Origin of the sequence: Hyphobacterium sp. SN044, assembly GCF_021864465.1 — a bacterium.
GTDB lineage: Bacteria > Pseudomonadota > Alphaproteobacteria > Caulobacterales > Maricaulaceae > Hyphobacterium.
The window spans coordinates 112,584-169,488 of the sequence record NZ_JAKKUV010000002.1 but is presented as its reverse complement, the minus strand read 5'-3'; the positions used below and the strand labels follow the sequence as shown (position 1 = coordinate 169,488).

The window sequence follows — 56,905 nt, the reverse complement described above, 5'->3', positions numbered from 1 at the left end:
CGGACTTGGCGCGCTCGATCTCGGTGAAACAGCGCTGGGTGAAGCGCTCGCCATGGCGTTCCAGCGTCCGCTCGATTCGGCGGATATCGATCAGGTCGGATCCGATCCCAACGATCACGCCGCCGCCTCGCTGCGGGCCTCGTCCATCAGTGACCGCATCCGCTTCACGGCGGCATGGAGGCCGGAGAAAATCGCCTCGCCAACAAGGAAATGTCCGATATTGAGCTCGACGACTTCCGGGATCGCCGCGACCGGTCTCACGCAGTCGAAGGTCAGCCCGTGTCCGGCATGGATTTCGAGACCCCGCCTCGCGCCTTCCTCGGCACTGCGGCGCAGCCGGGTCAGGTGATGCTCGACCGCCTCGCGGTCACCCGCAATCCAGGCCTCGGCATAGGCCCCGGTATGCAGTTCGACGACCGCGGCCCCAAGCGCTTCCGCCACGGCGATCTGCACCGGGTCGGCCTCGATGAAGAGCGAAACCCGGCACCCGGCAGCGCTCAGCTGGTCTACGAAAGGCGCGATGTGACGGTGCTGCGCGGCCACGTCGAGACCACCTTCCGTCGTCCGCTCCTCGCGCTTCTCCGGAACGATGCACACCGCATGCGGCGTGTGGCGCAAGGCGATCGCCAGCATCTCGTCAGTCGCCGCCATTTCAAGATTGAGCGGTAGCGAAATCTCTTGCGACAGACGGTCGATGTCAGCGTCGGAGATGTGCCGGCGGTCCTCACGCAGATGCGCGGTGATCCCGTCAGCCCCCGCTTCGGCAGCGGCGTGCGCGGCGCGCACCGGGTCGGGATGCGCCCCGCCCCTGGCGTTCCGGATTGTCGCGACGTGGTCGATATTGACGCCCAGGCGAAGCATGGTCAGGCCTTCAGTCCGCGGCTGCCCGGCTTGGTCGCGGGTATGGCGGCCAGTTCCGGCGGCAGATCGTCCGGCGCATAGGCCGGGAATTTCACCTGTGCGAGCGAGATCAGCGGCACGCCGACATCGGCCTCGCCGCCCGACCGGTCCACGAGGCAGGCTTCAGCCAGCACGGTCGCGCCCGTCGCCTTGATCGCATCGATGCATTCGCGCGAGGACAGGCCGGTCGTGACAATATCCTCGACCACCAGCACCTTGTCTTCGGGGCCCAGCTCGAAGCCGCGGCGCAGGCGGAACTCGCCTTCCTCGCGCTCGACATAAATCGCCGGCAGACCCATCTGCCGGCCCATCTCGTAGCCGGGCACGATGCCGCCGACGGCGGGCGACACGACGATGGTCGGTTGATCGGACAGCTCGCCGCGAACCTTGTCGGCCAGCGCCGCACACAGCCTTTCGGTGCGCATAGCGTCGGCGAAGACCAGCGCCTTCATCAGGAAGACCGGGCTTCTGAGGCCGGACGACAGGATGAAATGCCCTTCCTTCAGCGCGCCCGCCGCCCGGAATTCGTCAAGCACCTCGTCCTTGTTCATTCGTCGTCCTCGATTTCGGTGTCGCCGCGGATTCGCTGCGCATCGACGACGCTTTCGCACATCTTGAGCGCGGAGACGATGTTGGACAGGTGTTTCGCGTCGAACACCTCGATGTCGAATTGCATCTCGAAGAAGTCCGTCGCGCGCTTCAGCGTCTTCAGATTGGCGATATTGCCCCGGTTCTCGCCCACGGCCTTGGCCACTTCGGCCAGCGCGCCAGGCTCGTTGTGCATGGTCGCGTGTACCCGGCCGAGCGACACGGCGTTTTCCTCGGCCTCGGGCGTCCAGCCAAGATCGATCCACTGGTCCTCGTCGCCCTCGTCGAAATCCGACAGGCGCTCGCAGTCGATCGTGTGAATTTCCACGCCTTTATCCGGCACCAGCACGCCGACGATCCGGTCACCCGGCATCGGCGAGCAACAGGCCGCGAAATGCAGCGACACGCCCTGGGTCAGGCCGCGTGCGCGAACATAGAGCCGGGCCTTGTCGTCCTGGATCAGCTCGCGGGTCGACGTCGTCTCCTCGCGCTCGTCCTTGCGTCCCGGGAAGGCGGCTTCGAGCAGGTCATTGCCCGTCACCCGGCCGCGTCCGAGTGCGATGTAGAGATCACCCGCATTCGCGAGCTCAAGCCGCTGCAGGGCCTCGCCCAGCAGGTCCTCGCGGAAGGTCTTCCCGTCGCGGCGGAAGGCGTGTTCGGCGATGATCTTGCCGATACGTTCGAACTCGTCGCGCTCCGACGACCGGATAAGGCGGCGGATCGCTGCCCGCGCCCGGCCAGTGACGACGAGGTCTTCCCAGCCCGGTGGCGGCTGGCGCACCGTGCCGCGCAGGATGGTGACCACATCGCCGTTACGCAGGCGCGTGCGGAGCGGCCGGTCGCTGCCGTTGACCTTCGCCCCGACGCAGGTATGGCCCAGTTCGGTGTGGACCGCATAGGCGAAGTCGAGCGGCGTCGCACCCATCGGCAGGGCGATCAGTTCGCCTTTCGGCGTGAAGCAATAGACCTGGTCGGCGAACATTTCGAGCTTGGCGTGCTCGAGGAATTCTTCCGGATCGCCGCCCTGTTCGAGGATTTCCACGAAGGGCCGCAGCCGCTCCAGCGGGTCACCGCCGGCCGCCCGCGCCGCCGCCGGGTCGTAGCCATAGCTGTGCCCCTTGTAGCGCCAGTGCGCGGCGACGCCGCTTTCCGCGACGTCCTCCATGTCCTCGGTGCGGATCTGCAATTCCACACGAACATTCCCGCCGCCGACCACGGTCGTGTGCAGCGAGCGGTAATTGTTCGGCTTCGGGGTCGAGATGAAGTCGCGGAAGCGTTCCGGCAGGCTGCGCCAGGTCTGGTGGATCGCCCCGAGCGCCCGGTAGCAATCGTCCGGCGTCGCGACGATCACGCGGAAGGCATAGATGTCGGCGATCTCGTCGAAGGTGACGCCCTTGCGCTCCAGCTTGCGCCAGATTGAATACGGCCGCTTCACGCGTCCGAAGACGCGCGCCTCGATGCCGGACTGCGCAAGGCGTTCCAGGATCGCCGCGGACATCGCGCCAACCTGCTTGCTCTGCCGGTCGCGCAGTTCGGCCAGCCGCTTGGTGATCGATTCAAACGCCGCCGGATTGATGTGCTGGAAGGCCAGGTCTTCCAGTTCGACGCAGACCCGGTTGATCCCGATCCGGCGCGCCAGAGGCGCATAGATGTCGAGCGTTTCGGCGGAAATCCGTTCGCGCTTCTCCGGCTTCGGAATGTGATAGAGCGTGCGCATGTTGTGCAGCCGGTCGGCCAGCTTCACGATCAGCACCCGCACATCCGACGAGATCGCTACGACCAGCTTTTGCAGGTTTTCCGCCTGCTTGGTCTTCTTCGAACTCAGCTCCATCTGGCCGAGCTTGGTCACACCGTCGACCAGCGCCGCGATTTCGGGGCTGAATTTCGTCCGGATATCTTCCAGCGTCGCCGGCGTATCCTCGACCGTGTCGTGCAGCAGGCCTGTGCAGATCGTCGCCGTATCCATGCGCAGATCGGCGAGGTTCATCGCCACGCCAACGACATGGTTGTGATACGGCTCGCCGGAATAGCGCTTCTGCGGCGCGTGCATCTCTTTCGAGAAGTCATAGGCGCGCCGGATCATGTCCACGTCGGCTCGTGGATCATAGCGTTGAACGCGGGCGATCAGATCGTCCGCGCTCGGTGCAGCAGCGATTTCAGGGGGCGCGAGACTCGTCGTGACCGCGCTCAAGCCCGACTAGAAGCGCGTGTCCGGAGCGCCGTCGCGGTCGCTCTGCAGCGCTTTCAGCATTTCCGCTTCATCCGGCTCGGCCACGGCGGGCTTCGCTTCGATCTGCGGAACGTTGTTGTCGGCATCCTGCTCGTCGTCGTCCTCGCTCGGCAGGACGCGCTGCAGGCCGGAAACCAGGCTCTCGCCCAGCACGTCGAGATCGACCGTGTCGTCCGCAATCTCGCGCAGCGCCACGACCGGGTTCTTGTCGTTGTCGCGGTCAATGGTCAGCGCGGAACCCGCGGAGATATTGCGGGCGCGGTGCGCGGCGAGAAGAACCAGCTTGAAGCGGTTCGGGACTTTTTCGATGCAGTCTTCGACGGTGACGCGAGCCATGCGCGCGGTCTCCTTGCTTGTCAGCCCGGTGGCTTGGAACCGCGCTGTTTAGACCCCATTGGCCAGTCCGGCAAGGGGTCTGCCGCATTGCACAACGGAAGAATTCAGCCGATCCGGACGCAGGCGGTCACATCGCTGTCCGGCAAGCCCAGGATCAGTGCGTCGATCCCCTGCCCAGATAAAGGATCAAGCCAGTCCGGAGCGACCTCCTGCAGGGGCAACAGCACGAAGGCACGGCTGGTCGCACGCGGGTGCGGAAGTGTCAGATCGGGCGCATCAATCTGCTGTCCGCCAAAGTCGATGATATCGAGGTCGAGCGTGCGGGACTGGTTGCGATCCGCGCCGCGGATCCGTCCGAACGCTCGTTCGGTCGCGTGGAGCCGGCTCAGCAGCGCATCCGGATCCAGGGTCGTCTCGATTGCCGCCGCGGCGTTCACGTAAGGCGGCGCGGACGGATCGGGCCAGGCGGGTGTACGCCATAGCGACGACCGGGCAAGGACCCGGATTTCTTCGCCATCGAGTGCGTCGAACACCTTGGGTAAAAGCCGTTCGGGCGCTATGTCTTGCCACGGCAGGTTTCCGCCAAGCGCGATCAGGGCGCGGACCGGCCGTGTTTGTTGACCCATTTGAGGATCGATTCCCATGACCTTTTATCCCAACGACCGCATCGGACTTTTTATCGACGGCGCCAATCTCTACTCGACCTCGAAAGCGCTCGATTTCGACATCGACTACCGCAAGCTTCTGGAAGAGTTCAAGAAACGCGGCCGTCTGATCCGCGCGAACTATTACACCGCCCTGCTCGAGACCGAGGACTACACCCCGCTGCGCCCGCTCGTCGACTGGCTCGCCTACAACGGCTTCAACGTCGTCACCAAGCCGGCCAAGGAATATACCGACGAAACCGGCCGCCGCCGCGTGAAGGGCGACATGGATGTCGAGATGGCGGTCGACCTGATCGAGGCCTCCGCCTGGCTCGACCACATCGTCCTGTTCTCCGGCGATGGTGATTTCCGCTCCGCCGTCGAAGCCTGCCAGCGCCGCGGCACCCGCGTGTCGGTCGTCTCGTCGATGAAGTCGCAGCCGTCGATGATCTCGGACGATCTGCGCCGTCAGGCCGATGCCTTCATCGACGTTGCCGATCTGGAAAAACTGATCGGCCGGGAAGCCCGCGAACCGCGCAACGCCGACTGATGCCGGCCCCGCCAGAACCGCCGCTCGATTGTCCGCTCTGCCCGCGCCTCGTCGCATTCCGCGAAGCGAACGCGGCAACCTATCCGTCCTTCTTCAATGCGCCCGTCCCGTCCTTCGGTGATCCGGACGCCGAATTCCTGATCGTCGGTCTCGCGCCGGGCCTCAAGGGCGCGAACCAGACCGGCCGTCCCTTTACCGGCGACTATGCCGGCGACCTGCTCTACGCGACGCTGGAAAAGCACGGCTTCTCGCGCGGCAGCTACGCCGCCCATGCCGGTGATGGCGTGACGCTGGACGGCGCAATGATCACCAACGCCGTGCGCTGCGTCCCGCCGCAGAACAAGCCGGAGACCGCAGAAGCGAACCAGTGCCGCCCCTATCTCGAGGCACGCTTCGAGGCCCTGCCGCGGCTCAAAGCCATCCTGGCGCTGGGAAAGATCGCGCACGACAACACGCTGAAGACGCTGGGATACAAGCTGAACGCGGCGACGTTCGCCCACGGCGCGGAAACCGATCTCGACGGTCCGCACGGGAAGGTCCGGCTTTTCGACAGCTATCACTGCTCCCGGTACAACACGAACACGGGCAGGCTGACCGAAGCCATGTTCGACGATGTGTTCGAAGCAATCCGGCGGTTTCTCGGCCGCTAGCCGAAATTCTTCATCAGCCGATGCTTGCTGCGATCCCAGTCGCGACGCTTGATCGTCTCGCGCTTGTCGATCGTCTTCTTGCCCTTGGCGAGGCCGATCTGAAGCTTGGCGAGCCCGCGGCCGTTGAAATAGAGCCGCAGCGGAACGATCGTCCGCCCTTCCTTCTGCACGGCACCGGCAAGCTTGTTGATCTCCTTGCGATTGAGCAGGAGTTTCCGTTTGCGGCGCGGCTCGTGATTGAACTGGTTGCCATGGCTGTAGGGCGGGATGTCGGCGTTGATCAGATAGATCTCGTCGCCTTCCGGCCCGACATAGGCTTCGGCGATGTTCGCCCGGCCGTCGCGCAGGGATTTCACCTCGCTGCCGACAAGCTGTATGCCAGCTTCGAATGTCTCCTCGACTTCGTAGTCGAAGCGCGCGCGGCGATTGACCGCGACGGCGTCATTGCTTTTCTGGCTCACAGCAGCCCCGCATGTTCCATGGCGGCGCGGACTTCGGCCTTTACCGCGTCGTCCGGCCCAACCAGCGGCAGGCGCAGCTCGTCGCGGCACAGGCCCAGAAGAGAGAGAGCGTATTTCGCCGGTCCCGGGCTCGGGGCGAGGAAGAGCGCGCGGTGCAGCGGCCACAGCTTGTCCTGGATCGCCAGCGCGTCCTCGAACCGGCCCGCGAGTGTCGCCTCCTGTAACTGCGCGCAAAGCGCCGGCGCGACATTCGCCGTCACGGAAATACAGCCGACCCCGCCGGCCGCATTGTAGGCGAGCGCGGTGCCGTCCTCGCCGGACAGCTGGACGAAATCGGGTCCGATCAGATGACGTAGCGCGCTGACCCGGGTCAGATCGCCGGTCGCATCCTTCACCCCGATCACGCGCGACAGCCCGGCAATCCGCGCCATTGTTTCATTGGAGATGTCGACCACGGACCGACCCGGGATGTTGTAGACGATGATCGGCAGGTCGACGGCGTCATTGATCGCCTTGAAATGCTCGTAGAGCCCGGCCTGGGACGGCTTGTTGTAATAGGGCGAGACTACCAGGCCGGCCGCCGCGCCCAGCTCCTTCGCCTTGCGCTGATTGCCGATCGCGACATCGGTCGAATTCGAACCCGTTCCGGCGATCACCGGCACACGGCCGTCGACGATGCTGAGGCAGTGTTCGACCACGCGGAAGTGTTCGTCCTTGGACAGGGTTGGTGATTCCCCGGTGGTTCCCATTGGGACCAGACCATGCGTGCCGGCCTCGATCTGGCGCTCGACCAACGCCTCGAAAGCGCCCTCATCGACGGCACCATTCTTGAACGGCGTCACCAGTGCAGTCAGGGAACCGCGGAACATGTGTCAGACCTCTGTCTCGGATCGAAGGGCGCGGACCATATCCATCTGCACCACGTCCGCCAAGGGACCCGGAACGCTGTGGACAGACGCCGCGTCGCTGCATCATGATGCGCAACATTCCGCGCGCAAAGAACGTTTCGCCCCCATGATGATCCGTGTGATTGCCTTCATCGGACTGTTGACGGTTGCGCTCGCACCGGCGGTCCAAGCCCAGAACAGTGGCCCGGCCCCGCGGCTGAAGCCCGATGTCCCGAACCACTCGGCCTATCTCGACGATCACGACTTCACCCTGTTCCGCGCGGGTCTTCGTGCGGCCTCCGAGGGTGAATGGGACCGCGTGCGCGATATTCGCAGCCGCCTGTCCGACACGGTCGCGCGCAACATTCTTCTGTGGCGCATCGCGACGTCTGACGAGAGCGCGACCTTCATGGAGCTCGACCTCGCGCTCGACGAGCTTGAGGGTTGGCCGCAATACGATTTCATCCGCCGCGAAGCCGAGTTCAAGATCGCGACCTCCGGCCTGTCGCCGGTCTTCATCTCGGGCTGGTTCCAGAACAACCCGCCCCAGTCGGGCGAAGGCAAGATCGCCCTGGGCGAGGCCTATATCGCATCGGGCGCGGAATCTCAGGGCACGGAGCTGATCCGCGATGCCTGGCGCCGCAACACATTCCGGCTATACCGCCAGACCGAAATCCTCGCCGAACATCGCCGCCGCTTGAGCGCCGAAGACCATCAGGCTCGGGCCGACATGCTGCTCTGGGAAGACCAGCGCACCGCCGCAGCGGCGCTGCTTCCCGTGCTCAGTGAAGGCTGGCGCGCGCTCGTCAACGCCCGTATCCGCCTCGCCGGGAGATCCGGCGGTGTGGATTCGGCTGTCGAAGCCGTCCCCGCCTCGCTCGCCAATCACACCGGCCTGCTCTACGAGCGGGCGCGCTGGCGCCGTCGCGCCGGTATGGATTCAGGCGCGCTCGAATTGCTGCTTCAGATTCCAGCCGAATATCCCAATCACGATGCGCTGGAGTCGATCTGGCTTGAACGCCGGCTCGCCATTCTTGACCTGATCCGCGATCGGGATTTCCAGACCGCCTACGAACTCGCATCGGCGAATGGCATGTCGGAAGGCGCGGACTTCGCCGACGCCGAATTCCTCGCCGGCTGGTTCGCCTTGCGCTTCCTCGACCGTCCGGCCGACGCGCTGGAGCATTTCACCCGGCTGGCCGAAGGCGTGTCCTATCCGGTCTCGGTCTCGCGCGGCCGCTACTGGCAGGGCCGCGCCGCCGCCGCGATGGGCAATGCCGAGCTGGCGGAGACCTACTACCGCCTCGCTGCAGAGCACCAGACGGCCTATTACGGCCAGCTGGCGATCGTGGAGCTTGAAGGTGACGACGCCATGTTGTCCCTGCCGCCTGATCTCGAACCGTCGGACGAGGTGCATCGGACATTCGAAGGCCGCCCGGTCGTTCGCGCCCTGCGCCTGCTCGGTGAGATGGACGAGGACTATTTCTTCCGCGTCTTCATCTTCCATCTCGACGACGAGCTGGAGGATCCGCAGGAGAGCCGCCTTCTCGCCGGTGTCGCGCGTGAATACCTGAACAATCGCGAGGCCGTCCGGGCCGCCAAGGCTGCGGGTTACCGCTGGCACGTCCTGACCAGCGATTCCTATCCGATCATCGACCTGCCCGACGTGCCCTATGCCACGCCGGAAACTGCCGTCGTGCACGGCATCATCCGCCAGGAAACCGAATTCGACGCCACGGCGATCTCGAGCGCAGGCGCGCGCGGCATGATGCAGATGATGCCGGCGACCGCCCGGGCCACCGCGCGCCAGGTCGGCCTGCCCTATCATTTCGAATGGCTGAGCTATGACGCAGACTACAACATGCGCCTCGGCCTCTATCACCTGCAGGAAGTGATCGACGAGTTCGACGGCTCCTACATCCTGTCCTTTGCCGGATACAATGCCGGCGGGCACCGTTCGCGGGCCTGGATGGAGGACTATGGCGACCCGCGCGCCGCCGGGGTCGATCCGATCGACTGGATCGAGATGATCCCCTTCTCTGAAACCCGGAATTACGTCCAGCGCATCATCGAGAACACGCAGGTCTACCGCTACCGCCTCGGCGACGGCTCGCCCGTACCCTTGCAGATCATGGACGACCTCAACCGCGGGTCGCCGAACTGGCGGCGCTAGGTCAAAGACGGTCGAGCGCGCGCCGGTAGATCTCCGGATCGACATTCCCGCCGGTGAGAACGCAAATCACCGTCCGGTCCGTCACGTCGATCTTGCCCGACAGGATGGCGCCGAGCGCCGTCGCGCCGCCCGGTTCGGCAACCAGTTTCAGATTGGCATGGGCGAAGGCCACCGCATCAAGCGCCTCGTCGTCGCTGGTCTGGACCGCACCGGTGAGCTGGCGCTGATTGAGCGCAAACGTGATCTTGCCGGGTGACGGCGTCAGCAGCGCATCCTGCACCGACCCGCCAAGGCGCGTATTCGAAACGCGCTCCCCCGCCGCGAGCGAGCGCGCATGGTCGTCAAAGCCTTCCGGCTCCGCCGCCCAGATCTCGACCTGCGGGAAATGGTGCAGCATGGCGAGGCCAATGCCGGCAATCAGCCCGCCACCGCCCGTGCAGCACACCAGTGCATCGGGCGTCAGGTTCAAATTCTCGAGGCTGCGGGCGATCTCAAGGCCGCACGTACCCTGCCCGGCGACGATGAAGGGGTCATCATAGGACGGGACCAGCGTCATGCCGCGCTCCTCGACATAGGTCGCGGCGATGGCTTCGCGGTCGTCCCTTTCGCGGTCATAGGCGACGATTTCGGCACCATAGCGTCGCACGCCATCGGCCTTCACCTTCGGCGCATCAGACGGCATCACGATGATCGCCGGAATGCCCAGCAATTTCGCGGCGCAAGCCACGCCCTGCGCGTGATTTCCGGATGAAAAGGCGACGACTCCCTTGGGCCGGTCGGGCTCGGGAATCAGCGACAGCCGGTTGAACGCGCCGCGGAATTTGAAAGATCCGGTACGCTGCAGGCATTCCGGCTTGATCAGCACCCGGCCGCCGGTTCGCGCGTTCAGCACCTCGTTTTCCAAAAGCGGGGTATGGACGGCCTCGGCGGCGATGCGCCGCGCGGCGTCGAGAATGTCCGAATATTCAGGCAGTTGCTGCACGTTCAATCGTCCTTCCCTCAGCGACTCGACTGCAAGCCGTTGCAATCCATTTCCTAAAAGGATTGCGCGGGGCGGTCATCCCGCGTTTCATGCCAGCAACGGACCGGCAAAAATGCGTCCAAGGGGAGGAAATACATGACGATGCGTGGCGAAATGATGGACATGCCCTTGATGATCTCGGGCATCTTGCGGCACGGCGCACGCTGCCACGGCGAGCGCGAAATCGTGACCCGATTGCCCGAAAGCGGACAGATCCATCGTTACGGTTATGGCGACGCCTGGACCCGGACCGGTCAGCTGGCCAATGCCCTGACCAAGGCGATGAAGATCAAGCCGTCCGACCGGGTCTCCACGATCGCCTGGAACTCGCATCGTCACTTCGAACTCTACTATGGCATTTCCGGCATCGGCGCCGTGGTCCACACCGTCAATCCGCGCCTCGCGCCGGACCAGATCGCCTGGATGCTGGAACACGCCCAGTCGAAAGCCGTTTTCTTCGACGTCCAGTTCGCACCGCTGGTCGAAGCGATCGCCCCGCATGCCAAGGGCGTGAAGCACTGGGTCGTGCTCGGTGGCTCTGAACTGACCTCGAAAAACAAGATCAAGACGGTCGCCTATGAAGACCTGATCGGCGCGCACAAGCCGGACTTCGACTGGCCGCAATTCGACGAGAATGCCGCCGCCGGGCTTTGCTATACGTCGGGTACGACGGGCGACCCGAAGGGCGTGCTCTATTCGCATCGCTCGACGGTGCTCCACGCCATGGCGACCTGCGCGTCGGACGTGATCGGGGTCGGTGCAAAGGGCGTCGCCCTGCCCGTCGTGCCGATGTTCCACGTCAACGCCTGGGGCATTCCCTACGCCACGCCGATGACCGGCGCGAAGCTGGTCATGCCGGGTGCCCAGCTTGACGGGGCGAGCCTGCACGAGCTGATCGAGACCGAGAAGGTCAATTACGTCGCCGGCGTGCCGACCGTCTGGCTCGGCCTGCTGCAGTATCTGCGCGAGAACAACAAGCGCATCGACAGCGTCGAGCGCGTGCTGATCGGCGGTTCGGCCCTGCCCGAAGCTCTCCTGCGCGCATACGAAGACAACTACGACGTCGTGATGCAGCAGGGCTGGGGCATGACGGAGATGAGCCCGCTCGGCACGGTGAATACGCCGCTTCCCAAGCACGAAGGGCTCGACCGCGAAGAGGAAGTGAAGGTCAAGCTGAAGCAGGGCCGTCTCGTCTACGGCGTCGACATGCGGATCGTCGACGACGAGGGCAAGGAGCTTCCCTGGGACGGCCAGTCCTCCGGCCACGTCCATGTCCGCGGTCCGTGGATCGCGTCGGGCTATTTCCGCGGTGCGGGCCGCGAGAGCTTCACCGACGATGGTTGGTTCAAGACCGGTGACGTCGCCAATCTCGACAGTGACGGCTACATGACGATCACCGACCGTTCCAAGGACGTGATCAAGTCCGGCGGCGAATGGATCAGTTCGATCGATCTGGAAAACGCCGCGATGGGCCATCCGGACATCGCCATGGCCGCCGCCGTCGGCATGCCGCACACCAAGTGGCAGGAACGCCCGCTTCTGGTGGTTCAGTTGCTGCCCGGCAAGGAACCGAACCCTGAATCCATCATCGAGTATCTCGAGGGCAAGGTCGCCAAGTGGTGGATCCCGAACGGCATCGTCTTCATCGACCAGATGCCGATCGGCGCGACCGGCAAAATCCTCAAGACCAAGCTGCGCGAGATCTACGCCGACTACCGCTTCCCCGACGATCCGGGGGTGTAAGGAGCGAACCTGACGTTTCCCGGACGGCGAAGCCGATCCGGGATCCAGCAGGACCCCGTTCTTCACTCACGCGAAACCGGGGAGCGTCCCGGTATCCGGCTCTTCCCTTCTCCCCTTTTTGAAGGGGAGAAGGTGCCCGTCAGGGCGGATGAGGGGTTCTGCTCCGCAATCGAAGTGAGACGCATACCCCCTCACCCGGCGCTCCGCGCCACCCTCTCCCCCAAATGGGGGCGAGGGGAATGGAACAGAGAATACGGGACTCACGTCCCGCCAATCCCTCCCGCAGCCCATTGCGGCGGACCGCCGTTCGCGCTATTTCTTTATCGAAATTCGATAAGGAGTGCCGGACATGGAAATCCTGCTGATCCCCGCCCTGCTCTATTTCATCCCGACGATCGTCGCGCTTCTGCGCGGGCATCACAACGCCTTCGCGATCTTCCTGACGAATTTGCTGTTCGGCTGGACCGTCATCGGCTGGCTGATCACGCTGATCTGGTCGACGACCGCGATCGTCCACCGCGTCCAGGTGCAGAACTGATCCAAGCCTACTCGATGAAGTCACAGATGTCGGACAGCGGCTTCTTGATCAGCGCGTGTTCGGGCACGGTCGCGCCTTCGGCGGGATAGCCCGCCACGATCAGCATGTAGGGCTTCTCATTCTCCGGCCGGCCGCAGATGTCCGACAGGAAACCCATCGGGTTCGGCGTATGCGTCAGCGTGGCGAGCCCGGCGCGGTGAAGCGCCGCGAGCAGGAAGCCGCAGGCAATGCCGACGCTCTCGCTGACATAGTAATTCTTCTTGGTCTCGCCCGCCGTCACGCCGCCGCGCCGCTGCGCGAACACCGCGATCAGCCAGGGCGCAATCTCCAGATAGGGCTTGTGATCGTCCGTCCCGAGCGGGGCGAGCGCTTCGAGCCATTCCGCGCTGGCCTTCTCCGTGTAGAAGGCGCGCTCCTCGGCCTCGGCCGCTTCGCGCAGGCGGGTGCGGACCTCGCCCTTGCCGATGACGGAGAAATGCCAGGGCTGGTGATTGGCTCCGGACGGGGCTGTGCCGGCCGCCCGGATCGCGTTCTCGATGATCTCGCGTGGCACATCCCGGCCGGAAAACTCCCGCACGGTCCGCCGCCGCTTCAGATCCTCGTAGAAGGCGCGCGCCTCGGCGCGCATCTCCGCTTCGGGCTTTTCGCTGAAATCGAGGGGTCGGGAGGGAATACCGGCCACGCCCTTAGCCCTGTGTCCAATCCAGAACCACCTTGCCGGATTTGCCCGAGCGCATCGCGTCGAAGCCCTTCTGGAAGTCGCTAGCCGGCAGGCGGTGGGTGATGATGCCCGACACGTCGAGCCCGGACTGCAGCATGGCGAGCATCTTGTACCAGGTCTCGAACATCTCGCGGCCATAGACGCCTTTCAGCGTGATGGCTTTCAGCACCAGCTTGCCGAAATCGACCGGGATCGGCTTCGAGGGCAGGCCGAGCATGGCGATCTTCCCGCCCATGACGAGGCAGTCGAGCATCTGGCCCAGGGCTGGCGCGGCTCCGGACATTTCCAGACCGACATCGAAACCCTCGGTCATCTTCAGCTCGGTCATGACGGCCTTGAGGTCTTCTTCCGCCGTGTTGACGGTGCGCAGATTGCGCACGACGCCCTCGGCGAGCTTCAGGCGGTCGGAATTGATGTCGGTCAGGACAACATGACGCGCACCGACATGGCGGGCGACGGCCGCGGCCATGATGCCGATCGGTCCCGCGCCGGTGACCAGCACGTCCTCGCCCACCAGATCGAATTGCAGCGCGGTGTGCACCGCATTGCCAAGCGGGTCGAGGATGGCGCCAATCTCGTCCGGCACGTCGTCCGGCAGCGGCACGACGTTGAAGGCCGGGATTTTCACATATTCGGCAAAGGCGCCGGTGATGTTGACGCCGACGCCCTTGGTCTCGGGGTCGAGGTGGAATTTGCCGGCCCGCGCCGCGCGAGACTTCACGCCGACGACATGGCCTTCGCCGGAGACGCGCTGGCCCACCTTCACGCGGGTCACATCGCTGCCGACGGCTTCGACCACGCCGGAATATTCATGGCCCACCACCATCGGCGTCGGCACATTCGCCGCCGCCCAGTCATCCCAGTTGTAGATGTGGATGTCGGTGCCGCAGATCGCGGTCTTGCTGACCTTGATGAGGACGTCGTCCGGCCCGATTTCGGGCTTCGGCGCATCGTCGATCATCCAGATGCCGGTTTCGGGCTTCAGCTTGGCGAGGGCTTTCATGGGGGACGGCCTTCTTGTCGCGGGTTTGCGAGGGGTGATCTAGCGCACCCCTCGCCTCCCGCACAATCCGTCCTTCAGATCGTCAGCCTTCGTGGGCGTTCACCGGCGGAAAGATCCGCGCCAGAGGCCCGCTCGACGGAAACGGTGCGAGCAGCACGCGCCGCACCGGATTCCACGCCGCCCCGAGCAGCACGACTGTACCGCCGAGGAGGAGGAGCGTGACAGCGACGACGGCGCCTGCGCCAAGCCCGGCCGACTGAACGATCACGGCGATGGACAGCCCCGCGGTCAGCAAGCCCGAGACGATAAGCGCCCGCCGGTTGATCAGCAGCGAGACCACTGCAAACACCGCGATCACAACAAGCGCGGTAATCGCCAGCCCGGTGGCGTTTTCATTGCCCGTCGACATCGCAGCAATGAGGTTGGTCGACTCCACATTGGTGAAATCGCTCTCGCTGAGCGTCCAGCCGAAACTGGTGACGTTCAGAACCGCGAACAGCAGGATCGGCGCGGCGAAGAAGTGCAGCCAGAAGGCCGTACCCGCCAGGCGGGTCTGCCGCCCCGGATCCCGCGCATCGAACATGATTCCGGCGAACAGAAGCGCCCCGCCGAGCACCACATTCACCGTGGGCATGTAGACCACGTAGTAATAGGGCTCGAAGGTCAGCAGGGTCAGACCCGCGAGGCTCACCAGCGCGACCCCGAAGAGGCCGCCGGCAAAGGGAAGCCGGAAGCTGAAATAGTAAAGCGCGATAGGGATCAGGACGGCGAGGCCGGCCACGATCGGCGCAATACGCAGCATCAGCGGGATGGCGCCCGTGATTTGGTTCATCGTCGCGCGGTCGAATGTCTCCGGGTCATCCATAGCGTCGAAGCGCGCCTCGATGGCATCGAAGGAAATGCCGGAGCCGTCCATCAGGAAGCGGATATAGAGCCAGACGAGCACCGTCGCAGCGGTCCCGACGAAGCCGAGCGACAGCGCGATTCCCGGCAGGATGCGCCGCTGGCTACCGACGAGCACCGCCGAGATCAGCCACAGGATCACGCCGATCCCGGCGATCAGCCCCATCAGCAGGGCCTGACCGTTGAAGGTCTCGATATTCTGACCGGAAGCCTGGAAGACCTGTGCCGCGCCGAAGGCGAGACCACCCCCGAGCAAGAGCACACCGATCGTCGTGAAGATGTCGTGGAAGTTGTTGAGGAATGGAAGCAGTTCGTCCTGGGGTCGGGCTCCGTCTGAAGTCCGGGGAGACTCATTCATCATGATTGCGGCGTCTGTCATGTCGCCCTCCTGTCCTTGGCGTTAACGCTAGGATGCCAATGAGGCGAAAAACAGATGCATTGCGAGGGTCGGAATCCCTCCTGAGGGGAATTATCGTGACCGGTAAAGCGCCCAGCCCGCCGTGACCGGCAGGGACAGGAAGAAGACGGTGGTCGCCGTCGAGCCCAATTCGACCAGCCCGCCCGGCGCGCCCATGATCGCCACGACCGGCCAGGCGATGGCGCAGGGCAAGGCGAGAATGGCGAACGGCCACCAGCCCTGCCGGAACATCGTCAGCGCGAAGATCGCCGCCGCGCCGGAAATCGCGAACCATTTCGTGAAGGTCGACGCCGCCAGCGCGGGCAGATGCGCCGGCGCGCCCTCGGGATCGGTCAGGATCTGGTGGATGACCGCATTCTCCCACCAGTCCGCCGGGATCGCGATCGCGGCGGCCAGCACGCCGACCCAGGCCAGCGGTCGCCCGCTCAAGGCAAGGCCTGCCAGCACCACGATCATCAGCCCGCCATAGGCGAGCGGAAACCAGACATCAAGCGCCTGCCCGGCCATGAAGGCGGACCGCAGCTCAGTGGCTCCTTCCGCCCGTACGAAGGCCAGATCGTCGCGCGAATTAGCAAATTCCAGCGCCAGGATCGGCGTCTCATACCCCTCCGCCATGCCCGCCGCCGTCTGCGGCATCGTCTGTCCGAACAGGACGACGAAGACGATCACCGCAGCGGTGAAACCGAAGGCAGCGAGGGAGGCGAGATTTGCGGGTTTCATGGTTGTTTGCTCCCCCGTTTACGGGGGAGCTGTCGAGCGCATCGCGCGAGACTGAGGGGGGAAATCCCCCCTCCGGCCCGAACGTTGTTCGGCCCACCTCCCCCGCATGCGGGGGAGGAAAAGGCGCGCGGCTCAATCAGGAGACAACCCCCAGCTTCTTGCCAACCTTGGTGAAGGCGGCGATGGCGCGGTCGATCTGTTCCGGCGTGTGGGCCGCGCTCATCTGCGTGCGGATGCGCGCCTTGCCCTTGGGAACGACCGGATAGAAAAAGCCGATCACATAGACGCCCTCGTCCATCAGCTCGGCGGCCATCTGCTGCGCCAGCTTCGCATCGCCCAGCATGACCGGGATGATCGGGTGTTCGCCCGGCAGCAGGTCGAAGCCCGCCGCGCTCATTCCCGCGCGGAAGCGTTTGGCATTGTCGAACAGGCGCGCACGCAGATCGTCGCCCTCGCGGACCATTTCCAGCGCCTTGAGCGAAGCGCCCGCAATGGCGGGAGCCAGCGAATTCGAGAAGAGGTAAGGCCGCGAACGCTGGCGCAGCATGTCGACGACTTCCTGCTTCGCCGCCGTGAACCCGCCCATCGCCCCGCCGAGCGCCTTGCCGAGCGTGCCGGTGATGATGTCGACCCTTCCCATCACGCCGCAATGTTCCGGCGTCCCGCGCCCCTTCGCGCCCATGAAGCCGTGCGCGTGGCAGTCATCGACCATCACCATCGCATCATACTTATCGGCGAGATCGCAGATCGCTTTCAGGTTCGCGATATAGCCGTCCATCGAGAACACGCCGTCGGTGACGATCAGCTTGTGACGCGCGCCGGCCGCATCGGCGGCCTTCAGCTGGGTCTCGAGATCGTCCATGTCGGAATTGGCGTAGCGGAAGCGTTTCGCCTTGCAGAGCCGCACCCCGTCAATGATCGAGGCGTGGTTCAGCGCGTCCGAGATGATCGCGTCATGCTCGTCGAGCAGCGGCTCGAACACGCCGCCATTCGCGTCGAACGCCGCGGCGTAGAGGATGGCGTCCTCCTGCCCGGTGAAGTCGGCGATCGCCTTTTCCAGTTCGCGGTGAACTGTCTGCGTGCCGCAAATGAAACGGACCGAGGCAACGCCGTAACCGTATGTGTCGAGCGCGTCCTTGGCCGCATTGACCAGTTCGGGGCGGTTGGCGAGGCCGAGATAGTTGTTGGCGCAGAAATTGATGACGTGATCGGTCTTGCCGTCGCGCATCACGTCGATCTCGGAATACTGCTCGGACGCGATCACGCGCTCGCGCTTGTAGAGGCCCTCGGCCTCGATCTCGGCCAGCGTATTGCGCAGATGGGCGTAGAATGCGTCGCTCATGTCGTCCTCGTCGTGTCGCTTGCCCCTGCCAATAGTCCGGTCGAGGAGCGAAGGAAAGTCTTGCGGTTCCCCCCCGTTACGGTCCTATGGTGTCAGCAGGAATTTGGAGGGGATACCGAGGGGCTGACAAAGCCCGCGGGGAGATCGCATGAAGCCGACCGATACGGCCGATCCGGACTATTTTCACAAAGTCGTCGATTGCCAGTGGGCCTGTCCGGCCCACACGCCGGTACCCGACTACATCCGCCTGATTGCCCAAGGGCGTTTCACCGACGCCTACATGGTCAACCGGCGGTCCAACGTTTTCCCGGGTATTCTCGGGCGCGTCTGTGACCGGCCCTGTGAACCGGCCTGCCGCCGCGGCCGTGTGGAAGACGAACCCGTCGCCATCTGCCGGTTGAAACGGGTCGCCGCCGACCACAAGGACGAGGTCGCGGACAAGCTGCCGCGCGCGCCGATCGCGCAGAACGGCAAGAAGATCGCCCTGATCGGCGCCGGTCCGGCCTCGCTGACCGTCGCCAACGATCTCGCACCGCTAGGCTATGACTGCACCGTCTTCGAGGCGCTGGAAAAGCCCGGCGGCCTGATGATCTCCAACATCCCGTCCTTCCGCCTGCCCGAGCGCGTGCTGGATGAGGAGATCGGCTACATCCTCGACATGGGCGTCAAACTAAAGACCGGTCACCGGATCGACTCGCTGAAAGCCCTGCTCGACGAGGGCTACGACGCGGTCTTCGTCGGCTCCGGCGCGCCCAAGGGCAAGGAACTGAACCTGCCCGGCCGCCAGGAGGCCGACGCCAACATCCATATCGGCATTTCCTGGCTGGAATCGGTCGCCTTCGATCACGTCAAGTCGATCGGCAAGCGCGTCCTGATCATCGGCGTCGGCAACACCGCAATGGATTGCTGCCGCACCTCGCTGCGCCTCGGCGCCGACGAGGTGAAGGTGATGGCGCGCAAGCCGCGCGAATTCTTCAAGGCCTCCCCCTGGGAACTCGAGGACGCCGAGGAAGAGAATGTCGAGATCGTCGTCAACCACTCGCCGAAGGCCTTCGTGATTGAGGACGGCAAGCTGGTCGGCATGACGTTCGAGATCATGGAATACGACACCGACGAACGCGGCCGCATCACCGATACGCGCGTTGTCGGCGAAAAGACCATTCCCTGCGATGACGTCATCCTCGCCATCGGCCAGGAAAACGCCTTCCCCTGGATCGAGCGCGATCTGGGCATCGAGTTCGACAAGTGGGACGTGCCGGTCGTCGACGAGACGACGTTCGAGAGCACCCGCAAGGGCGTCTTTTTCGGCGGCGACAGCGCCTTCGGCCCCAAGAACATCATCTGGGCGGTCGAGCACGGTCACCAGGCGGCGATCTCGATCGACAAGCATTGCCAGGGCCTCGACGTGTCGGAGCGCCTGCCGCGCGGCCTCAATCTCGAAACCGCGAAGATGGGCCACAATGAATGGGCCTATTCCAACGGCTACGATCCCTCGCAGCGCCGCCAGATGACGCATGTCGAACTGGCCAAGCGCTTCAAGGATCTCGACACCGAAGTGGAGCTGGGCTTCGACCCGCAGCAGACTGCCGTCGAGGTGGAACGCTGCCTGAATTGCGACGTCCAGACCGTTTTCACCGCCAGCGCCTGTACCGAGTGCGACGCCTGTATCGACATCTGCCCGGTCAACTGCCTGACCATCACGCCGAATGGCGAGGAAGCCGATCTGCGCCAGCGCCTGTCGGCTCCGGCGGACAATCTCGATCAGGACCTCTTCGTGTCCGAAGACCTGCCGAATACCGGCCGGGTCATGGTCAAGGACGAGGACCTCTGCCTGCATTGTGGCCTGTGTGCCGAGCGCTGCCCGACGGCGGCGTGGGACATGGCCCTGTCTGAAATCTTCCTGCCGCACGCGGACGATGAAGCCGCCGAGCGCGCCCGCCGGAGAGCCGCCGAATGAATGCCGTCACCGGGACGTCCGCCCGGACCCGCGTCAACGACTTCGTCATCAAGATCGCCAATGTGAACGGCACCGGCTCGGCCAGTGCCAACGGCCTGCTGATGAAGGCCATCTTCCGCATGGGCATCCCGGTCGTGGGCAAGAACCTCTTCCCGTCGAACATCCAGGGCCTGCCGACCTGGTACGAGATCCGCGTCACTGGCGATGGCTGGACCGGCCGGTCCGGCGAAGTCGACATCATGGTCGCAATGAATCTCGAGAGCTATGCGCGCGACCTGAAGGACGTCTCGCCCGGCGGCGTGCTGATCTATGACAGCACCTGGCCGCGCCCTTCGCTTCTGTCGCGCGACGACGTGACCGTGCTGGGCATTCCCCTCGCCCGCATGTGCAACGAGAACTTCGCCAATGCCCGCACCCGGGTGCTGATGAAGAACATGGCCTATGTCGGCGTGGTCGCCGCGCTGACCGGCGTCGACATGGCCGTGATCCAGACCCTCGTCGAGGAAATGTTCGGCGCGAAACCGAAGCTCATCCCGCCCAACATGCAGGCGGTGGAAATGGGCTACAATTACGCGAAGGAACACTTCACCCAGCCCCTCGCCTTCAAGCTCGAAGCGCTCGACAAGACGTCCGACTGCATCATGATCGACGGCAACACCGCCGCCGCGCTCGGATGCGTCTATGCCGGCGCCAGCTTCGGCGCGTGGTATCCGATCACGCCCTCGACCTCGCTGATGGACGGGTTCAAGAGCTTCTGCGAACAGCTGCGGGTCGATCCCGAAACCGGCAAGAACAATTACTGCATCATCCAGGCCGAGGACGAATTGTCCGCCATCGGCATGGTGATCGGCGCGTCGTGGAATGGCGCGCGCGCCTTCACCCCAACCTCCGGGCCCGGCATCTCGCTGATGAGCGAGTTCATCGGCTTTGCCTATTATTCCGAAGTCCCCGCCGTGCTGTTCGACGTGCAGCGCGTCGGCCCCTCAACCGGCATGCCGACCCGGACCCAGCAGGGCGATATCCTGCTCGCCGCCTATGCCAGCCATGGCGACACCAAGCACATCGTCCTCTTCCCGGCCAACCCGAAGGAATGCTTCGACTTTGCCGTCGAAGCCTTTGATCTGGCCGAGCGTTTTCAGACGCCGGTCTTCGTCCTGTCCGATCTCGACATCGGCATGAATGACTGGATGACGCCGAAGCTGGAATGGGATGACAGCCGCCGCCCCGATCGCGGCAAGGTCTATCACGCCGCCGATCTCGAAAAGATCGAGAAATTCTATCGCTATCTCGACGTCGACGGCGACGGCATCCCCTACCGGACCATTCCGGGCGAACACCCCAAGGGCGCCTATTTCACCCGCGGTTCCGGCCACACGAAATACGGTGGCTATACCGAGGACAGCGCCGCCTATCAGGACGTGCTCGACCGCATCCTGCAGAAGTGGAAGAACGCCGCCACCAAGGTGCCGGGCCCGGAAATCGTCCGCTGCGGCAAGCCGACCCGGATCGCGATCCTGACGGTTGGCGGCTGTGACGGTGCGGCCAAGGAGGCGATTGCGCGCCTGAATGCCGAGGACGATCTCGACATCGACTATCTGCGCGTCCGCGCCTTCCCCTTCCATCCGGAGATCGAAAATTTCATCGCGAACTACGACACGGTTTTCGTGCTCGAACAGAACCGCGATGCCCAGCTGCGCACCCTGCTCGTCACCGAAACGACGGCGCGCAAGGACCAGCTCGTCTCCATCCTCGACTATGCCGGCATGCCGGCCAATCCGCACCTGATCGTTGATCGGGTTCGCGAACACATCGCCAGCCAGGGCTGATCCCATGACCTCCATCGTCAAACCGCGCATCGACAAGCATCTTCGGCGGAACCAGCTGGGCCTGACGGTCCGCGACTATGAAGGCGTGATGTCGACGCTGTGCGCCGGGTGCGGCCATGACAGCGTCACCGCCGCCTTCGTGCAGGCCTTCCACGAAATGAATCTGGAACCGCACCGCGCGGCGAAGGTGTCCGGCATCGGCTGTTCCTCGAAGACGACCGCCTACTTCCTCGGCCAGTCCTCGGGCATCAACTCGGTCCATGGCCGCATGCCGTCGGTCGCGACGGGCGCCGCCGCGGTCAATCCGGACCTCTACTATATCGGCGTGTCGGGCGACGGAGACTCGCTCTCCATCGGCATCGGCCAGTTCGCCCACGCCATCCGCCGCAATCTCAACATGCTCTACTGCATCGAGAACAACGGCGTTTACGGCCTGACCAAGGGCCAGTTCTCCGCCTCCGCCGACATCGGCACCAAGGCGAAGTATGGCGAGGTCAACGAACAGCCCCCGATCGACCCGGTCCTTCTGGCCCTGTCGCTCGGCGCGACCTTCGTGGCGCGCGGCTTTTCCGGCGACAAGAAGCAGCTCGTCCCGCTGATGAAGGCAGCGCTGGCGCACAAGGGCTTTGCCCTGATCGATATCGTCAGCCCGTGCGTGACCTTCAACGACCACAAGGGGTCGACCAAGAGCTACGCCCACACCTACGAATACTATCACCCGGTCATCCACGCCGATTTCGTGCCGGAAGAGGCCGAGATCACGGCGGAATACCAGGACGGCGGCGCGATCACCGTGCCGATGCATCACGGCGGCAATGTCACGCTCAGGAAGCTCGGCCGCGACTACGATCCGCGCGACCGCGACCAGGCCTTCCACCTCCTGCGCACCCGCGAAGGATCGGAAGTGCTGACCGGCCTCCTCTATATCGACGAGACCAAGCCGGACATGGGCGACATGAACCGCCTGCCCGATGAGCCGCTGAACGTGATGGATTATTCCAAGCTTTGCCCGGGTTCAGCGAAACTCGCTGAGGTCATGAAGGGGTATTCCTGATCATCGTCATTCCGGCGAAAGCCGGAATCCAGTCGGCCACAGAATCACTGAGCTTTCGATCAACTGACTCCAAGGCCCTGTCTCGAAATCGAAAGATTCGACTTCGGACGCCGATCGCAATTCAAACCGAAATTTTGAGTTTGACATATGGGCGCCTCGAACTTCGGCGGCCCACCATTTCTGGTCACCGGAAACCACAAATAATTCGCCTTCCGCCGTTAGCTGGAAGTCGAAGTAGAGATAGCCAAGATCGGATTCTTGCGACGGAATATCGGACAGGATTGAAAGTGATTTCACCCCTTCGGAATCCGTCGTCACAGCGTTCGTCACTTTTCCGCTGATCATCACAAACTCGGCAGATCCAGCCCCTGCTCCCGCGCGCACTCCTTGGCGATGTCATAGCCCGCATCGGCATGGCGCATCACGCCTGTGCCCGGATCGTTCCACAACACGCGCTCGACGCGTTTCGCCGCTTCCGGCGTGCCGTCGCAGCAGATCACCTGCCCGGAGTGGATCGACCAGCCCATGCCGACCCCGCCGCCATGATGCAGTGACACCCAGGTCGCGCCCGACGCGGTATTGAGGAGCGCGTTGAGGAGCGGCCAGTCCGCGACCGCGTCCGACCCGTCCATCATCGCCTCGGTCTCGCGGTTCGGTGACGCCACCGAACCACTGTCGAGGTGATCGCGGCCGATCACGACCGGCGCCGAGAGTTCACCGGACGCGACCATCTCGTTGAAGGCGAGGCCGAGCCTGTCGCGCAGCCCCAGTCCAACCCAGCAGATCCGCGCCGGGAGCCCCTGGAAGGCGATCCGCTCGCGCGCCATGTCGAGCCAGCGATGAAGATGAGGATCATCGGGGATGATCTCCTTCACCTTGGCATCGGTCTTGTAGATATCCTCCGGATCGCCCGACAGCGCGGCCCACCGGAACGGTCCGATCCCCTTGCAGAAGAGCGGGCGGATATAGGCCGGCACGAAGCCGGGGAAATCGAACGCATTCGTTACGCCAACTTCCTTCGCCATCTGGCGGATATTGTTGCCGTAATCAAATGTCGGGATACCCATTTCATGGAAGGCAAGCATGGCCTTCACCTGCTCCGCCATCGAGATCTTCGCCGCCTTCGCAACCCGGTCCGGGTCGCTCTCCTTGGCGCCATCCCACTCTTCCAGCGTCCAGCCGGTTGGCAGATAGCCGTTCACCGGATCATGCGCCGAGGTCTGGTCGGTGACCATGTCCGGCCTGACGCCGCGCTTCACCAGTTCCGGGAAAACCTCCGCCGCATTGCCGAGCAGGCCGACGCTGATCGCCCGGCCCTCTTTTGTGGCGTCCCCGATCAGTTTCAGCGCCTCGTCGATCGTATCGGCGCGGTGGTCGAGATAGCGGGTCTTGAGGCGCATCTCGATACGCGACGGACGGCATTCCACGGCGAGCACGCAGGCCCCGGCCATGACGCCTGCGAGCGGCTGGGCCCCGCCCATACCGCCCAGACCGCCGGTCAGGATCCACTTGCCCTTCAGGTCTCCGCCATAATGCTGGCGCCCGGCCTCGACGAAGGTTTCGTACGTGCCCTGAACAATGCCCTGGCTGCCGATATAGATCCAAGACCCGGCCGTCATCTGGCCGTACATCATCAGGCCCTTCTTATCGAGCTCGCGGAAATGCTCCCAGTTCGCGAAGGCCGGCACGAGATTGGAGTTCGCGATCAGGACGCGCGGCGCATCGGCGTGGGTGCGGAAGACGCCGACCGGCTTGCCGGACTGCACCAGCAGCGTCTCGTCGTCATTCAGACGCTTCAGCGTCGACACGATGCGGTCGAAACTCTCCCAGTCGCGCGCCGCGCGGCCGATCCCGCCATAGACGACGAGCTCTTCGGGTTTCTCGGCCACTTCCGGGTCGAGATTGTTCATCAGCATGCGCAGCGGCGCTTCGGTCAGCCAGGACTTCGCGTCCAGTTCGGATCCGCGCTTGGCGCGGATTTCACGCGCATTGTCGAGCCGCGTTCCGGTCATTTCGATACCTCCCAATGGAGTTTCTCGGCGGCATCGACCGCCGCCTCGAGAATGGATTTCAGGACCGGCTGCAGCATGGCGGCCTTGGCCTCGTCATAGGATTTTGCGGCTTCGTCCATATAGGCGCGCTGCGCCAGCTCCATCTGGAGCGCGTGGACATTGGTGTGCGGCCGCCCGAAACTGCGCGTTATCCAGCCGCCCTTGAAGCGTCCGTTCGAGACCGCCTCATACTCGTCCTGTGCGAGCATGGCCTTCATCACACCGCGTTCGATCTCCGGCGCGCAGGTCGATCCCGCGTTGGTACCAAGATTGAGCACCGGCAATTCGCCCTCGAACAGGCGCGGCACGACCGAGGCGATAGAATGCGCGTCATAGAGCAAGGCATAGCCGTGCAGCGTCCGGAGACGCGACAATTCCTCGGCGATGGCCCGGTGATAGGGATCGAAATAGCGCGCCCGGCGCCTCTCGATTTCGGCCTCGTCCGGCTCAGCCCCCTCGCGGTAGAGCGGTGTGCCATCGAAGCACTCGACCGGAACCAGCCCGGTCGTCGCCTGCCCGGGATAAAGACTTGCCCCGCCCGGATCACGATTGAGATCAATCACGTAGCGGGAATACTTCGCGCAAAGAATCGTCGCATCCAATTCTTCGGCGAAGGCGTAAAGCCGATCCACGAACCAGTCCGTGTCGGGCAAGTCCTTCGCGGCATCGCCCAGCCGGGCAGCAATATCGTCCGGCACTTCCGTTCCGGCATGCGGGATGGAAATGACCAGCGGTTCCTGCCCGCGCCGGAGGCTGAACACCTCGCTCATCGGGCCGTCTCCAGCCCTGGCAGCTCGCGGGCCACGGCAATCACCGCGCCGGAGCGCACCAGTTCCGTCGCCGCAGCAAGGTCGGGGGCAAGATAACGATCGTCTTCCAGCTTCGCGACGGCCGACCGGATCGTCCGCCGCGCGGCTTCGAGCGGCCGGGACGATGTCAGCCCGTCATGGAAATCGATGCCCTGCGCCGCGGCGAGGAGTTCAATCCCGATCACGCAGTGCAGATTGGCCGTCATGTCGAGCAGGCGCCGCGCGCCGTGTGCGGCCATCGAGACATGGTCTTCCTGGTTGGCCGAGGTCGGAATGGAATCGACGCTGGCCGGCATGGCACGCTGCTTGTTTTCCGAGACCAGCGCGGCCGCGGTCACCTGCGGGATCATGAAACCCGAGTTAAGTCCGGGAGCCGGCGTCAGAAAAGCCGGGAGACCGGACAGTGCCGGGTCCATCAGCAGGGCGAGCCGCCGTTCGCTGATCGAACCGATCTCGCACACCGCCATCGCGATCATGTCGGCGGCGAAGGCGACCGGCTCGGCATGGAAGTTTCCGCCCGAAATCGCGTCTGGCCCTTCCGCAAAGATCAGTGGATTGTCGGTGACGGCGTTGGCCTCGACTTCGAGCGTGTGCGCCGCCTGGCGCAGCACGCCGAGCGCCGCGCCCATCACCTGCGGCTGACAGCGCAGGCAATACGGGTCCTGCACCTTGTCGCAGCCGGCATGGCTTTCCACGATGGCGCTGCCTTCCAGCAGGCCGCGATAGGCGGCCGCCGCATCGATCTGACCCTGGTGTCGCCGAACGGCATGAATGCGCGCATCGAAGGGCGCGGTGGACCCCTTGGCCGCCTCGACGCTCAGTGCGCCGGCGACCAGGGCCGTCCGGAAGGCGGTCTCCGCCTCGAACACGCCGGCCAGCGCACACGCGGTGGAGAATTGCGTACCGTTGAGCAGTGCGAGCCCTTCCTTCGGCCCGAGCACTAGAGGTTCAAATCCCGCGCGCTTCAGGGCCTCGACCGCTGAGACACGCTCGTCGCCGATCTCGGCGTCGCCGACGCCCATCAACATGGCCGCGAGGTGCGACAGCGGCGCGAGATCGCCGGACGCGCCAACCGAACCCTGCGAGGGGATGACCGGATCGACCCCGGCCTTCAGCAGCGCTTCGATCGCCTTGACCGTCGTCCACTGGATGCCGGAATTGCCCTGCCCGAGCGACGCGATCTTGAGCGCCATCATCAGCCGCACGACGCGGCGCGGCAGCGGTGCGCCGACACCGCACGCATGCGACAGGACGAGCCGTTTCTGGAGCTCTTCCAATTCGCTCGCCGCGATCCGCGTCTGCGCCAGCTTCCCGAAGCCGGTATTGATCCCGTAGACGGCCCGGCCCGAGGCGAGCAGGTCGCGCACGGCCTGCGCGCCCCGGTCGACGACCGGCTTCGCGTGGTCGGACACGGCAATGTCCGCGCCATTCCAGACATCGCGCCAGTCGGCCAGCGTCATCGTGCCGGGACGGATCGTCACCGTCGTCATGCCCATTCTCCTGCGAGGATCCGGCCGTGAAGCGGCCGCGCCCCGATCCACTGCACCAGCTCGGCGGGTCGCTCAATGTCCCAGACCGCCAGATCGCAGCGCTTTCCGGCCTCGATCGTGCCGATTTCGTCGTGAAGGCCAAGCGCCCGCGCCGCCTCGCGCGTTATCCCCGCGATCGCCTCTTCCACCGTAAGGCCGAAGAGATGGCAGGCCATGTTCGCGGCAGTGAGGAGGGAAAGGAGCGGGCTCGTGCCCGGATTGGCGTCGGTCGCCACCGCCATGGGCACGCCCGCCTCACGCAGAGCGGCGACCGGCGGCTTTGTGGCTTCCCCGAGGACGTAGAACGCCCCCGGAAGCAGTACTGCGACCGTTCCGGCCCTGGCCATCGCCGCAATCCCGGCCGCATCCGTGTATTCGAGATGATCGGCGCTGAGCGCGCCGAATTCGGCCGCCAGCGCCGCCCCGCCCGTGTCGGAAAACTGATCGGCGTGCAGCTTGATCTTCAGCCCGGCCCTCTTCGCCGCTTCGAAGACGCGCCGCGTCTGTTCCGGCGTGAAGGCGATCCCCTCACAATAGGCATCGACCGCGTCCGCCAATCCGCGGCGGCCCGCCTTTTCGATCAACGGCACGCAGACCTCGTCGATGTAGGCGTCTGCCCGGCCCTTGTACTCGGGGGGGACAGCATGCGCGGCCAGCAACGTCACCTCGATCCGCATGCCGGAGATCAGACCGAGGCTGCGTGCCGCCTTCATCATGTTCACTTCGGACTCGAGATTAAGGCCATAACCCGTTTTTATTTCGATGGTTCCGACGCCTTCCACGGCGAAAACATCGAGCCGCTTCATCGCGCCAGCGGCGAGATCCGCCGGGCTCGACGCCCGCACGGCTTCGACCGTTTTCGGAATACCGCCCCCGGCCTTGGCGATCTCCTGGTAGGGCACACCGGCCAACTTCTGTTCGTATTCGTCCGACCGGTCTCCGGCGAAGATCAGGTGCGTGTGGCAGTCGATCAGGGCCGGTGTCAACCACCGGCCTTCGAGATCGATCCGTTCCCCGGATGCGTCGGATGGCAGGTCCGCCATCGCGCCGACCGCGGCGATCCGACCATCGTTGACAGCCACATAGCCCGACTCGACCACGCCATAGGGCGCGCCGCCCGCCACCATGGTGGCGAGCCGTCCGTTGACGAACAGCCGATCGTAACGCACGCACTCTCCCTTCCTGTACGAATCCCGGCTACCTCTCTGTCAGAGGAAGGAATGGATGCGCAAGCTTCACGCTGAAACCGCTCTCCTGCCGACGGGCTGGAAACGCGATGTCGAAATCGCGATCGGAGATGACGGCCGCATTGCCTCTGTGGCAGATGGCGCACCGCGCTCGCGGGATGCAGAAGCCGTTGCGATCCTCCTGCCCGCGCTCGCAAACGTACACAGCCACGCCTTCCAGCGCGCCCTCGTCGGCCTCACGGAACGGCGCGGTCCGGGGCGCGACGATTTCTGGAGCTGGCGCGAGGTGATGTTTGTCTTCCTTCAGCGTCTTGGGCCGGAGGAACTCGAAGTCGTTGCGGCCATGCTCTATGTCGAGCTGATGGAGTCCGGCTTCGCCTCGGTGGCCGAGTTTCACTACGTGCACAACGCGCCGGACGGCTCGAAATACGCCAATTCGGCTGAAACCGGCGCGGGCATCGCGGCAGCCGCACAATGCACCGGCATCGGCCTGACCCATCTGCCCGTCTACTACGCGCAGGGCGATTTCGGCGGCACTCCGCCCGGAGACGGCCAGCGCCGTTTCCTCAACGATCCCCAAAGCTTCGCCCGGATTGTCGAATCGATGCCGCAATATCTGACGCGGGCGGACGACCGGCTCGGCATCGCCCCGCACTCGCTGCGCGCCGTCACGCCGGATCATCTCAAGGCCGTCCTGTCGAACGATCCGGGCGGCCCGATCCACATCCACATCGCGGAACAGATGAAGGAGGTCGACGCCTGCCTCGCCTGGTCCGGCCAGCGGCCGGTCGAATGGCTGCTCGACCATGTCGGCCCGGATAGCCGCTGGTGCCATATCCATGCGACCCACATGACGGAGGACGAAGCGACCCGCCTCGCCCGCACCGGCGGCGTCGCCGGATTGTGTCCGTCGACGGAGGCCGATCTCGGCGACGGCATCTTCCAGTTCCGCGCCTTCACCGAAGCGGGCGGCGCGCTCGGCATCGGCACGGACAGCCATATCGGGACCGACGCGGCGCAGGAGCTTCGCTTGATGGAGTGGGCGCAACGCCTGACGCAGCGCGCCCGCAACATCGCCGCCCCGCCCAATGGCTCGACGGGACGCACGCTGTTTGATGCGACGCTGGCGGGCGGAGCGCAGGCACTTGGCCGGGCAAGCGGCGCGATCGCGACCGGCAACTGGGCCGATCTTGTTTCGCTTGACGCCGAACACCCCACGATCACCGGCAAGACCGGCGACGCCATAATCGACAGCTGGATCTTTGCCGGCGACCGGTCCTGTGTCTCGCAGGTCTGGTCGGCAGGCCGTCACTGCGTGAAGGACGGCGTTCACAAGGACCGCGAGGCCGTCGCTACGCGCTACCGCTCCGTGATGGCCAAGCTGCTGGCGTGACGCGCACGAAGCGTCTCGACGACGTCTGAAAGCGCAATACCGCGGCTTTCAAGCGCGACGAGCAGGTGAAAGACCAGATCGGCCGCCTCTTCGGTCAACGCCGTATCGTCCTGCGCAGCCGCAGCCAACGCCACCTCGACGCCCTCCTCGCCAACCTTCTGCGCGGCCTTGAGCGGTCCGGAAGCCAGAAGGCGCGCGACATAGCTTTCCTTCGGGTCGGCGTTCCGGCGCGACCGCACGACGTCCGAAAGCGCCGCGAGGAAGCCGACGCCCGGCGCTTCGCCATCGTCGAAACACCCCGGTGTCCCGAGGTGACAGACTGGCCCGGCCGGCACGGCCGCGACCAGCAGCGTATCGCGGTCGCAATCGAGGCGGATGGCTTCGAGGCGAAGCGTATTGCCGCTGGTCTCGCCCTTCACCCATATCCGGTCCTTCGACCGGCTGAAGAAAGTCACGAGCCCGGTATCGATGGTCTGCTGGACCGCGTCCTCGTTCATGTAGCCGAGCATGAGCACCTGACGCGTGCGCGCATGCTGAACGATGGCGGGTACGAGCCCACCCGACTTGGCGAAATCGATCGCGCTGATGTCGATCATGGTCTGACCTCGATTCCGGCTTCAAGCAGATAGGATTTGAGTTCGGGAATGGCGATCACGCCCTTGTGGAAGACGCTGGCCGCGAGCGCGCCATCTACCTGGGCCGCACGGAACACATCGGCAAAATGCGGGACCGCGCCGGCCCCGCCCGAGGCGATGAGCGGCACGGTGCAGACTTCACGGACTGCGGACAACTGATCGATGTCATAGCCTTCGCGGACGCCGTCACTGTCCATGCAGTTCATCACGATCTCGCCGGCGCCCCGGTCGACCGCCTCGCTCACCCAGTCCAGCGTCCGTCGCGACAGGGCGGCCGTCTTGTCCGGATCGCCCGTATACTGATGCACCCGCCAGTCGCCACCGACCGGGCGGCTGTCGACGCCGACGACCACACACTGTGACCCGAATTCGCATGCCAACGCGTCTATCAGTGAAGGATCCGCGAGGGCTGGCGAATTGACCGATATCTTGTCGGCCCCGGCGAACAACCGCGCGCGCGCATCGTCGACGCTGCGGATTCCGCCCGCGACGCAGAACGGAATGTCGATCAGCCGTGCAACCCGCGAAACCCATTCCGGTTCGACGGCTCTTGCCTCGGGACTCGCAGCGATGTCGTAGAAAACCAGTTCGTCCGCGCCTTCCGCAGAATAACGCGCGGCCAGCGCGGCGATGTCGCCGACATCCTCGTGATTGCGGAAGCGGACGCCCTTCACGACCCGGCCGCCCTTCACGTCGAGACAGGGAATTATGCGCCGCGCAGGCATGCAATCGCCTCCCTGACCGTAAAGCGGTTCTCGTAGAGCGCACGGCCGACAATCGCCCCTTCCGCACCGGACGACCGCAAGGCTGTCAGATCGGCAAGCGCGGAAACGCCGCCGGACGCCTGCCAGGCAATGTCCGGCCAGTCCTTGGCGAGCCGGGCATACAGCGCGGTCGATGGCCCTTTCAGCGCACCGTCTCGGCCGACATCGGTGGTCAGAACGTGCTTCAGGGGCGTGTCGAGATACTTCGCCATGAGGGCATCGAGGGTCGTCGTCGACGCCTGGGTCCAGCCTTTGACGACCGGAACGGCCACGTCGCCATTCATGCGGACGTCAAGCGCGGCGATCAATCGTTCGCCGCCAATCCTGTCGAGCCAATCGGAAAAGCGGTCGGGAGCAATCACCGCCATGCTGCCGACGATCACGCGGCTCACTCCGGCATCGAGCAATCGCGCCACATCGTCAGCACTGCGGACACCACCGCCCGTCTGGACTTTCAGACCCAGGCCGCACAATTGCGCGATCGTATCCGTCTGCCGCCGGGCACCATCACGGGCCCCCGAAAGGTCGACGACGTGTAGCCAATCCGCTCCTTCATCCCGCCAGGCCTTCGCGACCTTGACCGGGTCGTCGCCATAGGCGGTGACGGCGTCGAAATCGCCATGGGTCAGACGAACGATCTGCCCGTCGAGAAGATCAATTGCCGGATAAAGCTGCATCACTCAACTCTATGAAATTACGTAAGATTGTGGATCCGACATCGGCGGATCGCTCGGGGTGGAACTGACAGCCAAAGACGGCTCCGCGTTGAACCATGGCACTAAAGCTGCGGCCATGTTCGGCCGACGCGATGGTCGCCTCGCCCGGGTCCGCGGCGTAGCCGTGGACGAAATAGGCGTAGGCGCCCTCATCCAGATTCGCGGTCAGCGGGCTCGCGCGCTCGAGCGTCAAACGGCTCCAGCCCATGTGCGGCCAGACCCCACCGTCCGGGCGCGGCAACCTGCGCACCTCGCCAGGAATGAGGCCGAGCGTCTGAACACCGCCCTCTTCGCTTCTTTCGAACAGCAATTGCATGCCAAGACAAATGCCGAGCACCGGCCGGGTCTCGCGGCGCAGCGCCTTGGCCCAGCCCGACACGTCGAGCCGCGCCATGGCCGGCCCTGCCGCCCCGACACCGGGCAGAATCAGCCGGTCCGCTCGATCTGCTTCAGCTGGCGTACGCGCAAGACTGTGCGTCGCGCCAAGCCGGTCGAGCGCGGCCTGAACGGAGAACAGGTTCGAGCACCCCGTATCGATCAATGCGACACTCATGGGATCAGAGCGTGCCCTTGGTGGAGGGGATGGCATCGCCCTCAACGCGAACGGCCTGACGCAGGGCGCGTCCGAATGCCTTGAAGCAGGCCTCGATCATGTGGTGAGCATTCTCACCCTCCACCCGGACATGAATTGACGCCTTCATCGCTTCTGCCAGGGACCGGAAGGCGTGCGGCGTCATCTCGACCGGGAAGCCGGCAACGCGCTCGCCCGGGATCGCGCCTTCGAATTTGCAGAAGGGCCGCCCGGACAGGTCTATCCAGACTCCGGCCCGCGTCTCGTCCATCGGCAATTCAAATCCGAACCGGGCAATGCCGCGCTTGTCGCCGAGGGCCTGACGAAGGGCTTCCCCAAGCGCCAGGCAAACGTCTTCGATCGTGTGGTGCGCATCGACGCCGATATCCCCCTCGGCCACAACGTCGAGCGCGAAGCCGCCGTGGCGGCCAATCTGGTCGAGCATGTGATCGAAGAACTCGATCCCCGTTTCGGCGCGAATGGGTCCATCCCGGTCGAGATCGACAGACACCGTGATGTCGGTCTCTTTCGTGGTCCGGCGCACAATTGCCGCCCGTCGCGAGGGCAAGGCAACGCGTTCGGCAAGCGCCTTCGCTGCCTCGACCGTCGGAACGAAGAGCGAGAATCCGGCATCATTTTGCGCAGCGATAAGCCCAGCCGCGGCAAGCTCGCGTTCGAGGGCCATCGGCTCGCGCGCGATCAGCTGTATGGAATCTTTCCTGATCTCGACTGCACCGACCCCGGGCCAATTGCGAAGAACTTCGGCAATCCGATCGAGCATCTCGCTCCGCCGAACCAATTCGGCCTCGCGTGCCGCGGCACCGGCGGGCGAGATGGCATCGAGCGCCGCCTTCAGCGCCGCTTCGCTCAAGGCCAGTTCGATCTCCCGTGCCTTCGGTCCAGAACCATCGATAACCACCGCGCAGACCCGATTGTCCGTGGGCCCGATCGGAACGGTGCGGGACGGATCGAGACCGACGATCGTGACTGCTTCGGACGTTGGTGCCAGCACGATCCGGCTGGCCTCAACGCCGAGCATGGCGGCGAGACGACCGCGCAGGCGGTCGGCCAGATCCAGAACTGTCCGGCGCGGGTGATCGAGGCGCAGGTCAATGGTCATGATCCTGCCCTTTCGCGGCGAAGCCGCATCGCGGCCGCGTGTCCTTCCAGGCCTTCGAGCGCCGCCAGCCGCTCGACCGCCGGCGCGATGTTCCGCGCGCCTTCCGGACTCGCTTCCATGATCGTGACCGTCTTCTGGAAGGCTTCGACCGTGACACCGCCATAGGCGCGCGCGGCCCGTCCCGTCGGGAGTGTGTGGTTCGGACCGGCGGCGTAATCGCCGGCCGACTCGGGCGTCCACGCCCCAACGAAAATAGATCCGGAATTCCGGACACATTCAGCCAGTTCGGAAGCGTTTGCGGTCTGCAGGATCAGGTGTTCGGGCGCCGCCGCTTCGATGGCGCCCAGCACCTCGTCATCGCTTGCCGTTGTGATGCAGATCGCATTGGCCATGGCCTGCGAGGCAATCGACCGGCGCGGCAATCCGGCCAGCTGCGTCTCGCAAGCCGCGGCAATCGCGTCCAGGTCGGTACCGCGCGACACAAGAACCACCCGGGCCATCGGATCGTGTTCGGCCTGGGCCAGAAGATCGGCGGCCACAAATTCCGGTTCGGCGGTCACATCGGCGACCACCATCACTTCACTCGGACCAGCCGGAAGATCAATGGCCGGACCGCCCTGCAGACGCGAGACATAGGCCTTCGCCGCCGCGACCCAGGCATTGCCCGGCCCGAATATCTTGTCGGCACGGGGGAGTTCGCCCGCTCCGAAGGCCAACCCCGCAATCGCCTGCGCGCCGCCGATGGCATAGATTTCCGTCAGCCCGAGCAGGCTGGCGGCGGCGAGCACAGCAGAGTTCACTGTCCCGTCCGGCGCGGGTGGCACGACAACCGCGATGCGCGGCACGCCGGCGATCTGCGCCGGCACGGCGAGCATGATCAGTGTCGAAACCAAGGGAGCGCTGCCAGCGGGAACATAAAGCCCGACCGTGCCGATCGGCACGGTCTTCCGGCGCGCAACAAGCCCGGGCCAGGTCTCGACCCGGATTTCGGGAAAGCCCTGCGCCTGGTGAAACTGCTGGACCGCACCAATGGCTGACTGGAGGGCGTCTGCATCGGCGCGGTCCAGCCCCGCTTCAGCCGATCGAAGGGCTTCGTTCGGCACGCGGAACCGGTCCCGGGTGTAACCGTCGAATTGTCGGGCATAGGATCTCAGCGCAGCGTCGCCGCCGCGCCGGACGCCCTCGACAATTTCGACGGCGGCGGATTCGGCATCGACCAGCGACGGGGCCGGCGCAAACAGCGCCTCCCGCGCGTTCGCGCTCAGACCGGACCATGCAATCGGTTTCAGCATGGTTCAGGCCATCATCTTTTCGATCGGAAGCACGAGGATGGCGCGGGCACCGGCCGTCTTCAGACGCTCAAGCGTTTCCCAGAAGACTTGCTCGCGGCAGACGGCGTGCACGGCCACAACATCGTCGCGCCCCGCGATCTGGGCAACGGTCGGCGCGTCGGACCCCGGCAGGATCGCCTTGATCTCGGCCAATCGGTCGGTCGGTGCGTTCAGCAGGATGTATTTCGTCTGCGCCGAAGCGATGACGCCTTCCGCGCGCTGGATCAGCAGCTTTGCGGTTGCTTCGACCCCGCCATTGCGGCCATTCCGCCGGCGGATCAGAACGGCTTCACTTTCCAGGACTGTTTCGAAGGCTTCCAGGCCATTGGCCTCGAGCGTCGCTCCGGAGGAAACGAGATCGCAGATCGCATCAGCGATCTTCATCCGCGGCGCGACCTCGACCGATCCGCGCATTTCTACGACTTCCGCTTCGATGCCGCGTTCGGCGAGCCAGGCTTTCGTAAGGCCCGGATAGGAGGTCGCGATCGACTTTCCCGCTAAATCCCCGGCGGAACGAATGCCCCCGTCCTTCGGTGCCGCCAGCTTCAGCGTGCATTTCGCAAAGCCGAGTTTCAGTACGGTCTCGACCTCGCCATAGCGCCTCGACCGGGCCTGCATCTCGTAGAGCACGTTCTCACCGACAATGCCGTAGTCGCACGCGCCGCCGGCAACGAAGCTCGGAATGTCGTCGTCACGAACCAGCATCAGATCAACCGGCATGTTCTCCGCCCGGCGATGCAGTGCATCCCGGCCATAGGCAAAGCGCAGGCCGGAGCGCTCCAGCAACTTCAACCCGCCCTCGGCAAGCCGTCCCGACTTCTGGACCGCAAGTTTGAGCCGTGTATCGCTCATCGCTTCGCTCCCTTGAGCCGGTCGAGCACCAGGCGGTAGCCCTCATTCGGTTCCTGCATCAGGAAGCGGGCAACGCGCGTGACCGTCGCGGTTGAAGCCCCCGTCTCCTCGGCGATCTGGCGATAGGTCTTCCCGCCCGCATCGAGCAGACGCACGACGCGCCAGCGTTCCGCGAGCGCTTCGATCTCGCCCGGCGTACAGAGGTCTTTCAGGAAACGCTCGGCTTCCGCCCGATCCTTCACCTGCAGCAGCGCATCGCACAGGGCGTCCCTGTCCTCGATACGGCGCTGCCTCGGGTCATTGGTCTTGATCGGTGCCATCGGTCCGCTCCCTGCTTCGGAGCGGACATATAACGTTTTAGCACGCTAAAACAAGAGGGCGGGTGCAGATGGTGACAGCGAGGCGTTACTTTCTGTTTTTTCTAGAGTTTTCCGGTATCGATGATCTCGCCGGTATCGGGGTCAACGGCGATGACCGGAAGTCCGGCCGCCTTCCAGGCTCCGAGCCCGCCGGCCATGTGCGCATCGACTTTCACACCGGCATCCTGGCAGTGAATCGCCGCAACGGCGGAACGGCGTCCGCCCGCGCAGCTCAGGACGACCCGTCGCTTGCCATCGACCGGCATGACGGCGGGTTCGAGCGTCGACAACGGATGATTGAGCGTCCCGTGGATCCGCTCGATCGCGAATTCGCGCGGTTCGCGCACATCGATCAGAAGCAGTGTTCCGGCCTTCAGCCCGTCAGCCACCTGCTTCGGGGTCAGATCCTCGAGTCCGTTCATCGTTGTGTCGTCCTTCCTTGATGCGCGCGCATCATTGGCACCACCGCACGCGGAGGCAACTTCCACGAAATGACTGTTTGCATCAACGGCGTTTGCGGGGTTCAGGCGACCCCGCTAGCCTGCGGCCCCTTCGCGAACCGTTCGGAGCGCCGACCGTGACCCACGACACCTCCCCCACCCTGATCCCCGTCCCGGCCGACTGGTCGAAACGCGCAAAGATCAATGCCGGGCGTTATGCCGAGAAATACAAGCTGTCGGTCGACAACCCCGACGCCTTCTGGGCCGAGGAATTGAAGCGGATCGACTGGATCAAGGCGCCCACCGAGATCAGCGACGTGTCCTGGTCAAAGGACGACCTTCACATTCGCTGGTTCGCCGATGGCGTGCTCAATGCCTGCTACAATTGCGTCGACCGGCACCTGCCGGACAAACGCAATGACGTCGCCCTGATCTGGGAGGGTGACGACCCGTCGGTCGACAGGAAAGTCTCCTACGGACAATTGCACACCGAGGTCTGCCGCTTCGCCAATGTCCTGAAGGACATGGGTGTGAAGAAGGGCGACCGCGTCACGATCTACCTGCCGATGATCGTCGAGGCCGCCTTTGCCATGCTCGCCTGTGCGCGGATCGGGGCCGTCCATTCCGTCGTGTTCGGCGGTTTCTCACCCGACTCGATCGCGGGCCGGATCGAGGATTGCCGGTCGGAATGGGTCATCACTGCGAATGAGGGCCTGCGCGGCGGCAAGACGATCCCGCTCAAGCACAATGTCGACAAGGCGCTTGAGAAAGTCTCCGGAGTCACCGGTGTGCTGGTCGTTCGCCACACCGATGCCGATGTCGCCATGAAGCAGGGCCGCGACCGCTGGTATCACGTGGCCGCCAAAAACGTGGGCGCGGATTGCCCGTGCGAGCCCATGCAGGCCGAAGACCCGCTCTTCATTCTCTACACGTCGGGCTCGACCGGAAAGCCGAAGGGCGTGCTGCACACGACCGGTGGCTACATGGTCTGGGCATCGATGACGCATGAATACGTGTTCGACTACCGCCCCGGCGAAATCTACTGGTGCACAGCCGATGTCGGCTGGGTCACCGGGCACACCTACATCGTTTACGGCCCGCTTGCGAATGGCGCGACGACACTCATGTTCGAGGGCATCCCGACCTATCCCGGCCCCGACCGCTTCTGGCAGGTTGTCGACAAGCACAAGGTCGAGATCTTCTACACAGCCCCGACGGCAATCCGCGCGCTTGAACGCCTCGGCGACGCGCATGTGAAGAAGCATTCGCGCCAGTCCCTGCGCCTGCTCGGCACGGTCGGTGAGCCGATCAATCCCGCGGCCTGGACCTGGTATTGGGAGGTGGTCGGCGACAAACGCTGCCCGGTGGTCGACACCTGGTGGCAGACCGAGACCGGCGGGGCGCTGATCACCCCCCTGCCCGGCGCGACCGATCTGAAACCCGGCTCGGCCTCGACGCCGATGTTCGGCATCCAGCCCGACCTTGTCGATACCGAAGGCAATTTCATCAAGGGCGCGGCGAGCGGCAATCTGGTGCTCAAGACATCCTGGCCCGGCCAGATGCGCACCGTATACGGCGATCACCAGCGCTTTTTCGACACCTATTTCTCGACCTATCCCGGTCTCTATTTCACCGGCGACGGCGCTCGGCGGGACGAGGACGGCTACTGGTGGATCACCGGCCGCGTGGATGACGTGATCAACGTCTCCGGCCACCGCCTTGGCACGGCGGAGGTCGAAAGCGCGCTGGTTGCCCACCCGAAGGTCGCCGAGGCTGCCGTCGTTGGTTTCCCGCACGATATCAAGGGTCAGGGCATCTACTGCTATGTCACACTGAACCAGGACGCCGAGCCCGATGCGGCTCTGGAAAAGGAGCTGCGCCAGTGGGTCCGCGACGATATCGGGCCGATCGCCTCGCCCGATGCCATCCAGTTCGCCCCCTCCCTGCCCAAGACCCGCTCCGGCAAGATCATGCGGCGCATCCTGCGCAAGATCGCGGAGGGTGAGTTGAACAATCTCGGGGACACGACGACCCTCGCCGAACCCGGTGTGGTCGACGACCTCGTTGCCAATCGCAAATCGGCCTGACATCGAAGCCCTTGCGGCGTCACGCCAAGCGGCGATACTGACATTCTGACCTCGAGAGGAAGTGTTCCATGCGTCTGCCCGTTCTCGCCGCCCTGGCCCTCCTTCCGCTTGCCGGATGCGCGACCACCGAGTCCGGCCCGGTCGAACCGCAATGCCGTGCTCCGAACGCGCAGGAATTCGAGATTTTCCGGGCCATCGTCGCGCGCGACCGGCAGACGCTGATCCGGAACTCGGCGCAGGGCCCCGCCCGCAGCGCTCTGATCGCCGAAGACCCCTATGCCAGCGGCCACATGTGGGGTTCGCAAGGCTATACCAGCGGCACCTTGCTCGGCATCCTGTCCGACCCGCCGCTCTGCGTGATCGACCTGCCCTCCGCGACGCCGGAAACGCAGCGTTCCATCGCTGTCTATTCGCAGGCGCGCTACGACCAGCTCCGCCCCGCCGTGCCGGTGATTCCGGAAACCGGCTACCAGCCCTACGGCTATCACCGCCGCGACTATATCGAGTGCCGCTTCGTCAACACGGCCGAGGGTTGGCGCATGTCGGACCTGTGCTCGCTGGTGACCGCCCAGGCGCCGACGGGCTAGGACAGGCGGCGCTTACTGCGCCACCTCGACCCGTCCCCGAAATCCGCCAGCATCCGTGATGATCGCCAGAGAGCGAGCGATTTCGCCTGTCTCGGCGTCAGCATGGTCGAACACGATCATTTCGCCGCGGCCCGCCTGATCGCATCCAGAAACCGACGCCTCTATCCGGTCGTTCGCGGGCGCGGCGGACACCACGCAACCGCTGCCGGCAAATCGGATCTCGCCGCTCTCAGACACGGTGAGCGTGCGCGCCACGGAGCCGGACAGGACATAGTGCCCTTCGCTCAGATCCAGCGCAGGCCGCATCAAGCCGGAATGCACACCATTGATGCGCTCGCCGGAAGCGGAAAGCAGGCGGAGCGACAGGCTCTCTTCGAGCCGCCCTTCCATGACCAACGCCCCGTCCGCATCCATAAACCGGACGGCATTGCCGACAATCTGCCACCGCAGCGTCGTGACGTCTTCGCCGCGGATCAGGGACGCGCGGCCATCTGAATGCGCCAGCAGCCAGGCGCTCGAATGTGCGGGAGCTCCCGTCTCGTCGCGCCCGACAATTCCAAGGCTCCAGAATCCTTCCGCGCCCTCGAAGTCATTGGCGGGTGCCGGGGCGATCACTGCGGCACTAGTCACGCTGCGTACCACGCCGCCAGCATCCCTGAAGCGCAGGTAAACCCGGCTGTTGGCAGGGTCGAAGGCAATTCCGGCATCGGATGACGCCTGGACGAACACCGCAAACGTCTTCGCGCTGTCTCCGATCTGGGTCACGACTTCTGTACCGGCCGGCTCAAGGCAGCGGCCGTCACTTCCGGTCTCGCAAACCGTGACATCAAGCGGCAGGACGGTCGCCCCCGTGTCCGCAGTGACGGTAATGGTCGCTTCGTTGGCCAAAGCTCCGTCAACACCATCAGGAGCAGCATCTCCGGCCCCGATATTCACGGCCGCAGCGCTCATGAAGCGTCGCCCGCCCGGCGTCAGGATGCGGATCACACCATCGCCAGAGGGAGTCGCAGCAATCGACAGAATATCGGGCGTCGGTGTTTCCGAGGCAGAAAGGAAGATTGAGTTTACCCCGGGGGCCGGTGCCGCTTCGACTCCATTCCCGCAGACAACGCTGGGGTAGAACGCTCGTGGAGAAAACGCCACGCGGGGCGAATAGGCCAGAACGAAGCTGCGCGATGCGCCAGGCGCTATATCGAAATACGGGTTTGCGTCTCCGACGGCGTTATTGGCGGCGTCGGTTTCCTGGTAGGAAAACTGCGGCTCGTAATTGCTACCGAAGGAACAACCATATGCGGTATTGCGATTGGCATTCGCGACCGACGCGAACACGGTGATCGGACTTCCACCGACGACACCGGAACGAGCCCCCGGCAAGGTGGCTGAATAGATCGACGTTGGGCCGTATAACGTATAATTGAACTGAGCGGAGACGGCGTGTGACGCGTTCGCGATAAACTGGCAATTCTGAATCACGACACCGTCACAACGGCCGCCCCAGTCTGAAAGGCTGGCATAAAAGCCATCATTGGCTCGATAAGTGTCAGCAGAGATCCTAATCGACGTGCCCGCGAACACTTCGAAGGTGCAGTCTCCATAGCAGCGCAACTCGGGTTCACGGACACGCGCGACCGCTCCTGCCGGTCCGCTCACCGTCAGCGAAATGGTGTGACGGGTGTCCGAGATCCCGCGAACCGCAAACGATGCGGTAGTCTGTGACGATGCGTTCGCCGCGCGGGCAGAATAGGTAAACGTCTCGGCGACCGCGCCCGGCATCGCTTGCTGAGGCGATGGCGTGTATTGGAAACTGCCATTGGTCTCAAACTGGATCGTTGATCCGCTCTGCAACAGATAGGGCGTCCCGGGGCTCCTAGCCCGTCCGTCAAGCACCATCCCCGTCAGCACAAGCGTGTCGTCAGCGGTGTCGCTTCCGTTTCCGTTGTCCGCAAAGAAATTGCCGTTCAGGTTCGACTGGGGGCTCGCGACGAAAAGATCCGGGCGAAGGTCAATTCCATCGCGCCCGCTGACGGTCAGTGTGAGCGTGCCCTGATCCGAGAATCCGTCCGTGCTGGTGATCGTGAAGCTAACGGCTTGTTCGGATCGCTCCCCGACGCGAAGTGACTGGAAATCGCCGTCCGGATCAAAAATGATGGCACCTGACGAAGTCACCTGCAGACGCCCGCCTGCCGGTAGTTCATACCATCGGTCAACTCGCGAACGAACATTGTCTATTGCGGACACGAATACGCGGTCATCGCGATCCGGATCAGCCGTTACACTGAAAACACTGCCTTGAACGATCGCATCTTCATGCGTCGAAAGCACAACATCAGACGCGACTGGCGGCGAATTCTCCCCCGTCAGCGTGATAAATACCTCTGCCTCTTGCACAGAGAGGTCGAGTGGCCGGCCGAAATTCTCTATACCCCCATACAACACACAGGCGCGAGACGCGTCGGTTGACCAGGTCCCACTGGTGACAAAATCTTGGAATCCGTCCGAGTCGACGTCACCGATTGGGGTCGTTTGGCTTACCGAACACGATTCTTCTCCAGGCCGCGGTGAGCCGAAAAATGCCAACGTGCTTGCGGCAGGGAGCTCGGCCAGCTCGTATGTTCCGGACCAGTCATCCCTGCCCATGATGGCCATAACGATATCGGTTGGTTCTTCTTCGATATCTCTGTTCATGGACACAAGAAAATCGTCGTAGCCATCCCCGTTGATATCGGTGGCGATGTCAGCGTTGATCAGCGGCCAGTTCACGTAGCCGTCCTGAATCCAGAACGTGAACCCTCCGGCTGTTACGGCGTCGGAAACTACGACACTCCCGCTGGCCTGCGGTGTATCGGAACCGAATACCACATTGAATCGCACCGGCTCGTAGGGTGATCGAATATAATTGCTGAACGCGATGTCAGACAGACCGTCGCCATTCATATCTCCCGCAGGAAGGGCAAAATAGCCAACGGCGTAGGTTCGCCCTCCTCCCACGATGCGCATTCCACCCGACCCGTCGAAATAACTCGGCGTCATATTGCCCGGGAGATCGGTTGGCTGGCCGAACAACACATACACGGCCCCTTCCCTGCCATCGGGAATATCTTCCTGAGACCGTGCGAAATAAAGGTCGCTGCGACCGTCACCGTTGAAGTCGTCGAGCCAGAAAATCGGCCAGGCAGAAGCGGTGCTCTCGAGGTCGATTAGCGCTCCGTTTGTTCCGTCGATCTCCGCCAGATCCAGTTCGCCAATCCACCGGCTGCCGGTTCCGTAGACGATGACCAAAACCATCGTCGTTGTGTTGTCGTCTCTGGTCCGCCTCGTAACGACTGCGAGGTCGTTGAATCCGTCGCCATTGATATCGCCTGCTCCAGCGGCGGGAGCACCTGGCTGCCCTCCGGGCGCACTATCGACGATCGCGAAGATAGCGCCGGGGGCTGCCGAATCGGTCAAACTCCAGTCGGAAGGGTTCGAACTTGCGCCATATCGAATTCGAGACTCGGCCTGCCGCTGTACGAAGATGTCGGCGTGACCATCGTCGTCGAGGTCGCCAACGCTGAAGACCCGAAATTCACCGGAACCGGGCGCAAAAATCCGGAATCCGTTCGACCCGTTGAGCGATGCGAAGTCAAAATCTTCCGCGGCGTCGAAACGGCCATTGTTGAAAATCACGGCCGTACGGCTCTGCGGCGAACTGCGGTAAATCGGCTCCTGATAGCGCACAGCAATATCGTCTCGGCCATCACCGTTGACGTCACCGAGTTCGTGCACGCCTTGGACATTATAGCCGAAGTCGACATTGCTTCCGAAAGGCGCCGTGATTGAATCGGCAATCGGCATTTCGCTGACATAGTACTGGAAACGGCCGTAGACCCTTACGCCGGCTGAAAGCAGGTTTGACGACGGATGTTGATAGAGATCGAAGTCCCCGTTCGGATGCGCATCAAAGCTGACGTAGCTCTCGAACGGACCACTCGTGTTGTCGGGTATGCGCGTCAGTTGAATATCAATGGGTTCATCGATCTGTTCTGACCGTACGTGACGAACTGATCTGACGTGAAATTCATCTCCATCCGGATCCGTATCCGGCCCATTCCCGTTGTCCACGAACAGATTGCCGGACAAGGGTTGTTGTTCCGTCATCTCGAAATGATCATCCTGCGCGACGGGCGGGTCCAGCGCCGCTGCCGGACCTGTCAGGACCGCGCTGCCCAACAGGGTCAGCACGCTTGCAACATAAAGACGCATCATTTCAGATTTCCAGCCCACAACCTCTTGATGCAACCTTGAGCGATCAAGGGCAGGAAAACAATCGGAAATCTGCTGCCGGACCGAGACCGGTTGCGCCGCGTCCGGTGAAATGCAGGATAGCGCCGAACGTTTGACAAAGGGCCACCGCAGCAATGCGGGGTGGGAGGCAATTCGATGACGACCCGTATCTTTCTCGCAGCGCTGATGACCGGCGCGGCGCTCGCCGCCTGTTCGGAACCCGTGGGCGATGTTGACCCGGCGGCTGATGAAACCGCCGACGCGGCCATGAATGACGCGACCGACATGGCAATGGCAGACGATGGCAGCTGTGCGGCGCTTTACGAAGGCCGCGGCAGCGACAACCCGCCCATGCCCTTCAGCGATGAGGCATTGGCCAACACCGACACGTCCCGTCCTGCATCTTGTGACACGGCGCTGGCGATCAGCGGGCCGGACATGGCGTGGCGCATCCAGACGCTGGCCTCGGACGAATTCGCCGGCCGCGCACCCTCCACGCCCGGAGGGCGCGCCGCGAGTCAGTGGATCGCCGACGAGTTCGCCCGCATGGGGTTGGAACCGGCCGGCGACGACGGAAGCTATTACCAGCGCGTGCCGCTCGTGGAAGCCACGCTTGATACCGCCTCGGCCGAATTCGACATCGCCGTCGATGGCGAGGCCATGGGTCTGGAAATGGGCAATGACGTGGTCTTCTGGACGAAGCGCCTGAATGGCCGCCAGGAGATCGACGCCTCCGACCTTGTTTTCGTCGGTTACGGCATCGTCGCGCCGGAATACGGCTGGAACGACTATGAAGGCCTCGACATGACAGGCCGCACCGCCGTCATCCTGGTCAATGACCCGGGTTACGCCACTGGCGATCCGGAACTCTTCAACGGCAATGCCATGACCTATTACGGGCGCTGGACCTACAAGTACGAGGAGGCGATGCGTCAGGGTGCCGAAGGCGCCATCATCATCCACCAGACCGAGCCGGCCAGCTATGGCTGGCACGTCGTTGCCGGATCCTGGCAGGGCGCCCAGTACGATCTCGAGACCGAAACGGCGAACGACCGGGCGGCGCTCGAAGGCTGGATCACCGAAAATGTTGCGCGGCGTCTGTTCGAAGCCACGGGTCTTGATTTCGATGCGCTGACCGCAGCGGCACACGAGCGCGGCTTCGAAGCCGTGCCGATGGAAGGCGCAGTGCTCAATGCGGCCTTCGACACCGAGATCAATCGCCTGGAATCCCGCAATGTGGCCGGCGTCGTTCCGGGCACGCAGCGGCCCGACGAATACGTTCTCTACATGGCGCACTGGGACCATCTCGGCGAAACGGTCACGCTCAACAGCGCGGACGGCATCTATAACGGTGCCGTCGACAATGCGACCGGCACGGCCGCAGTGATGGAAATCGCCGAGATGATGGCCGCCAACCCGGCAGAGCGCAGCGCCCTCTTCGTGGCCGTCACGCTCGAGGAATCGGGCCTGCTTGGCTCGGCCTATTTCGGCGAGAACCCCCTCGTGCCGCTGAACCAGATCGTGGGCGGCATCAATATGGACGGCATGCTGCCGACCGGACCGACGAGCGACGTTGTCGTGATCGGCTACGGTTCGTCGGAACTCGAGGACATCCTCGCAGACGCCGCCGCGGAACAGGACCGCACCGTTGCGCCGGACCCCAATCCTGCCGCCGGCTATTTCTACCGTTCCGATCACATCTCGCTGGCCAAGCTCGGCGTGCCGATGCTCTACGCGGACGGGGGTTCGACCCACGTCGAATACGGGGCGGCCTTCGGTGAGGAAATCGACGGCGCCTACCGGGCTCGCGCATATCACAACTTCGACGACGAATTCTCCTACGACTGGGACTTCGAGGCCCTCGCCCGCGACGCCCGGCTGATGGGCGAAGTTGGTCAACGCATCGCCAATTCCAGCGACTGGCCGAACTGGTATGAGGGCAATGAATTCCGCGCCCTTCGCGATGCCATGATGAATGTCGGCGACGGCGCGGCCGGCGAGAGCGATACAGGCGAAAACGGCGAGCAATAGCGGAGCAGCGGCGTGGCGGATCTGACGGATATCAAGTCCGCCGCGCCGCAATTGCCGGTCGGGGACCTCCAGCGGTCACTCGACTTCTATGCGACCCGGCTCGGATTCCGGACGGTCGATATCTGGCCGGAAGTCGGGCCGACCGAGGCGCTCCTGTCAAAGAATGACGCTCATCTTCGCCTTGTCGAGGAAATCGAGCCCGGGGGCGATCCGCGCGGTGAGGCGACCGTGACGATCCGCGTCGACAATGCGAGCGGACTCTATGGCCTGCTCAGCGATCAACTCGAGATCGAGGAAAGCCTTGGCTGGTCCGATGACGGACGGCGCTATTTCGCCTTCCGCGACCCGGACGGCCACCGCATCGTCTTCATCGATATGGCCTGATCAGGCTTCGGCCGCCCGGCTCGCCTTCTTGCGCTCATGCTCTTTCAGCCAGCGCTTGCGGATCCGGATCGATTTCGGCGTCACCTCGACAAGCTCGTCGTCATTGATGAATTCGAGCGCGAATTCGAGGGTGACCCGGATCGGCGGCGTCAGCACGACCGCCTCGTCCGCGCCGGCGGCACGGATATTGGTCAGCTGCTTGCCCTTGGTCGGGTTCACGGCGAGGTCGTTGTCGCGGCTGTGGATGCCCAGCACCATGCCTTCATAGACATCCGTCGCATGGCCGATGAACATCCGGCCGCGCTCCTGCAGATTCCAGATCGCGTAGGCCAGCGCCTTGCCATCGACCATCGAGATCAGTGCACCATTGTGGCGCTGCCCGATTTCGCCCGGCGTACGCGGGGCGAAACGGTCGAACGTGTGATACATCAGGCCCGCGCCGGACGTCGCCGTCATGAATTCCGACCGGAAGCCGATCAGGCCGCGCGTCGGAATATTGTAGTCGAGGCGCACACGCCCCTGACCGTCGGGCACCATGTTCTTCAGCTCGCCGCGGCGTTCGCCGAGCTTTTCCATGATCGCGCCCTGGCTTTCTTCCGGCAGGTCGACGACCAGCGTCTCCCACGGCTCATGGATTTCGCCATCGACTTCTTTGGTCACGACGCGCGGACGCGAGATCGCCAGTTCGAACCCTTCGCGGCGCATCGTTTCGATCAGCACCGACAGGTGCAGCTCGCCGCGGCCCGAAACGCGGAACTTGTCGGCATCGTCGAGCTGCTGAACGCGCAGCGCCACATTGTGGATCAACTCGCGGTCGAGCCGGTCCTTGATATTGCGGCTGGTGACGAACTTGCCTTCCCGGCCGGCGAACGGGGAATCGTTCACCTGGAAGGTCATCGCGATGGTCGGCTCGTCCACCGTCAGCGGCGGTAGCGCCTCGACCTTTTCCGGATCGCACAGCGTGTCGGAGATGCTCAGTGGATCGAGGCCGGTAAAGGTCACGATATCTCCGGCGCTCGCCGACGGCATTTCCACGCGTTCCAGCCCGTGAAACCCGAACACCTGCAGAACCTTGCCCTTACGGGTTTTCCCGTCCGATCCGATCACGGTGACGGTCTGGTTGCGCGACAGGGAGCCACGGCGAATCCGGCCGATGCCGATCACGCCGGTATAGCTGGAATAGTCGAGCGCGGAGACCTGGAGCTGGAGCGGACCGTTTACATCAACAGGCGGAGGCGGGCAGCGATCGACAATCATCTGGAACAGCGGGTTCATGTCGCCGCCCCGCGCCTCGCTGTCGAGGCTGGCCCAGCCCTGCAGCGCCGACGCATAGACGACGGGGAAGTCGAGCTGTTCGTCGGTCGCACCAAGACGGTCGAACAGGTCGAACGTCTGGTCGACCACCCAGTCCGGGCGGGCGCCCGGCCGGTCAACCTTGTTCACGACCACGATGGGATTGAGGCCGCGTTCCAGCGCCTTGCGGGTCACGAACGCGGTCTGCGGCATCGGGCCGTCGACGGCATCGACCAGCAGAAGCACCGAATCGGCCATGGACAGAACCCGTTCGACCTCGCCGCCAAAGTCGGCGTGGCCGGGTGTGTCGATGATGTTGATGCGCCAGTCGCCCCAGGTCACGGCCGTGTTCTTGGCCAGGATGGTGATCCCGCGTTCCTTTTCCAGGTCGTTGGAATCCATCATCCGTTCGGACACTTCGGCACGCTCCCCGAGCGTCCCCGACTGCTTCAGCAGCTGGTCGACCAGCGTGGTCTTGCCGTGGTCGACGTGCGCGACGATGGCGATATTGCGCAAACGATCTGCGGAAACGGACATGGGATGCGAAGCTCCGGCGGGGGAAGAGGCGGCGCCCTATTACAGGCGTCTGCCCCTTATGGCCAGCAAACTCCGCCGTGCATTATCGCAGAGCCGGTTCCTCGTCGCCCTGGGCGTCTTCGAAAAGGCCCGCCATCGCGCGGGCGGCATGAGTCCGGAGGCGCAGTGCCGTAGCGGCGAGCCCGAACGCACCGATCAATATCATCAGCGCCGCGATCACACCGGCCAGCGCCGAAAAACGCAAGGCTCGCGCGACGATCGCCGTTGCGGGGCGCACATTGACGTAATACCAGCCTGGCGCATCGATCTGCACGAAGGACACGACCTGACCGTTGTGGATCAGGGCTCCATGATCCCGTCCGTCTGCCGCGATGGTCGACCGGATGTCGGCCGCATCCACCTCTGCATTGGCCGCGGAAATCGCTTCCGGCGTAAGCGTATCGAGCGTCATCAGGCTTTGATGCGCGATCACATCGCCGTTGGCGTCGAGCACGAAGCTCGTGGTGCCTTCCTGTGCCTCCAGAACAGCCTGGGTCAGCCAAGTATGCAGATAGATCGAATTCCCGAAGGCACCGAGATGCTCACCGCGCGACCGCACAGGGGAGCCGCAAGCACTTGAGACCGCCGGCCCCCCGCGCTGATACACGACATTTTCAAGACCCGTGCACGCCATCACGCCGGGACCGTTATTCTCGGGGCGCATCATCGCGGCAAACTCGAGCGCTTGCAGGTCGAAATCGGCCGGCGCGGTCTCGCGGTAGAATTCGAGGCGATCATCCCGGGTCGGCGCATAGATCACCAGCGAATTGCCCGGCGTGAAGAAATAGAAGTTGTCGACACGTCCGCGCATGCCGGCGCCGAATTCATGAACCGTCTGGAAGGCGGCGATAAGCAGCCGCTTTTCGGCTTCGCTCAGCCCCTCCCCGCGCTGGATGAACGCCCCCATGCCTTCAACGAAAGCTCCGCCATCGGTGCGGTAGCCGTCGAAGAATTCCGGAGCGCTCCTGCGGGTGCCGTCGTCGCGCAGCGGAAACAGCCGGTTGAATGCCCGATCGACATCGATGCCCTCGAGCGAGGCGAAGCGCTGCATGAGCACCGAGTCCGCAGCCTCGTGGTCGATGCGGATATCTTCGAACAGACGGGTTTGCGTTTCCGCCTGTTCGGCAATCACGCGCTCGGCAGACTGCAGCGCCCAAGCCTGCCCATTGTGCCGGGTCAGCATGAAGATGCCGCCCGCGACAACGAGCCCCACGAGCAGAGCAACCGAAACGATAAGAAGGATCCCGGACAAAAATCCGGGCGTTCCACGAGATACCATATTGTTCACCACCACACCCTTGCCGGGCTTTTGTTCAGGGCGAACATAATCGGGAGGCGTAAACAAAGATTTCACCGTGAACCGCGGATTGCAGCGAACGGCTCCGTCCGCCAACCGCAGCTATCGCTTGATTATCGCCCCCGGCATTGGGTAAGGAACGCACCTGCCGGAGAGGTGGCCGAGAGGTCGAAGGCGGCGGTTTGCTAAACCGTTGTACGGTCAAAAGCCGTACCGTGGGTTCGAATCCCATCCTCTCCGCCAGACCCGTTTGCCTCAGGCCATCCGCGCCTCACCTAAACGCCACCTGAACGGCGGGCTCAGCATCGGCTCACCGCGGGCATGTCAGAACCGCTTCATCCTTCGTCCAACCCAGGAGACAAGCGATGAAGACCCAAGCCCTTCTTTCCAGCCTTTCCACGGCTGCAGCGGCCGCAGCGGCCTTCATCGCCGTCGCGGGTGCCCCGGCCCACGCGTCCGATTTCGGCGGTGACCGGTGCTCGGTCACGTTTCAGGGTGAACCCAATGGCGGCATGTTGAGCGCGGTCGTCGCGCCGGGCTATTCCGGCACCTACTCGCTGCTCGTCCGTTCGGCCACACCGGGCAATGCCGTCCTCGCCAACCTCTCGGGCGGATTTTCCGGCCGGGGCGGATATCCGACCACCGTGGTGAGCACCTTGCTTTCGACCACCTATGTCAACGACGCCAACTCGCCGATCAACGGCCGCCCCGATGCGCCGCGCCGTACGATGAGCGAACTTCGCGACGGCGTTTACGGGGACGATGCCCGCCTCCTCGTTGATTTCGAAGTCCGCGACTCGTCGGGTCGGCTCGTCTGCCGCCAGAGCGACTACCGCTACGAAAACGTGCCCCTTCCTTTCGGGGGCCGTCTCGCGGCGCGCCGGGCCCAGCACGGGACCCCGACCCGGACCCCCTGGTACTGAACCGGTAGACCTCACCTTCCAATGCAAAACGCCCGGGCCAGCCCCGGGCGTTTTTGCTTTCTGGATCAAGCGTTTGAAAACTCTCCTGTAAATGACGCGAAAATGAACCCGCCGCTCAGCATCGCCTCATCGACAGCCCGCTACACACGAACACAGCCGGCGACGCAACGAAGCGTCCGGCCCAACGAAACGGAGACAGACATGAACATTCGTCTTTTCATCGCAGGCGCCGCCGCTGTGGTTTCGATCCTCGGCACGACCGAAATCGCTGACGCGCAGTATCGCAACCAGGTCCGCGTCGATCAGCGCGGCGTCGGCAACGAGGTTGGCGGTCGCCAGAGCGGCTATCGCAACGTGATGGTCGTTGATCAGAATGGCCGCCAGCAGTGGGTCACCATCTATCAGGACGGCACGGGCAACGGCACGACCGCCTATCAGAACGGTGCCTACAACGGAGCCGTGATCGACCAGAATGGCCGCCGCAACAGCGCGGTTGTCGGCCAGGACGGCTACAACAACTACGCCGACACCTATCAGTCGGGCTACCGCAACGAATCGGGCGTCTACCAGATGGGCTCGAACAACACGGCGGTGACCACCCAGTCCGGCAGCCACAATATGTCGGGCGTGATCCAGGTGGGTAATGGCAACAACGCCAATGTCCGCCAGTCGGGCCGCGGCAATGTGACCCTCGTCATCCAGGGCGAGCACTAGTCCGCACCAGATCGGCTGGGGGGCCGTCGAACGCCCGGTGCCATGCACCGGGCGTTTCGCTTTGGCCAATACCCACACTATCGTCGCCTCCGTTCGATGGGGGGGCGATGATGGACTGGACGCAGCACACCGCACTGATCACGGGAGCCGGCAGCGGCATCGGCCGCGCGCTGGCCAATGCGCTGCACACACGCGGTACCGCCCTGATCCTGACGGATATCGACCCGGACAGGCTCGACCGGGTTTCGCAGGAACTCAACGGGCGGGCATCGGTGCAATCGCTTCAGGTGGACGTCGCGGATGCTGCCGCATGCGCCAGCCTGCCGCCGCGGCTGAACGGATCGCCGAGCCTGTTGTTCAACAATGCCGGTGTCGCCGTTGGCGGAGACTTCGAGACGGTCCCCGAAGCCGATTTCGACTGGCTTCTGTCGATCAATCTGCTCGGCCCGATCCGAATGACCCGGACCTTGCTGCCGATCCTGCGCGCGGCCCCGGAGGCCGTCATCGTCAACATTTCGAGCCTGTTCGGCCTGATCGCTCCAGCCGGCCAGACGGCGTATTGCGCGAGCAAGTACGGCTTGCGCGGGTTTTCCGATTCCCTGCGTCACGAACTCGCCGGAACGAGCGTCCGCGTGATGACCGTGCATCCGGGCGGCGTCCGGACCTCGATCGCCGACGATGCCCGCCTGCCCGCCGGCATAAATGATGCGCAGGAAGACCGGGACCGGATGAACGCCTTCCTTAAAATGCCTCCGGACGAGGCCGCCGAGGTCATCCTGCGGGGGGTCGAGCAGCGCAAGCGCCGCGTCCTGGTCGGCCGCGATGCGCGGATGGCCGCGCTGATCGAACGAATATTTCCAGACAGCTACTGGTCCCGGATGGTGCGGCTTTCGCGATCCGCGCAATAAGAGCCGGCGTCCCCCCGAACGCCGGCTCCCTGATTGCGCGCGGACAAGCCGGGCAAGTGCCGCCCCGGTACCGGATTCGAAGGGTGGTGGTGAGTGCTCGAACCCACCCGGAGCGACCGCATGATTTGCACCATAATCCAGCTCTCGCTCAATTGCCGGTCGCCATGTTGTTACGTTTCGGGTAATCACCGTACCCGGACAGGGAATACACATGAGCAAGGGCATGACGAGCGGTCCCGGATTCGGGACGCTGCTTCGCCAATGGCGGACACGCGAGCGTGTGAGTCAGCGCGCGCTGGCTTCGCGCGTCGAATGCTCGACCCGGCATCTCAACTTCATCGAGAACGGTCGTGCCAACCCCGGCCGTGAGCTCGTGCTGCGTCTCGCTGGCGCGTTGGGTATGAAGCCGCTGGATACCAACCGGTTGCTCGCGCTGGCCGGCTATGCCGAGGCCTACCCGAATCCCGAGCCGACACATGATGCGAGCGAGCTGTTCATTCGCTGGGCCAATCAGGTTCTGGCGGGCAGTATGCCGGCCCCAGCCGCCATACTCGATACGCGAAGCCGCGTGGTTCGCATGAACCGCAGCGCCGCCGAAATCTTCGCGGTTGCTGCCGATCTCGACGAGGTCTGGGACGACGGTCTGTTCAGTTTCATTCTCGCGAGCCTCCACCCGAAGGGAACGCGCAGCATTGCCCGGGACTGGGAACCCTACGCCGAAGCCCTGATCCAGGCGATGGTGCGCGACCGTCTGCGCCAACCGGAGACGTTCGACGCGTTGCTCAGAAAGGTGCGGACCTACAAGGGCATACGCAGCGAGTGGTCGCAGCCGAGTTCCCTCGCGGCGGCACCGCAGGTGATTCCACTGCATATCACCATCGGAGACGAACGCATCTCACTGCGCATCCCGACACTCGAACTGCGGGTCGCTGCTTCCTATACCGAACCTCTCTACCCCGGTTACCGGCTTGCAGTCGCACTGCCTGAAAACGAGGACTCCCGTCAGGCCATGCGGCGCCTCGCCGTCCGGGTTGAGGGAACGAAGCCGCATCCGCGCTTCACGCCCTTCGTGGTCGAAGGCCCTGATCTCTGACGGCGTTGCGGACCCTAAGGCGTAGCCCCATAAGACAGCCATGACCGTCACGAAACGATTCATCAGCGCTGAAGACCTGCTCGCCGATTCCTTTGCGCTCGCGCGGCAGGTGCTCGGGAGCGGATTTCAGCCCACGCACATTATCGGTGTTTGGCGCGGCGGCTCACTGCCCGGCATCGCGGTGCAGGAATATCTCGCCTGGAAAGGGCTGGAGACGGACCACATCGCGATACGAACTTCGGCCTATCACGGGATCGACCAGATCAATCCCGAAGTACGGATCCATGGCCTTGGGTATTTCGTCGAAAAGCTCGGCCCTGACGATCGGGTGCTGATCGTCGACGATGTGTTCGATACGGGGCGCAGCGCCGTGGCGCTCGAAGCGGCCCTGCACGAACGATGCGGCGAAAATGAACCCGCCGGTATCCGGATCGCGACCGTCTGGTACAAGCCGAGCCGGAACCGGACGTCCCGCAGGCCGGATTATTTCGTTCGGGAATCGGAAGACTGGCTGGTCTTTCCGCACGAGTTGTGCGGCCTGACGGATGCGGAGATCGCCGCATACAAGCCCGCCGGGCTCATCGATCACTGAGACGCGACTCGATGCCCTTGGCCGCTGCCAGGCCGGTCGCAAAGCACGCCTGCAGCAGATAGCCGCCCGTCGGCGCTTCCCAGTCGAGCATCTCGCCGGCCGCGAAGACACCGGGCAGTGCCTTCAACATGAAACGCTCGTCGAGTGCATTGAACTCGATGCCACCGGCCGATGAGATCGCCCGCTCCAGACCTGCAATGCCGGTCAGCAGGATGGGACAGGCCTTGATCAGCGCCGCCAGTGCGGACGGAACGGAAGGGAGCGGATACGAGGCTTCGCGGAGCAGGCCTGCGGAAACCGGTGACAGCCCCGCCGCTTTCCGGAGGCGGTTGGCCATCGACTCGCCCTTGCGGACGGACGCGAGCCGCCTTTCGAGCGCAGCCACGTCCACGCCGGGGCGCAAGTCGGCGTAAACCGTGACGGGCCCGCTTGCCAGTGCTTCGCGAACCGCGCCCGAAAGCGCATAGATGCCCCCGCCTTCGATCCCGTAGGCCGAGATCATCGCATCGCCCGTCACGTCACGCCCCCCGAATGACAGGGTCACATGCTTCAAAGGCGTTCCGGCATGGCGCGATCGGAACGCCTCGGACCAGTCAACGTGGAAACCGGAATTGGAAGGCTGAAACGGCGATATCGCGACGCCGCGTTCTCCAAGCAGGCCGGCCCAGCCGCCATCGCTGCCCAGCCGTGGCCAGCTGGCACCGCCCAGTGCCAACAGCGTCGCCCGGGGCTTTACGGTCACGGCACCATCCGGCGTGTCGAAGGTCAGTGCGCCCTGACCATCCCAGCCCGTCCAGACATGACGCAAAACCAGTTCGACCCCTTGCGCCTCGAGCCGCGCGCGCCAGGCCCTGAGCAGGGGCGACGCCTTCATCGCCTTCGGAAAGACGCGGCCCGACGATCCGATGAAGGTGTCCTGCCCCAAATCGTCGCACCATTCGCGAAGCGCGGCGGGCGGAAAGGCGCGGATCGCCGCCTCGATCTGCGGATTGGCAGGCCGGTATCGCGAGAGAAAAGCGTCCATTTCTTCGCTGTGCGTGAGGTTGAGCCCGCCCCGCCCCGCCATCAGGAATTTGCGGCCCGGTGTCGGCATGCGGTCGTACACGCGCACCTTGTGCCCGCGCGCGGACAGGTATTCGGCGGCGAACAGACCGGCCGGTCCCGCTCCGATGATCGCAATGTCCGGCGTGCTTGGGCTCATGCACCGGGTTCTGGACGGGCTTCAATCGTGACGCAAGACACGGCATACGCTGACCGCTAGCCTGCTATATCGCAGGAGGCCCGCATGTCTGACGCCCACATTCTCACCGAGCGCCGCGGCGACGTTACCATTATCCGGTTCAACAGGCCCGAACGCATGAACGCCATGGCGGCGCGAACCGTCTGTGAACTTCACGCCGCGCTGAAAGAGCTCGGGAGTGCCAGAGCTGTTCTCCTGACCGGAGGTAGCCGGGCCTTCTCGTCCGGAGCCGACCTGGCGTCCGGCGACCCTGTGCCCTCCGACGAAAACGGACCCGATCTCGGCGCGACACTGGAAACCGGCTACAACCCGCTCCTTCTGACCCTGCGCGACCTATCCGTGCCCGTCGTCGCTGCCGTGAATGGTCCGGCAGCCGGGGTCGGGTGTTCGCTGGCCCTCGCCTGCGACCTGATCGTGGCCGGTGAAACCGCTTATTTCCTGCAGGCCTTTTCGCGCATCGGCCTCGTGCCTGATGGCGGCGCGGCCTTCCTGCTCGCGTCCGGTGCGGGGAAAGCCCGCGCGATGGAGGCCATGTTGCTGGCGGAGAAGATTCCGGCGACAACCGCGCTCGACTGGGGCCTGATCAATCGTGTGGTTCCGGACGGGGAAGTCGAGCAGACCGCCTTCGATCTGGCGACGAAACTGGCGGCCGGCCCCACCCTCGCCCTTGGCCGAACCCGGCGTGCAGCCTGGTCCGCGCTGCAATCCGGTTTCGAGGACCATCTCGATCTCGAACGCCGTGACCAGCGCGATGCGGGGCGCACCACCGACTTCGCCGAGGGGGTCGCAGCCTTCCTCGAAAAGCGGCCTGCGAAATTCCAGGGACGCTAGTCGCCTTTCCGCCGAATCCACTTGCGTTTTTCTGCAAAACGCCTTCCAAGAGGGCCCGCGAGGGGGACGCCCGGCGGTGTGGGACCGGCCGGGCCGTGCAGGCGAGCGCCATGGCGCCGGGTCATCAGATCACGGGCATTTCGATTTGTGGTGCCGGACATTCCGGATCAACGCTTTTGGGCATGGTGCTCGGCAGCGCGCATGATGCGTTTTACGTCGGTGAAGGCGCGAAAATCCGTTATCTGCACGACGAGAAGAAGCCGCTGAAGAAGCGCGTCTGCAAGATCTGCGGGGAAGCATGCGAAATCTGGTCCCGCTTCCACTGGAACCGCGACGAACCGCTCTACCGGCAGGTTGCCGCTCACACGAATTCCCGAATCATCGTCGATTCAACGAAGAATCCGGACTGGATTGACGCACGCACTGCGGAACTGAACGAGACTGGAGACCGGTCGGTACTTGTCCTGCTGCTGCGAGACGGTCGTGCCGTCATCAATTCGCGACTGCGCAAATACCCTGACCGCGATCCGGAACAGCAAATCCTCGACTGGATGGCCCAGGTCGAGCGCTCGGAAGCACTTTACCGCAGCTTCGATGGGCCCAAGATCCGGGTGCGCTATGAGGAATTCGCCAGCGCTCCGGAATCCGTGACGCGCGACATCTGCGAGGCCGCCGGCATTGCGTTCGAGGTCGGCATGCTCGATTTCGCCGCCCGCACGCACCACCCGCTCGGCGGCAATAACGGCACCCAGTTTCTGGCCGCGCGCCAGCAGGCCGGCGACAGCTTCGTGTCGCTGCCGAACCGCACGCGCGACTACTACAAGGACCATTCCGGCGGGATCAGCCTGGATCTGCGCTGGAAGCGTGAGATGAAACCCGAGCACTCCGCCCTGTTCGAACAGGTCGCGGGGCGCTTCAATACATCCCTGAAGTGGGGGGAATAGGACGCATGGCCAAGGTTGATCTGGTGTTCCGGCAAGTCGACGAACGCACGCGGGACGTGGCGCTCGAACTCGCCAAGAAGCATATCCGTCCGGAAAACATCTTCATCATGGACGATGTGCGCCCGTTCACCGAGTGCGTGAACCAGATGCTGCAGATCCCGCACGAGTGCGACTATGTCGTCTATCTCGACGCGGACTGCCTCATCCTCGAGGAGATGCGCGACTTCATCGACCAGTGCGACGCCGCCTATGTCGATGCCTATGTCTCGGACCGTTTCCGCGGCCGCATCCATTGTGGTCTTCACATCACGCGGATCGACCTCGTCCGCCAGATGGCGGCCACGCCCGTTCCCCAGGATGATCTGAAATACGTACTGCGTCCGGAATCCCGCCTGCGCAACCTGGCCATGAAGCCGCTGCGCCTGTCGAAGCAGTTCCGGAACTTTGAAATCCTGCACGACCACTTCCAGTACTACCGGCACGTCTTCCAGAAATACGCGCTGCGCGAACTCCGCAGCCGGACGGACGAGCAATATCGCCGCCTGTCGATGGCGATGAAGCGCTGGCCGGAGCCCAATGGCGAGCACGACGATTACAAGATTGCACGCGACGCGATCGAGTTCGCCCGCAAGATGTGCCCGCACGGTTCGTCCTCGGCGGAAGTCCATGCCTTCATCAAGGAATTGCCGAAGCACGCCGAAGCGGAAATGGCGCGCCTTG

At 64.1% G+C, this 56,905-nt stretch carries 53 protein-coding genes and 1 tRNA gene (2 of these 54 only partly in view); 22 read left to right on the top strand and 32 right to left on the bottom strand.

The window, feature by feature from the left end; genetic code table 11:
- The 6 genes from acpS to folK form a co-directional block, all read right to left on the bottom strand.
- Positions 1-118 carry the 5' end (the start) of a holo-ACP synthase gene (gene acpS / locus L5876_RS03690; protein WP_236954734.1) on the bottom strand. 293 nt of this gene lie to the left of the window's left edge, so the window shows 118 of its 411 coding nt (coding positions 1-118); the start codon lies at positions 116-118; its stop codon lies off the left edge, out of view.
- Complete coding sequence (locus tag L5876_RS03685; protein ID WP_236954733.1) at positions 115-861, bottom strand: pyridoxine 5'-phosphate synthase; 747 nt, start codon at positions 859-861, stop codon at positions 115-117. Before L5876_RS03685 ends, acpS begins: the two co-directional genes overlap by 4 nt.
- Before the next feature lie 2 nt (positions 862-863).
- Entirely contained in the window at positions 864-1,451 is a 588-nt protein-coding gene (pyrE, locus tag L5876_RS03680; RefSeq protein ID WP_236954732.1) for an orotate phosphoribosyltransferase, read from the bottom strand.
- Positions 1,448-3,679 (bottom strand): bifunctional (p)ppGpp synthetase/guanosine-3',5'-bis(diphosphate) 3'-pyrophosphohydrolase, encoded by a 2,232-nt coding sequence (locus tag L5876_RS03675; protein WP_236954731.1) that lies wholly within the window; start codon positions 3,677-3,679, stop codon positions 1,448-1,450. Before L5876_RS03675 ends, pyrE begins: the two co-directional genes overlap by 4 nt.
- A gap of 6 nt (positions 3,680-3,685) precedes the next feature.
- A complete protein-coding gene (gene rpoZ, locus L5876_RS03670; RefSeq protein WP_236954730.1) occupies positions 3,686-4,054 on the bottom strand; it encodes a DNA-directed RNA polymerase subunit omega in 369 nt (122 codons plus the stop codon).
- 104 nt (positions 4,055-4,158) lie between these two features.
- Positions 4,159-4,680 (bottom strand): 2-amino-4-hydroxy-6-hydroxymethyldihydropteridine diphosphokinase, encoded by a 522-nt coding sequence (gene folK, locus L5876_RS03665; RefSeq protein ID WP_236954729.1) that lies wholly within the window; start codon positions 4,678-4,680, stop codon positions 4,159-4,161.
- A gap of 16 nt (positions 4,681-4,696) precedes the next feature.
- Between folK and L5876_RS03660 the strand changes: the two genes are divergently transcribed.
- Positions 4,697-5,248, top strand: a complete 552-nt coding sequence (locus L5876_RS03660) for an NYN domain-containing protein (RefSeq protein ID WP_039709952.1) — start codon at positions 4,697-4,699, stop codon at positions 5,246-5,248.
- Positions 5,248-5,898 carry a uracil-DNA glycosylase gene (locus L5876_RS03655; protein ID WP_236954728.1) on the top strand — a complete coding sequence of 217 codons (651 nt, stop codon included), beginning with the start codon at positions 5,248-5,250 and terminating at the stop codon, positions 5,896-5,898. The genes L5876_RS03660 and L5876_RS03655 overlap by 1 nt, the downstream gene beginning before the upstream one ends.
- On the opposite strand, the gene smpB is transcribed toward L5876_RS03655, so the two are convergent.
- Positions 5,895-6,359, bottom strand: a complete 465-nt coding sequence (smpB, locus tag L5876_RS03650; RefSeq protein ID WP_039709954.1) for an SsrA-binding protein SmpB — start codon at positions 6,357-6,359, stop codon at positions 5,895-5,897. The genes L5876_RS03655 and smpB overlap by 4 nt on opposite strands.
- On the bottom strand, positions 6,356-7,228 hold the full coding sequence (dapA, locus tag L5876_RS03645; protein ID WP_236954727.1) for a 4-hydroxy-tetrahydrodipicolinate synthase: 873 nt from the start codon (positions 7,226-7,228) through the stop codon (positions 6,356-6,358). Before dapA ends, smpB begins: the two co-directional genes overlap by 4 nt.
- A gap of 145 nt (positions 7,229-7,373) precedes the next feature.
- On the opposite strand from dapA, the gene L5876_RS03640 reads away from it, so the two are divergent.
- Complete coding sequence (locus L5876_RS03640) at positions 7,374-9,419, top strand: lytic transglycosylase domain-containing protein (RefSeq protein ID WP_236954726.1); 2,046 nt, start codon at positions 7,374-7,376, stop codon at positions 9,417-9,419.
- Position 9,420: 1 nt separating this feature from the next.
- Here the strand turns inward: L5876_RS03640 and L5876_RS03635 are convergent, their stop codons facing one another.
- A complete protein-coding gene (locus tag L5876_RS03635) occupies positions 9,421-10,407 on the bottom strand; it encodes a threonine/serine dehydratase (protein ID WP_272906830.1) in 987 nt (328 codons plus the stop codon).
- A gap of 129 nt (positions 10,408-10,536) precedes the next feature.
- On the opposite strand from L5876_RS03635, the gene L5876_RS03630 reads away from it, so the two are divergent.
- The gene (locus tag L5876_RS03630) at positions 10,537-12,183 is read left to right on the top strand and encodes a long-chain-fatty-acid--CoA ligase (protein ID WP_236954725.1); all 1,647 of its coding nucleotides are present in this window, start codon (positions 10,537-10,539) and stop codon (positions 12,181-12,183) included.
- Between the two features lie 349 nt (positions 12,184-12,532).
- Positions 12,533-12,721 (top strand): superinfection immunity protein, encoded by a 189-nt coding sequence (locus L5876_RS03625; RefSeq protein WP_236954724.1) that lies wholly within the window; start codon positions 12,533-12,535, stop codon positions 12,719-12,721.
- Positions 12,722-12,728: 7 nt separating this feature from the next.
- On the opposite strand, the gene L5876_RS03620 is transcribed toward L5876_RS03625, so the two are convergent.
- The 5 genes from L5876_RS03620 to L5876_RS03600 all read right to left on the bottom strand — a co-directional run bounded on the left by L5876_RS03620 (position 12,729) and on the right by L5876_RS03600 (position 17,828).
- Positions 12,729-13,349, bottom strand: a complete 621-nt coding sequence (locus L5876_RS03620; protein ID WP_272906846.1) for a nitroreductase family protein — start codon at positions 13,347-13,349, stop codon at positions 12,729-12,731.
- A gap of 58 nt (positions 13,350-13,407) precedes the next feature.
- Complete coding sequence (gene tdh / locus L5876_RS03615) at positions 13,408-14,445, bottom strand: L-threonine 3-dehydrogenase (RefSeq protein WP_236954722.1); 1,038 nt, start codon at positions 14,443-14,445, stop codon at positions 13,408-13,410.
- An 82-nt stretch (positions 14,446-14,527) separates the two neighbouring features.
- Positions 14,528-15,727 carry a hypothetical protein gene (locus L5876_RS03610; protein ID WP_236954721.1) on the bottom strand — a complete coding sequence of 400 codons (1,200 nt, stop codon included), beginning with the start codon at positions 15,725-15,727 and terminating at the stop codon, positions 14,528-14,530.
- Positions 15,728-15,817: 90 nt separating this feature from the next.
- On the bottom strand, positions 15,818-16,486 hold the full coding sequence (locus tag L5876_RS03605; RefSeq protein ID WP_236954720.1) for a hypothetical protein: 669 nt from the start codon (positions 16,484-16,486) through the stop codon (positions 15,818-15,820).
- 136 nt (positions 16,487-16,622) lie between these two features.
- Positions 16,623-17,828: a glycine C-acetyltransferase gene (locus tag L5876_RS03600; protein WP_236954719.1), complete on the bottom strand. Its 1,206-nt coding sequence runs from the start codon at positions 17,826-17,828 to the stop codon at positions 16,623-16,625.
- Between the two features lie 148 nt (positions 17,829-17,976).
- Here L5876_RS03600 and L5876_RS03595 point away from each other — a divergent pair, with 148 nt between their 5' ends.
- Genes L5876_RS03595 through L5876_RS03585 form a run of 3 tightly spaced genes read left to right on the top strand, consistent with a single transcriptional unit; the run spans position 17,977 to position 22,665 of the window.
- A complete protein-coding gene (locus L5876_RS03595) occupies positions 17,977-19,785 on the top strand; it encodes an FAD-dependent oxidoreductase (RefSeq protein WP_236954718.1) in 1,809 nt (602 codons plus the stop codon).
- On the top strand, positions 19,782-21,611 hold the full coding sequence (locus tag L5876_RS03590; RefSeq protein WP_236954717.1) for a 2-oxoacid:acceptor oxidoreductase subunit alpha: 1,830 nt from the start codon (positions 19,782-19,784) through the stop codon (positions 21,609-21,611). Before L5876_RS03595 ends, L5876_RS03590 begins: the two co-directional genes overlap by 4 nt.
- Positions 21,612-21,615: 4 nt before the next feature.
- Positions 21,616-22,665, top strand: coding sequence for a 2-oxoacid:ferredoxin oxidoreductase subunit beta (locus tag L5876_RS03585; RefSeq protein ID WP_236954716.1), 1,050 nt, complete (start codon positions 21,616-21,618; stop codon positions 22,663-22,665).
- Positions 22,666-22,671: 6 nt separating this feature from the next.
- Here L5876_RS03585 and L5876_RS03580 read toward each other — a convergent pair whose 3' ends face one another.
- From L5876_RS03580 to hutI, 5 genes are read right to left on the bottom strand one after another with little or no spacing between them, the layout of a single operon-like run.
- On the bottom strand, positions 22,672-23,010 hold the full coding sequence (locus tag L5876_RS03580; RefSeq protein ID WP_236954715.1) for a hypothetical protein: 339 nt from the start codon (positions 23,008-23,010) through the stop codon (positions 22,672-22,674).
- Positions 23,010-24,677, bottom strand: coding sequence for a urocanate hydratase (hutU, locus tag L5876_RS03575; protein WP_236954714.1), 1,668 nt, complete (start codon positions 24,675-24,677; stop codon positions 23,010-23,012). The genes L5876_RS03580 and hutU overlap by 1 nt, the downstream gene beginning before the upstream one ends.
- A complete protein-coding gene (gene hutG, locus L5876_RS03570) occupies positions 24,674-25,486 on the bottom strand; it encodes an N-formylglutamate deformylase (protein ID WP_236954713.1) in 813 nt (270 codons plus the stop codon). Before hutG ends, hutU begins: the two co-directional genes overlap by 4 nt.
- On the bottom strand, positions 25,483-27,015 hold the full coding sequence (gene hutH, locus L5876_RS03565) for a histidine ammonia-lyase (RefSeq protein WP_236954712.1): 1,533 nt from the start codon (positions 27,013-27,015) through the stop codon (positions 25,483-25,485). Before hutH ends, hutG begins: the two co-directional genes overlap by 4 nt.
- Positions 27,012-28,223: an imidazolonepropionase gene (gene hutI / locus L5876_RS03560; protein ID WP_236954711.1), complete on the bottom strand. Its 1,212-nt coding sequence runs from the start codon at positions 28,221-28,223 to the stop codon at positions 27,012-27,014. The genes hutH and hutI overlap by 4 nt, the downstream gene beginning before the upstream one ends.
- A 55-nt stretch (positions 28,224-28,278) precedes the next feature.
- Here hutI and L5876_RS03555 point away from each other — a divergent pair, with 55 nt between their 5' ends.
- Positions 28,279-29,634: a formimidoylglutamate deiminase gene (locus L5876_RS03555; RefSeq protein WP_236954710.1), complete on the top strand. Its 1,356-nt coding sequence runs from the start codon at positions 28,279-28,281 to the stop codon at positions 29,632-29,634.
- On the opposite strand, the gene hisIE is transcribed toward L5876_RS03555, so the two are convergent.
- The 9 genes from hisIE to L5876_RS03510 form a co-directional block, all read right to left on the bottom strand.
- Complete coding sequence (gene hisIE / locus L5876_RS03550) at positions 29,601-30,230, bottom strand: bifunctional phosphoribosyl-AMP cyclohydrolase/phosphoribosyl-ATP diphosphatase HisIE (RefSeq protein ID WP_236954709.1); 630 nt, start codon at positions 30,228-30,230, stop codon at positions 29,601-29,603. The genes L5876_RS03555 and hisIE overlap by 34 nt on opposite strands.
- On the bottom strand, positions 30,227-30,994 hold the full coding sequence (gene hisF / locus L5876_RS03545) for an imidazole glycerol phosphate synthase subunit HisF (RefSeq protein WP_236954708.1): 768 nt from the start codon (positions 30,992-30,994) through the stop codon (positions 30,227-30,229). The genes hisIE and hisF overlap by 4 nt, the downstream gene beginning before the upstream one ends.
- Complete coding sequence (hisA, locus tag L5876_RS03540; RefSeq protein ID WP_236954707.1) at positions 30,976-31,710, bottom strand: 1-(5-phosphoribosyl)-5-[(5-phosphoribosylamino)methylideneamino]imidazole-4-carboxamide isomerase; 735 nt, start codon at positions 31,708-31,710, stop codon at positions 30,976-30,978. Before hisA ends, hisF begins: the two co-directional genes overlap by 19 nt.
- Positions 31,688-32,302: an imidazole glycerol phosphate synthase subunit HisH gene (hisH, locus tag L5876_RS03535; protein ID WP_236954706.1), complete on the bottom strand. Its 615-nt coding sequence runs from the start codon at positions 32,300-32,302 to the stop codon at positions 31,688-31,690. The genes hisA and hisH overlap by 23 nt, the downstream gene beginning before the upstream one ends.
- A gap of 4 nt (positions 32,303-32,306) precedes the next feature.
- On the bottom strand, positions 32,307-33,440 hold the full coding sequence (hisB, locus tag L5876_RS03530; RefSeq protein WP_236954705.1) for an imidazoleglycerol-phosphate dehydratase HisB: 1,134 nt from the start codon (positions 33,438-33,440) through the stop codon (positions 32,307-32,309).
- Positions 33,437-34,732 carry a histidinol dehydrogenase gene (gene hisD, locus L5876_RS03525; RefSeq protein ID WP_236954704.1) on the bottom strand — a complete coding sequence of 432 codons (1,296 nt, stop codon included), beginning with the start codon at positions 34,730-34,732 and terminating at the stop codon, positions 33,437-33,439. The genes hisB and hisD overlap by 4 nt, the downstream gene beginning before the upstream one ends.
- 3 nt (positions 34,733-34,735) lie before the next feature.
- Positions 34,736-35,623: an ATP phosphoribosyltransferase gene (gene hisG / locus L5876_RS03520; RefSeq protein ID WP_236954703.1), complete on the bottom strand. Its 888-nt coding sequence runs from the start codon at positions 35,621-35,623 to the stop codon at positions 34,736-34,738.
- A complete protein-coding gene (locus L5876_RS03515) occupies positions 35,620-35,943 on the bottom strand; it encodes a YerC/YecD family TrpR-related protein (RefSeq protein WP_236954702.1) in 324 nt (107 codons plus the stop codon). Before L5876_RS03515 ends, hisG begins: the two co-directional genes overlap by 4 nt.
- A 101-nt stretch (positions 35,944-36,044) precedes the next feature.
- Complete coding sequence (locus L5876_RS03510; protein ID WP_236954701.1) at positions 36,045-36,404, bottom strand: rhodanese-like domain-containing protein; 360 nt, start codon at positions 36,402-36,404, stop codon at positions 36,045-36,047.
- A gap of 155 nt (positions 36,405-36,559) precedes the next feature.
- On the opposite strand from L5876_RS03510, the gene acs reads away from it, so the two are divergent.
- Positions 36,560-38,509, top strand: a complete 1,950-nt coding sequence (gene acs / locus L5876_RS03505; protein WP_236954700.1) for an acetate--CoA ligase — start codon at positions 36,560-36,562, stop codon at positions 38,507-38,509.
- Between the two features lie 68 nt (positions 38,510-38,577).
- Positions 38,578-39,096, top strand: coding sequence for a hypothetical protein (locus tag L5876_RS03500; protein ID WP_236954699.1), 519 nt, complete (start codon positions 38,578-38,580; stop codon positions 39,094-39,096).
- 12 nt (positions 39,097-39,108) lie between these two features.
- Here L5876_RS03500 and L5876_RS03495 read toward each other — a convergent pair whose 3' ends face one another.
- The gene (locus tag L5876_RS03495; RefSeq protein ID WP_236954698.1) at positions 39,109-43,341 is read right to left on the bottom strand and encodes an Ig-like domain-containing protein; all 4,233 of its coding nucleotides are present in this window, start codon (positions 43,339-43,341) and stop codon (positions 39,109-39,111) included.
- 174 nt (positions 43,342-43,515) lie between these two features.
- On the opposite strand from L5876_RS03495, the gene L5876_RS03490 reads away from it, so the two are divergent.
- Together L5876_RS03490 and L5876_RS03485 are read left to right on the top strand one after the other, a co-directional pair.
- Complete coding sequence (locus L5876_RS03490; protein ID WP_236954697.1) at positions 43,516-45,390, top strand: M28 family metallopeptidase; 1,875 nt, start codon at positions 43,516-43,518, stop codon at positions 45,388-45,390.
- Positions 45,391-45,402: 12 nt separating this feature from the next.
- On the top strand, positions 45,403-45,774 hold the full coding sequence (locus tag L5876_RS03485) for a VOC family protein (protein ID WP_236954696.1): 372 nt from the start codon (positions 45,403-45,405) through the stop codon (positions 45,772-45,774).
- Here L5876_RS03485 and typA read toward each other — a convergent pair whose 3' ends face one another.
- Together typA and L5876_RS03475 are read right to left on the bottom strand one after the other, a co-directional pair.
- A complete protein-coding gene (gene typA / locus L5876_RS03480) occupies positions 45,775-47,604 on the bottom strand; it encodes a translational GTPase TypA (RefSeq protein WP_236954695.1) in 1,830 nt (609 codons plus the stop codon).
- 82 nt (positions 47,605-47,686) lie between these two features.
- Complete coding sequence (locus L5876_RS03475; protein ID WP_236954694.1) at positions 47,687-48,856, bottom strand: cache domain-containing protein; 1,170 nt, start codon at positions 48,854-48,856, stop codon at positions 47,687-47,689.
- A 234-nt stretch (positions 48,857-49,090) separates the two neighbouring features.
- Between L5876_RS03475 and L5876_RS03470 the strand changes: the two genes are divergently transcribed.
- From L5876_RS03470 to L5876_RS03445, 6 genes are all read left to right on the top strand, one after another.
- Positions 49,091-49,183, top strand: a tRNA-Ser gene (locus L5876_RS03470).
- Positions 49,184-49,305: 122 nt separating this feature from the next.
- Positions 49,306-49,863 (top strand): hypothetical protein, encoded by a 558-nt coding sequence (locus tag L5876_RS03465; protein ID WP_236954693.1) that lies wholly within the window; start codon positions 49,306-49,308, stop codon positions 49,861-49,863.
- A 201-nt stretch (positions 49,864-50,064) separates the two neighbouring features.
- Entirely contained in the window at positions 50,065-50,577 is a 513-nt protein-coding gene (locus L5876_RS03460; RefSeq protein WP_236954692.1) for a curlin-associated protein, read from the top strand.
- A gap of 107 nt (positions 50,578-50,684) precedes the next feature.
- A complete protein-coding gene (locus tag L5876_RS03455) occupies positions 50,685-51,485 on the top strand; it encodes an SDR family oxidoreductase (RefSeq protein WP_236954691.1) in 801 nt (266 codons plus the stop codon).
- A gap of 211 nt (positions 51,486-51,696) precedes the next feature.
- Positions 51,697-52,578, top strand: a complete 882-nt coding sequence (locus L5876_RS03450) for a helix-turn-helix domain-containing protein (protein ID WP_236954690.1) — start codon at positions 51,697-51,699, stop codon at positions 52,576-52,578.
- Between the two features lie 40 nt (positions 52,579-52,618).
- Complete coding sequence (locus tag L5876_RS03445) at positions 52,619-53,170, top strand: phosphoribosyltransferase (RefSeq protein ID WP_236954689.1); 552 nt, start codon at positions 52,619-52,621, stop codon at positions 53,168-53,170.
- Here the strand turns inward: L5876_RS03445 and L5876_RS03440 are convergent.
- Positions 53,157-54,371: a TIGR03862 family flavoprotein gene (locus L5876_RS03440; RefSeq protein ID WP_236954688.1), complete on the bottom strand. Its 1,215-nt coding sequence runs from the start codon at positions 54,369-54,371 to the stop codon at positions 53,157-53,159. The two genes, L5876_RS03445 and L5876_RS03440, sit on opposite strands and share 14 nt — an antisense overlap.
- A gap of 84 nt (positions 54,372-54,455) precedes the next feature.
- Between L5876_RS03440 and L5876_RS03435 the strand changes: the two genes are divergently transcribed.
- From L5876_RS03435 to L5876_RS03425, 3 genes are all read left to right on the top strand, one after another.
- Positions 54,456-55,241: an enoyl-CoA hydratase-related protein gene (locus L5876_RS03435; RefSeq protein WP_236954687.1), complete on the top strand. Its 786-nt coding sequence runs from the start codon at positions 54,456-54,458 to the stop codon at positions 55,239-55,241.
- Between the two features lie 110 nt (positions 55,242-55,351).
- Entirely contained in the window at positions 55,352-56,185 is an 834-nt protein-coding gene (locus tag L5876_RS03430; protein ID WP_236954686.1) for a sulfotransferase, read from the top strand.
- Between the two features lie 5 nt (positions 56,186-56,190).
- Positions 56,191-56,905, top strand: partial view of a sulfotransferase family protein gene (locus L5876_RS03425; protein WP_236954685.1) — the 5' end (the start) only. 716 nt of this gene lie beyond the right edge of the window; 715 of the gene's 1,431 nt are visible here — the first part of the coding sequence; the start codon lies at positions 56,191-56,193; the stop codon falls past the right edge of the window.

Bases quoted from the DNA above. Each gene is read 5' to 3' on its own strand.
- typA (WP_236954695.1), bottom strand. From the start codon at position 47,604: ATGTCCGTTTCCGCAGATCGTTTGCGCAATATCGCCATCGTCGCGCAC.
- L5876_RS03500 (WP_236954699.1), top strand. From the start codon at position 38,578: ATGCGTCTGCCCGTTCTCGCCGCCCTGGCCCTCCTTCCGCTTGCCGGA.
- L5876_RS03435 (WP_236954687.1), top strand. From the start codon at position 54,456: ATGTCTGACGCCCACATTCTCACCGAGCGCCGCGGCGACGTTACCATT.
- hutU (WP_236954714.1), bottom strand. From the start codon at position 24,677: ATGACCGGAACGCGGCTCGACAATGCGCGTGAAATCCGCGCCAAGCGC.
- L5876_RS03585 (WP_236954716.1), top strand. From the start codon at position 21,616: ATGACCTCCATCGTCAAACCGCGCATCGACAAGCATCTTCGGCGGAAC.
- L5876_RS03605 (WP_236954720.1), bottom strand. From the start codon at position 16,486: ATGAAACCCGCAAATCTCGCCTCCCTCGCTGCCTTCGGTTTCACCGCT.
- hisB (WP_236954705.1), bottom strand. From the start codon at position 33,440: ATGACCATTGACCTGCGCCTCGATCACCCGCGCCGGACAGTTCTGGAT.
- L5876_RS03495 (WP_236954698.1), bottom strand. From the start codon at position 43,341: ATGATGCGTCTTTATGTTGCAAGCGTGCTGACCCTGTTGGGCAGCGCG.
- L5876_RS03600 (WP_236954719.1), bottom strand. From the start codon at position 17,828: ATGAGCGACGCATTCTACGCCCATCTGCGCAATACGCTGGCCGAGATC.
- L5876_RS03510 (WP_236954701.1), bottom strand. From the start codon at position 36,404: ATGAACGGACTCGAGGATCTGACCCCGAAGCAGGTGGCTGACGGGCTG.
- hisA (WP_236954707.1), bottom strand. From the start codon at position 31,710: ATGCAGCTTTATCCGGCAATTGATCTTCTCGACGGGCAGATCGTTCGT.
- L5876_RS03590 (WP_236954717.1), top strand. From the start codon at position 19,782: ATGAATGCCGTCACCGGGACGTCCGCCCGGACCCGCGTCAACGACTTC.
- L5876_RS03465 (WP_236954693.1), top strand. From the start codon at position 49,306: ATGAAGACCCAAGCCCTTCTTTCCAGCCTTTCCACGGCTGCAGCGGCC.
- L5876_RS03580 (WP_236954715.1), bottom strand. From the start codon at position 23,010: ATGATCAGCGGAAAAGTGACGAACGCTGTGACGACGGATTCCGAAGGG.
- L5876_RS03430 (WP_236954686.1), top strand. From the start codon at position 55,352: ATGGCGCCGGGTCATCAGATCACGGGCATTTCGATTTGTGGTGCCGGA.
- L5876_RS03460 (WP_236954692.1), top strand. From the start codon at position 50,065: ATGAACATTCGTCTTTTCATCGCAGGCGCCGCCGCTGTGGTTTCGATC.
- hutG (WP_236954713.1), bottom strand. From the start codon at position 25,486: ATGAGCGAGGTGTTCAGCCTCCGGCGCGGGCAGGAACCGCTGGTCATT.
- dapA (WP_236954727.1), bottom strand. From the start codon at position 7,228: ATGTTCCGCGGTTCCCTGACTGCACTGGTGACGCCGTTCAAGAATGGT.
- L5876_RS03625 (WP_236954724.1), top strand. From the start codon at position 12,533: ATGGAAATCCTGCTGATCCCCGCCCTGCTCTATTTCATCCCGACGATC.
- L5876_RS03555 (WP_236954710.1), top strand. From the start codon at position 28,279: ATGCGCAAGCTTCACGCTGAAACCGCTCTCCTGCCGACGGGCTGGAAA.
- L5876_RS03440 (WP_236954688.1), bottom strand. From the start codon at position 54,371: ATGAGCCCAAGCACGCCGGACATTGCGATCATCGGAGCGGGACCGGCC.
- rpoZ (WP_236954730.1), bottom strand. From the start codon at position 4,054: ATGGCTCGCGTCACCGTCGAAGACTGCATCGAAAAAGTCCCGAACCGC.
- L5876_RS03660 (WP_039709952.1), top strand. From the start codon at position 4,697: ATGACCTTTTATCCCAACGACCGCATCGGACTTTTTATCGACGGCGCC.
- L5876_RS03610 (WP_236954721.1), bottom strand. From the start codon at position 15,727: ATGACAGACGCCGCAATCATGATGAATGAGTCTCCCCGGACTTCAGAC.
- L5876_RS03655 (WP_236954728.1), top strand. From the start codon at position 5,248: ATGCCGGCCCCGCCAGAACCGCCGCTCGATTGTCCGCTCTGCCCGCGC.
- hisH (WP_236954706.1), bottom strand. From the start codon at position 32,302: ATGAGTGTCGCATTGATCGATACGGGGTGCTCGAACCTGTTCTCCGTT.
- L5876_RS03445 (WP_236954689.1), top strand. From the start codon at position 52,619: ATGACCGTCACGAAACGATTCATCAGCGCTGAAGACCTGCTCGCCGAT.
- L5876_RS03685 (WP_236954733.1), bottom strand. From the start codon at position 861: ATGCTTCGCCTGGGCGTCAATATCGACCACGTCGCGACAATCCGGAAC.
- hutH (WP_236954712.1), bottom strand. From the start codon at position 27,015: ATGACGACGGTGACGATCCGTCCCGGCACGATGACGCTGGCCGACTGG.
- pyrE (WP_236954732.1), bottom strand. From the start codon at position 1,451: ATGAACAAGGACGAGGTGCTTGACGAATTCCGGGCGGCGGGCGCGCTG.
- folK (WP_236954729.1), bottom strand. From the start codon at position 4,680: ATGGGTCAACAAACACGGCCGGTCCGCGCCCTGATCGCGCTTGGCGGA.
- L5876_RS03630 (WP_236954725.1), top strand. From the start codon at position 10,537: ATGACGATGCGTGGCGAAATGATGGACATGCCCTTGATGATCTCGGGC.
- hisIE (WP_236954709.1), bottom strand. From the start codon at position 30,230: ATGATCGACATCAGCGCGATCGATTTCGCCAAGTCGGGTGGGCTCGTA.
- hisD (WP_236954704.1), bottom strand. From the start codon at position 34,732: ATGCTGAAACCGATTGCATGGTCCGGTCTGAGCGCGAACGCGCGGGAG.
- L5876_RS03515 (WP_236954702.1), bottom strand. From the start codon at position 35,943: ATGGCACCGATCAAGACCAATGACCCGAGGCAGCGCCGTATCGAGGAC.
- tdh (WP_236954722.1), bottom strand. From the start codon at position 14,445: ATGAAAGCCCTCGCCAAGCTGAAGCCCGAAACCGGCATCTGGATGATC.
- L5876_RS03490 (WP_236954697.1), top strand. From the start codon at position 43,516: ATGACGACCCGTATCTTTCTCGCAGCGCTGATGACCGGCGCGGCGCTC.
- L5876_RS03620 (WP_272906846.1), bottom strand. From the start codon at position 13,349: ATGCGCGCCGAGGCGCGCGCCTTCTACGAGGATCTGAAGCGGCGGCGG.
- L5876_RS03455 (WP_236954691.1), top strand. From the start codon at position 50,685: ATGATGGACTGGACGCAGCACACCGCACTGATCACGGGAGCCGGCAGC.
- L5876_RS03595 (WP_236954718.1), top strand. From the start codon at position 17,977: ATGAAGCCGACCGATACGGCCGATCCGGACTATTTTCACAAAGTCGTC.
- L5876_RS03640 (WP_236954726.1), top strand. From the start codon at position 7,374: ATGATGATCCGTGTGATTGCCTTCATCGGACTGTTGACGGTTGCGCTC.
- hisF (WP_236954708.1), bottom strand. From the start codon at position 30,994: ATGCCTGCGCGGCGCATAATTCCCTGTCTCGACGTGAAGGGCGGCCGG.
- L5876_RS03450 (WP_236954690.1), top strand. From the start codon at position 51,697: ATGAGCAAGGGCATGACGAGCGGTCCCGGATTCGGGACGCTGCTTCGC.
- hisG (WP_236954703.1), bottom strand. From the start codon at position 35,623: ATGAGCGATACACGGCTCAAACTTGCGGTCCAGAAGTCGGGACGGCTT.